Annotated in this window: 53 protein-coding genes, 3 pseudogenes and 1 riboswitch (1 of these 57 running past the window's edge); of the genes and pseudogenes, 37 read left to right on the forward strand and 19 right to left on the reverse strand. The window is 41.3% G+C overall.

What is annotated here, in order from left to right; all coding sequences use genetic code 11:
• Positions 1-465: 465 nt before the first annotated feature.
• The 3 genes from P343_RS32000 to P343_RS32010 all read left to right on the forward strand — a co-directional run bounded on the left by P343_RS32000 (position 466) and on the right by P343_RS32010 (position 3,162).
• The gene (locus tag P343_RS32000; protein WP_023510969.1) at positions 466-1,446 is read left to right on the forward strand and encodes a ketoacyl-ACP synthase III; all 981 of its coding nucleotides are present in this window, start codon (positions 466-468) and stop codon (positions 1,444-1,446) included.
• A gap of 240 nt (positions 1,447-1,686) precedes the next feature.
• On the forward strand, positions 1,687-2,682 hold the full coding sequence (locus P343_RS32005) for an NAD-dependent epimerase/dehydratase family protein (RefSeq protein ID WP_023510970.1): 996 nt from the start codon (positions 1,687-1,689) through the stop codon (positions 2,680-2,682).
• A gap of 36 nt (positions 2,683-2,718) precedes the next feature.
• Positions 2,719-3,162, forward strand: a complete 444-nt coding sequence (locus P343_RS32010; protein WP_023510971.1) for an aminoacyl-tRNA deacylase — start codon at positions 2,719-2,721, stop codon at positions 3,160-3,162.
• 70 nt (positions 3,163-3,232) lie between these two features.
• Here P343_RS32010 and P343_RS32015 read toward each other — a convergent pair whose 3' ends face one another.
• Positions 3,233-3,634 carry an Lrp/AsnC family transcriptional regulator gene (locus P343_RS32015; protein WP_023510972.1) on the reverse strand — a complete coding sequence of 134 codons (402 nt, stop codon included), beginning with the start codon at positions 3,632-3,634 and terminating at the stop codon, positions 3,233-3,235.
• A 114-nt stretch (positions 3,635-3,748) separates the two neighbouring features.
• On the opposite strand from P343_RS32015, the gene P343_RS32020 reads away from it, so the two are divergent.
• On the forward strand, positions 3,749-4,312 hold the full coding sequence (locus P343_RS32020; protein WP_031264125.1) for a cysteine hydrolase family protein: 564 nt from the start codon (positions 3,749-3,751) through the stop codon (positions 4,310-4,312).
• 175 nt (positions 4,313-4,487) lie between these two features.
• Entirely contained in the window at positions 4,488-4,982 is a 495-nt protein-coding gene (locus tag P343_RS32025) for a cysteine hydrolase family protein (RefSeq protein ID WP_023510974.1), read from the forward strand.
• Between the two features lie 234 nt (positions 4,983-5,216).
• Here P343_RS32025 and P343_RS32030 read toward each other — a convergent pair whose 3' ends face one another.
• A complete protein-coding gene (locus tag P343_RS32030; protein ID WP_031264126.1) occupies positions 5,217-6,716 on the reverse strand; it encodes an IMP dehydrogenase in 1,500 nt (499 codons plus the stop codon).
• A gap of 211 nt (positions 6,717-6,927) precedes the next feature.
• Between P343_RS32030 and P343_RS32035 the strand changes: the two genes are divergently transcribed.
• From P343_RS32035 to P343_RS32045, 3 genes are read left to right on the forward strand one after another with little or no spacing between them, the layout of a single operon-like run.
• On the forward strand, positions 6,928-8,565 hold the full coding sequence (locus tag P343_RS32035; protein WP_023510977.1) for a M20/M25/M40 family metallo-hydrolase: 1,638 nt from the start codon (positions 6,928-6,930) through the stop codon (positions 8,563-8,565).
• An 18-nt stretch (positions 8,566-8,583) separates the two neighbouring features.
• A complete protein-coding gene (locus tag P343_RS32040) occupies positions 8,584-9,240 on the forward strand; it encodes a Crp/Fnr family transcriptional regulator (RefSeq protein WP_023510978.1) in 657 nt (218 codons plus the stop codon).
• Between the two features lie 31 nt (positions 9,241-9,271).
• Complete coding sequence (locus tag P343_RS32045) at positions 9,272-9,733, forward strand: GNAT family N-acetyltransferase (RefSeq protein WP_023510979.1); 462 nt, start codon at positions 9,272-9,274, stop codon at positions 9,731-9,733.
• Positions 9,734-9,844: 111 nt separating this feature from the next.
• Here P343_RS32045 and larC read toward each other — a convergent pair whose 3' ends face one another.
• From larC to P343_RS32070, 5 genes are all read right to left on the reverse strand, one after another.
• A complete protein-coding gene (larC, locus tag P343_RS32050; RefSeq protein ID WP_031264127.1) occupies positions 9,845-11,101 on the reverse strand; it encodes a nickel pincer cofactor biosynthesis protein LarC in 1,257 nt (418 codons plus the stop codon).
• Between the two features lie 16 nt (positions 11,102-11,117).
• Positions 11,118-11,864, reverse strand: coding sequence for a nickel pincer cofactor biosynthesis protein LarB (gene larB, locus P343_RS32055; RefSeq protein WP_023510981.1), 747 nt, complete (start codon positions 11,862-11,864; stop codon positions 11,118-11,120).
• A complete protein-coding gene (gene larE / locus P343_RS32060) occupies positions 11,857-12,711 on the reverse strand; it encodes an ATP-dependent sacrificial sulfur transferase LarE (protein ID WP_023510982.1) in 855 nt (284 codons plus the stop codon). Before larE ends, larB begins: the two co-directional genes overlap by 8 nt.
• A 41-nt stretch (positions 12,712-12,752) precedes the next feature.
• Complete coding sequence (gene larA, locus P343_RS32065) at positions 12,753-14,027, reverse strand: nickel-dependent lactate racemase (RefSeq protein WP_023510983.1); 1,275 nt, start codon at positions 14,025-14,027, stop codon at positions 12,753-12,755.
• A gap of 307 nt (positions 14,028-14,334) precedes the next feature.
• Complete coding sequence (locus P343_RS32070) at positions 14,335-15,213, reverse strand: helix-turn-helix domain-containing protein (RefSeq protein WP_023510984.1); 879 nt, start codon at positions 15,211-15,213, stop codon at positions 14,335-14,337.
• 454 nt (positions 15,214-15,667) lie between these two features.
• Between P343_RS32070 and P343_RS32075 the strand changes: the two genes are divergently transcribed.
• The 5 genes and pseudogenes from P343_RS32075 to P343_RS36820 form a co-directional block, all read left to right on the forward strand.
• Positions 15,668-17,137 (forward strand): glycoside hydrolase family 68 protein, encoded by a 1,470-nt coding sequence (locus tag P343_RS32075; protein WP_023510985.1) that lies wholly within the window; start codon positions 15,668-15,670, stop codon positions 17,135-17,137.
• A 258-nt stretch (positions 17,138-17,395) separates the two neighbouring features.
• Positions 17,396-19,927, forward strand: a complete 2,532-nt coding sequence (locus P343_RS32080) for a glycoside hydrolase family 31 protein (RefSeq protein ID WP_023510986.1) — start codon at positions 17,396-17,398, stop codon at positions 19,925-19,927.
• Between the two features lie 198 nt (positions 19,928-20,125).
• On the forward strand, positions 20,126-20,650 hold the full coding sequence (locus P343_RS32085; protein WP_023510987.1) for a YcxB family protein: 525 nt from the start codon (positions 20,126-20,128) through the stop codon (positions 20,648-20,650).
• Positions 20,651-20,750: 100 nt separating this feature from the next.
• Complete coding sequence (locus tag P343_RS32090) at positions 20,751-21,155, forward strand: DUF4064 domain-containing protein (protein ID WP_023510988.1); 405 nt, start codon at positions 20,751-20,753, stop codon at positions 21,153-21,155.
• A gap of 98 nt (positions 21,156-21,253) precedes the next feature.
• Positions 21,254-21,358, forward strand: a pseudogene (locus P343_RS36820) (SDR family NAD(P)-dependent oxidoreductase); the annotation flags it as partial.
• 57 nt (positions 21,359-21,415) lie between these two features.
• Here the strand turns inward: P343_RS36820 and P343_RS32095 are convergent.
• Complete coding sequence (locus P343_RS32095; protein ID WP_023510989.1) at positions 21,416-21,775, reverse strand: winged helix-turn-helix transcriptional regulator; 360 nt, start codon at positions 21,773-21,775, stop codon at positions 21,416-21,418.
• Positions 21,776-21,888: 113 nt separating this feature from the next.
• Between P343_RS32095 and P343_RS32100 the strand changes: the two genes are divergently transcribed.
• The gene (locus P343_RS32100; RefSeq protein WP_031264130.1) at positions 21,889-23,118 is read left to right on the forward strand and encodes an MFS transporter; all 1,230 of its coding nucleotides are present in this window, start codon (positions 21,889-21,891) and stop codon (positions 23,116-23,118) included.
• A 118-nt stretch (positions 23,119-23,236) separates the two neighbouring features.
• Here P343_RS32100 and P343_RS32105 read toward each other — a convergent pair whose 3' ends face one another.
• A complete protein-coding gene (locus P343_RS32105; protein WP_023510991.1) occupies positions 23,237-23,989 on the reverse strand; it encodes an SDR family NAD(P)-dependent oxidoreductase in 753 nt (250 codons plus the stop codon).
• A gap of 120 nt (positions 23,990-24,109) precedes the next feature.
• Here P343_RS32105 and P343_RS36825 point away from each other — a divergent pair, with 120 nt between their 5' ends.
• The 6 genes and pseudogenes from P343_RS36825 (at position 24,110) to P343_RS32120 (ending at position 28,249) form a co-directional block, all read left to right on the forward strand.
• Complete coding sequence (locus P343_RS36825) at positions 24,110-24,238, forward strand: LysR family transcriptional regulator (RefSeq protein ID WP_084297827.1); 129 nt, start codon at positions 24,110-24,112, stop codon at positions 24,236-24,238.
• A gap of 146 nt (positions 24,239-24,384) precedes the next feature.
• Entirely contained in the window at positions 24,385-24,999 is a 615-nt protein-coding gene (locus tag P343_RS32110) for a LysR family substrate-binding domain-containing protein (protein ID WP_051384777.1), read from the forward strand.
• A 341-nt stretch (positions 25,000-25,340) separates the two neighbouring features.
• Positions 25,341-25,934, forward strand: a pseudogene (locus tag P343_RS37510) (DUF896 domain-containing protein); the annotation flags it as partial.
• A gap of 93 nt (positions 25,935-26,027) precedes the next feature.
• Complete coding sequence (locus tag P343_RS37515) at positions 26,028-26,975, forward strand: ring-cleaving dioxygenase (protein ID WP_031264131.1); 948 nt, start codon at positions 26,028-26,030, stop codon at positions 26,973-26,975.
• 335 nt (positions 26,976-27,310) lie between these two features.
• A complete protein-coding gene (locus P343_RS32115; RefSeq protein ID WP_031264132.1) occupies positions 27,311-27,757 on the forward strand; it encodes a MarR family winged helix-turn-helix transcriptional regulator in 447 nt (148 codons plus the stop codon).
• Between the two features lie 93 nt (positions 27,758-27,850).
• Entirely contained in the window at positions 27,851-28,249 is a 399-nt protein-coding gene (locus tag P343_RS32120; protein WP_031264133.1) for a DoxX family protein, read from the forward strand.
• A 140-nt stretch (positions 28,250-28,389) separates the two neighbouring features.
• Here P343_RS32120 and yidA read toward each other — a convergent pair whose 3' ends face one another.
• Entirely contained in the window at positions 28,390-29,196 is an 807-nt protein-coding gene (gene yidA, locus P343_RS32125) for a sugar-phosphatase (RefSeq protein ID WP_023510996.1), read from the reverse strand.
• A 190-nt stretch (positions 29,197-29,386) separates the two neighbouring features.
• On the opposite strand from yidA, the gene P343_RS32130 reads away from it, so the two are divergent.
• A complete protein-coding gene (locus P343_RS32130) occupies positions 29,387-29,809 on the forward strand; it encodes a GNAT family N-acetyltransferase (RefSeq protein ID WP_023510997.1) in 423 nt (140 codons plus the stop codon).
• Positions 29,810-29,890: 81 nt separating this feature from the next.
• On the opposite strand, the gene P343_RS32135 is transcribed toward P343_RS32130, so the two are convergent.
• Positions 29,891-30,421: a phosphatase PAP2 family protein gene (locus P343_RS32135; RefSeq protein ID WP_031264135.1), complete on the reverse strand. Its 531-nt coding sequence runs from the start codon at positions 30,419-30,421 to the stop codon at positions 29,891-29,893.
• 362 nt (positions 30,422-30,783) lie between these two features.
• On the opposite strand from P343_RS32135, the gene P343_RS32140 reads away from it, so the two are divergent.
• Complete coding sequence (locus P343_RS32140; RefSeq protein WP_023510999.1) at positions 30,784-32,256, forward strand: nicotinate phosphoribosyltransferase; 1,473 nt, start codon at positions 30,784-30,786, stop codon at positions 32,254-32,256.
• A 70-nt stretch (positions 32,257-32,326) separates the two neighbouring features.
• Here the strand turns inward: P343_RS32140 and P343_RS32145 are convergent.
• Both P343_RS32145 and P343_RS32150 read right to left on the reverse strand, forming a co-directional pair.
• Positions 32,327-32,883, reverse strand: a pseudogene (locus P343_RS32145) (DEAD/DEAH box helicase family protein).
• A complete protein-coding gene (locus tag P343_RS32150) occupies positions 32,880-34,136 on the reverse strand; it encodes an MDR family MFS transporter (RefSeq protein ID WP_023511000.1) in 1,257 nt (418 codons plus the stop codon). The pseudogene P343_RS32145 and the gene P343_RS32150 overlap by 4 nt, the downstream one beginning before the upstream one ends.
• Positions 34,137-34,299: 163 nt before the next feature.
• On the opposite strand from P343_RS32150, the gene P343_RS32155 reads away from it, so the two are divergent.
• The 3 genes from P343_RS32155 to P343_RS32165 all read left to right on the forward strand — a co-directional run bounded on the left by P343_RS32155 (position 34,300) and on the right by P343_RS32165 (position 38,082).
• Positions 34,300-36,081 carry an ABC transporter substrate-binding protein gene (locus P343_RS32155; protein ID WP_023511001.1) on the forward strand — a complete coding sequence of 594 codons (1,782 nt, stop codon included), beginning with the start codon at positions 34,300-34,302 and terminating at the stop codon, positions 36,079-36,081.
• Between the two features lie 10 nt (positions 36,082-36,091).
• Positions 36,092-36,850, forward strand: coding sequence for an exodeoxyribonuclease III (locus P343_RS32160; RefSeq protein WP_023511002.1), 759 nt, complete (start codon positions 36,092-36,094; stop codon positions 36,848-36,850).
• Between the two features lie 104 nt (positions 36,851-36,954).
• Positions 36,955-38,082, forward strand: coding sequence for an NADH-dependent flavin oxidoreductase (locus P343_RS32165; RefSeq protein WP_023511003.1), 1,128 nt, complete (start codon positions 36,955-36,957; stop codon positions 38,080-38,082).
• Between the two features lie 63 nt (positions 38,083-38,145).
• Here the strand turns inward: P343_RS32165 and P343_RS32170 are convergent, their stop codons facing one another.
• Positions 38,146-39,255: an iron-containing alcohol dehydrogenase family protein gene (locus P343_RS32170; RefSeq protein WP_023511004.1), complete on the reverse strand. Its 1,110-nt coding sequence runs from the start codon at positions 39,253-39,255 to the stop codon at positions 38,146-38,148.
• Between the two features lie 303 nt (positions 39,256-39,558).
• On the opposite strand from P343_RS32170, the gene P343_RS32175 reads away from it, so the two are divergent.
• The 6 genes from P343_RS32175 (at position 39,559) to comGB (ending at position 46,850) form a co-directional block, all read left to right on the forward strand.
• Complete coding sequence (locus P343_RS32175) at positions 39,559-40,521, forward strand: D-2-hydroxyacid dehydrogenase (protein WP_023511005.1); 963 nt, start codon at positions 39,559-39,561, stop codon at positions 40,519-40,521.
• 436 nt (positions 40,522-40,957) lie between these two features.
• A complete protein-coding gene (locus tag P343_RS32180) occupies positions 40,958-42,325 on the forward strand; it encodes a murein hydrolase activator EnvC family protein (protein WP_023511006.1) in 1,368 nt (455 codons plus the stop codon).
• Between the two features lie 458 nt (positions 42,326-42,783).
• Positions 42,784-43,923 carry a glucose-1-phosphate adenylyltransferase subunit GlgD gene (gene glgD, locus P343_RS32185; protein ID WP_023511007.1) on the forward strand — a complete coding sequence of 380 codons (1,140 nt, stop codon included), beginning with the start codon at positions 42,784-42,786 and terminating at the stop codon, positions 43,921-43,923.
• Positions 43,924-44,081: 158 nt separating this feature from the next.
• Positions 44,082-44,468: a Spx/MgsR family RNA polymerase-binding regulatory protein gene (locus tag P343_RS32190; protein ID WP_023511008.1), complete on the forward strand. Its 387-nt coding sequence runs from the start codon at positions 44,082-44,084 to the stop codon at positions 44,466-44,468.
• A gap of 275 nt (positions 44,469-44,743) precedes the next feature.
• Entirely contained in the window at positions 44,744-45,844 is a 1,101-nt protein-coding gene (gene comGA / locus P343_RS32195; RefSeq protein ID WP_023511009.1) for a competence type IV pilus ATPase ComGA, read from the forward strand.
• The gene (comGB, locus tag P343_RS32200; RefSeq protein WP_023511010.1) at positions 45,819-46,850 is read left to right on the forward strand and encodes a competence type IV pilus assembly protein ComGB; all 1,032 of its coding nucleotides are present in this window, start codon (positions 45,819-45,821) and stop codon (positions 46,848-46,850) included. The genes comGA and comGB overlap by 26 nt, the downstream gene beginning before the upstream one ends.
• Here comGB and P343_RS32205 read toward each other — a convergent pair.
• Both P343_RS32205 and P343_RS32210 read right to left on the reverse strand, forming a co-directional pair.
• Positions 46,837-47,640 (reverse strand): YqhG family protein, encoded by an 804-nt coding sequence (locus P343_RS32205; RefSeq protein ID WP_023511011.1) that lies wholly within the window; start codon positions 47,638-47,640, stop codon positions 46,837-46,839. The genes comGB and P343_RS32205 overlap by 14 nt on opposite strands.
• Positions 47,618-49,294, reverse strand: coding sequence for a DEAD/DEAH box helicase (locus P343_RS32210; RefSeq protein ID WP_023511012.1), 1,677 nt, complete (start codon positions 49,292-49,294; stop codon positions 47,618-47,620). The genes P343_RS32205 and P343_RS32210 overlap by 23 nt, the downstream gene beginning before the upstream one ends.
• Before the next feature lie 131 nt (positions 49,295-49,425).
• Positions 49,426-49,516, forward strand: a riboswitch (glycine riboswitch).
• Positions 49,517-49,706: 190 nt separating this feature from the next.
• Here P343_RS32210 and gcvT point away from each other — a divergent pair.
• Genes gcvT through gcvPB form a run of 3 tightly spaced genes read left to right on the forward strand, consistent with a single transcriptional unit; the run spans position 49,707 to position 53,628 of the window.
• Positions 49,707-50,804, forward strand: coding sequence for a glycine cleavage system aminomethyltransferase GcvT (gcvT, locus tag P343_RS32215; protein WP_023511014.1), 1,098 nt, complete (start codon positions 49,707-49,709; stop codon positions 50,802-50,804).
• A 12-nt stretch (positions 50,805-50,816) separates the two neighbouring features.
• Complete coding sequence (gene gcvPA / locus P343_RS32220; RefSeq protein WP_023511015.1) at positions 50,817-52,172, forward strand: aminomethyl-transferring glycine dehydrogenase subunit GcvPA; 1,356 nt, start codon at positions 50,817-50,819, stop codon at positions 52,170-52,172.
• Positions 52,165-53,628: an aminomethyl-transferring glycine dehydrogenase subunit GcvPB gene (gene gcvPB / locus P343_RS32225; RefSeq protein WP_023511016.1), complete on the forward strand. Its 1,464-nt coding sequence runs from the start codon at positions 52,165-52,167 to the stop codon at positions 53,626-53,628. The genes gcvPA and gcvPB overlap by 8 nt, the downstream gene beginning before the upstream one ends.
• 129 nt (positions 53,629-53,757) lie before the next feature.
• Here the strand turns inward: gcvPB and P343_RS32230 are convergent, their stop codons facing one another.
• Complete coding sequence (locus P343_RS32230) at positions 53,758-54,135, reverse strand: rhodanese-like domain-containing protein (RefSeq protein ID WP_023511017.1); 378 nt, start codon at positions 54,133-54,135, stop codon at positions 53,758-53,760.
• Between the two features lie 195 nt (positions 54,136-54,330).
• Between P343_RS32230 and mntR the strand changes: the two genes are divergently transcribed.
• On the forward strand, positions 54,331-54,759 hold the full coding sequence (gene mntR / locus P343_RS32235) for a transcriptional regulator MntR (RefSeq protein WP_023511018.1): 429 nt from the start codon (positions 54,331-54,333) through the stop codon (positions 54,757-54,759).
• Between the two features lie 133 nt (positions 54,760-54,892).
• Complete coding sequence (locus tag P343_RS32240; protein WP_023511019.1) at positions 54,893-55,780, forward strand: patatin-like phospholipase family protein; 888 nt, start codon at positions 54,893-54,895, stop codon at positions 55,778-55,780.
• Between the two features lie 90 nt (positions 55,781-55,870).
• On the opposite strand, the gene P343_RS32245 is transcribed toward P343_RS32240, so the two are convergent.
• Positions 55,871-56,278: an SA1362 family protein gene (locus P343_RS32245; RefSeq protein ID WP_023511020.1), complete on the reverse strand. Its 408-nt coding sequence runs from the start codon at positions 56,276-56,278 to the stop codon at positions 55,871-55,873.
• Positions 56,279-56,298: 20 nt separating this feature from the next.
• Positions 56,299-57,249: a DUF1385 domain-containing protein gene (locus tag P343_RS32250; RefSeq protein WP_023511021.1), complete on the reverse strand. Its 951-nt coding sequence runs from the start codon at positions 57,247-57,249 to the stop codon at positions 56,299-56,301.
• Between the two features lie 243 nt (positions 57,250-57,492).
• Between P343_RS32250 and P343_RS32255 the strand changes: the two genes are divergently transcribed.
• Positions 57,493-57,671: the beginning of a YqhR family membrane protein gene (locus P343_RS32255; protein WP_023511022.1), read on the forward strand. It continues 334 nt past the right edge of the window; only the first 179 of its 513 coding nucleotides appear in the window; it begins with the start codon at positions 57,493-57,495; the stop codon falls past the right edge of the window.

Genomic DNA, 57,671 nt, shown 5'->3' on the forward strand with positions numbered 1-57,671 from the left:
AGATGACCCCTATTCAATATAGGAATCATCTTCTAGTAGCTTAATCTCTTTTTTTATAGTGTCCTTGACATAGGTACCAGTTTAATTTCAGGGCTCTCTCTTTTTTTGCAGCTGAATGGAAATGGAACAGATTCCACCTTCTTTACTTGTAATCAGTTGATTATAAGAAATCACGTTTATCCATTGAAATAGAATATAATGTGGCGGTCTCTTTCATAATGGTTGAAGGAGACCACCATGTATGTTCATGTCACTGTGTTTATTATAAACCCTGAAGTTTCACATAATTATTCGGCAACCTGATGAAGCAGCTTAGCTTTTTTCGTCGTAGTTTCCTTGGCTGATCAATCGATATCCAATAGATGATAAATTTAATTCGGCGAATTTAATATTTTTAATAAATATAGTACCAGGTACTAATTACTGGTATAATGTTTTTGGGAATAACAAGGAGGTCTAGATAGATTGGAATCGAAAGCAAAAATTACGGCTATTGGTGGGTATGTTCCAGAGCACATCATGACCAATCAGGATTTGGAACAAATCGTTGATACTTCAGATGAGTGGATTGTGCGAAGGACGGGTATGAAAGAACGGCGGATTGCAGGTCCGGAAGAATTCGCAAGTGATCTGGCATGTGGCGCAATACGTGATCTTGTTAAACGCTATTCATTTGACCTGTCAGATGTAGATTTGGTAATCGTCTCAACAACAACTCCTGACTATGGATTTCCGAGTGTCTCTGCAATGATTCAGGCTGCCTTCCATCTTGAGCATGCAGGCGCGTTCGATTTAAGTGCGGCTTGTGCCGGATTTGAATATGCGTTGCATGTCGCGAATGGACTCGTTTCAAGTGGTTTGAACAGAAAAGTGCTCGTCGTTGCCGCAGAAACGATGTCAAAAGTGACCGATTATACGGACCGAACCACCTGTGTTCTGCTTGGGGACGGAGCAGGAGCAGCAGTGATAGAACAAACAGAATCAGACGGAAGTTTTCTTGGTGCTTACATGGGTGCAGATGGCAGCCTTGGAAAGGCGCTCTATCGTACAGGTTTGTCAACGGTCATGAATGGCGAAGTGCTCATTAATACGGGGAAAATGGTGCAAAATGGTCGAGAGGTTTATAAGTGGGCAGTTAAAACAGTGACAACTGGTATTCAAAAATTACTGGAAGAAAACGAGTTTCAGTTTTCCGATATTGACTGGTTCATCCCTCACAGTGCCAATTTACGATTGATTGAAGCGATCTTTGAGCGTTTGAATGTGCCTATGGATAAAGTTTTATATAGTCTTGAATACTATGGAAATACCTCATCGGCTTCTATTGCCCTATCATTATCAGAAGCGGTCAAGAATGGTAAAATAAAGAAAAACGACCGTTTACTTTTGTATGGTTTTGGCGGTGGGCTTTGTCATTGCGGCCAGATTATTCAATGGGGTATATAAATTGATCGACCAATAGTCTAGTCCACAGTAAGGATACTTCGATTGAACGAGTTGCTTAGGCATCTCGGTAACTGAAAGATGCATTCTCGATTCGCTCTCATCTTGGACTTTCTGTTTGCACCAGGCGATGTCTATTTAACTGTCTTCATATACCAACTAATCGAAAATTGACTCTTCGATGTAACATAAAGTGTTAAAAAATCGTTTAAGTAGGTAAAACGAGTTAGAGGGGAGATACATATGAAGATCCTTATTTTAGGCGGAACGGTTTTTCTTGGACGGCATCTTGCAGAGATTGCAATAAGAAGAGGGCATTCCGTAACTTTATTCAACCGTGGACGTCATACAGATGTTTTGTCTGATGTTGAACAGTTGCATGGAGACCGTGATGGCGACCTGGAGATTTTAAAAGGCAGAAATTGGGACTCGGTGATTGATACATCCGGCTATGTTCCAAGAGTGGTTCGCAAGTCGGCACGTCAACTCGCACAAGTAACCGATCACTCTACATTCATCTCGAGCATCTCCGTTTATGAAGACTTCAGCAAAAAAAATTTAACAGAGGAAGCCTCTACGGGCAAACTCGCTGATGAGACTATTGAGGATATTGGTGAAGGAAATTATGGCCCGCTTAAAGCACTTTGTGAAACGGTAGTTCAGGAGGAAATGCCTGGCCGTTCATTGATTGTTCGCCCAGGTTTAATCGTCGGTCCCTATGATCCAACCGATCGCTTCACTTATTGGCCATGGCGCATAAAGCAAGGCGGGAATGTGCTTGCACCTGGAAATCCTCAAGGACTTATTCAATGGATTGACGTACGGGACTTGGCATCATGGATTCTTGACCTTGTGGAGAAAAAGCAAACAGGCGTTTATCACGCGACCGGTCCGAGTGAACCGCTCACACTGAACCGTTTTCTTGAAGCGTGCAAGGACACTTTAAACCAAACAGCACGGCTTCAATGGATTCCTGAACAAATCTTGCTTGATCAAGGGGTCGAGTATTGGTCGGAGATGCCGCTTTGGATTCCTAAAACAGCAAATATGGATGGATTCTTAGCTGTAGATAATCAAAAAGCCATTAAGGCGGGACTCACTTTTCGACCAATTCAGGAATCGATCCGTGACACAGCGGAATGGGCTCAGTCACGTCCGGCTGGTTATCAATGGAAAGCAGGAATGGATGAACGGCGTGAGAATGAGTTATTGACGTCTTTCAGCAATAAAGAGGTTTGATAATCATAATCTTCCCTTGTCTTTGGAGGCATTAAGATGGAAATAACAGAATTATTAAGAGAAACAAAGTACGAGTATGAACTTATTCAGCATGATAAGCCCATATTGACTAGAGAAGATGGTTCAAGCTATTTTGGAATTGATGTGGGTCAAACAGCTCCAACCTTAATCTTGAAAACAGATAAAGGATTTTTTGGAATGATTATATCTGGAAGTCGTGAAAAAATAGATTTCGAAAAAATCGCCATCCTGTTAAATTGCAAGAAAGTAAAATTAGCTCGGCCAAGTGAGGTTCAGAAAGTAACGGGATACAGTGTGGGCAGCGTTGCTTTAATTGGTTTTCATTTACCATGTCTCATAGACAAACGCCTTCTCAATTTTGAATTTATTTATGGTGGAACTGGTAAATCAACATGCACTTTAAAAATTTCCCCGCAAGCCTTATTAGAATTAAATCGAGTCATTGGATTTATTGATTAATATTATTGAGAAATTTAAATGTCTTTAATCTGATAAAATCAGCGGGTACGTAAAATTAAGATGTTTCTGATTAATAGAACTCGATTTTCCTGATGGAACTATTCACTTTGTATCTACCGAATTTTAAAAGCTGAGTGCAGAAGTCATCCAGTTTTTCTGTGTCAGAAAAGCTGGTTTTCAACATATAGCATCCATCACCGGAAATTTTATGGGCTTCAATACAATCTGGATTTTGGATAATCATATGTTCGAATCCGGCGTAATCCGACGAGGACATGTATATGGTAATAAATTGAATCGCGTCATATCGCCTTTCAATTGAAAAACGTTGAATGGTTCCTTGATCAATGAGTCGCTGCACACGTTGACCAACCGCTTGTCCTGTCATATGTATTTTTTCACCGATCTGTTTCCAAGTAAGACGACTATTTTTCGTTAACCAGCTGATGATTTTTTGATCGAATTCGTCCATTTTGTTTTCCTTTCACAGCGAAAGAATAATGGTGTATTTCTTTTCACCGGCCTCTGTCACAGAAGGCTCTTTTTGTATACAATCACATTATCAGATACAACAGAAGGTGACAATATGAATGAAGCGTTGATCATTATTGATGTACAGAACGATTATTTTGAGGGCGGGCGAATGCCGCTTAACAAGCCGGTAGTCGCGCTCGAGCATATCAAAAAAGCACTAAATTATTTTCGTAAGACCAATAAAACAATAGTTTTTGTAAAGCACATCGCAAAAAATCCAGGAGCCACATTTTTCTTGGAAAACACAGATGGTGTTAAGATTCATACCGCACTTGCCGCCGGGAGTCAAGAAAAGGAATATATCGTTCAAAAGAACTTTCCAAACAGTTTTTTGAAAACTGGGTTACAAGAAGTTCTTACAAATAACAAAATTGATACATTAGTGATTTGCGGAATGATGACCCATATGTGCGTGGATTCAACAACGAGACAGGCGGCAGAACTCGGTTATCATTGCACACTGCTTGGAGATGCTTGCGCTACTAAAGATTTAACAATAGAGAATTACACAGTTGAAGCTGATCAGGTACAAGCCGCTTTCTTGGCTGCGTTAGGTGCATTTGGTCAAGTAAAGACTACAGATAGCTTTTTAACAAGCATGAACGATGAAAAATGAAATGTTATTTACCTGTTCATAAAGTTGATTACTAGACGAAAAAGTTTTAACTTAGCAAGAATATTTTTAAACACGAACAGCGAAGTATAAAAAGAGTTTTCATTACATGTAGAGTAGACTACATCGACCATGATATCGTTATAATTAGTGAACGTACGATTGGAGAATGGGATGTATGGAAAATACAGCATTAATAATTATTGACTTGCAAATAGGCGTTCAATCTGAAGCTACTCCACTTTATAACTTGGCTAATGTCATTGACGGGGTCAATCAAAGAATTCGTTTATTTAGAGAAAGAAATAATCCGGTGATTTTTGTTCAACATAATGATGCTGAGTTGGTTCTCAATTCGCCAAGTTGGCAGCTTTTTCCGGAATTGGATTGTAAGGATACAGATATCTATATCAATAAGACACACGCAAACTCTTTTTACAAGACCAATTTGAAGAATCAACTAATGAAATTAAATATTAATAAGCTTGAAATTTGTGGAGCACAAACTGAGTATTGTGTTGATACGACTATTAGAATGGCCCACGGGTTAGGATATCAATTATTTATGAAAAAAGGACTAACGACCACGCTTAACAATGACCTTCTAGGAGCTAAAATAATCATTGAGCACCATGAGAATATCTGGAATAATAGATTTTTAACATTTTTTTAAAAGTGACTTACTATTTTACGTAGTATCCGAAGAACGTTAATTTCTTTATAATAAATCCCAAATAGAGTTATCAGTCTGACAGAGAAATACGCCTTGTGCTGCCGCGAAAAAGCAACTTTATTGGTATTTATCACTTTAATTAATTTCAAGTGAATCATGATAAAAACCCTCATGCTTTGACTGAGCTGGTCGGTCAAAGCATGAGGGTTATTTTTGGAATTTAATTATCTTTTTTTATTCTCCTGACAAGCTGCTTTCCTTCATGATGACGTCGTGGGCACCGCCTTCAACAAGACTAGTGGCGGAAACAAGTGTAATTCGTGCGTTTTTTTGTAAATCTTCTATTGACCTCGCTCCACAATTCGTCATCGTTGATTTGATCTTGCCAATTGACTTGTCTAAGTTTTCTTTCAAGCTTCCTGCGTAAGGCACATAGGAGTCGACACCTTCTTCGAAAACGAGACCCTCCTTGCCTCCGGTATCATAGCGTTGCCAGTTTCGCGCTCGATTTGAGCCTTCTCCCCAAATTTCTTTGACAAAGTTGTTTCCGATTTTTAGCTTCTTTGTCGGGCTTTCATCAAACCGAGCAAAGTATCTGCCCATCATGACAAAATCGGCACCCATAGCTAATGCAAGTGTAATATGATAATCATGAACAATTCCGCCATCAGAGCATATCGGGATATAAATGCCTGTTTCTTGAAAGTATTTTTCCCTTGCTTCATTAACTTCAATAAGAGCAGATGCTTGCCCTCTGCCTATGCCTTTTTGTTCTCTCGTAATACAAATAGATCCGCCGCCTATTCCTACCTTTACAAAATCGGCACCCGATTCAACAAGATACAAAAACCCTTCGCGATCAACAATGTTTCCGGCACCAATTTTTACATCGAAGTTCGATTTTACGTATTTTAACGTCTCGGATTGCCATTCGGTATATCCATCTGAAGCATCAATGACCAGAACATCGACACCTGCGTTAATTAATGCCGGGACTCTTTCTTTGTAATCTCTTGTGTTAATCCCAGCACCGACAATATAACTTTTATTATCGTCAAGAAGAGCAGATGGATTTCCTTTATGGGCATCATAGTCTTTTCGAAAAACGAGGTATTGCAGATTCGTTGCTCCGTCCACAATGGGTAAACAGTTAAGCTTATGCTCCCAAATGATATCATTAGCTTCAGACAATGTGATGCCCGACTTACCGTACACTAGAGATGAAAATGGTGTCATAAATTCGCTGATTTTTTTATCGAGAGAATCCCTGCTTACCCGATAGTCTCTGCTCGTTACAATGCCAAACAGTTTTCCGTTTGGCGTCCCGTTGTCAGTAATCGCGACTGTCGAATGCCCGGTTTTCTTTCTTAAATCCAATACATCCTTCAGCGTGTGCTGCGGTGTCAGGTTGGACCGACTAACAACAAACCCCGCCTTATATTCCTTTACTTTCCGAACCATTGCAGCCTGATCAGCAACAGATTGCGAACCATATATAAACGAAATACCGCCACATCGAGCCAATGCAATCGCCATAGTACTATCTGAAACAGACTGCATGACCGCTGATGAGAACGGTATGTTTAATGAGAGATCCGGTTGTTCGCCTTTTTTGAATTTGCTGATCGGCGTTTTCAAATCAACATCCTTAGGTGTACAATTCTTTTCCGTCAAATTGGGGATCAGTAAAAATTCATTGAATGTCCGGGAGGGTTCTGAGTAATAAAAAGCCACCATCGTCAACTCCTTATTTTTTTGTAGATTTTTAAAATCTTAACACCTGATTATTTGAACGTCAATAAAATTATTGGTATATTTTTCTGGTTTTCATGCTATGAGAACTTACTACTGAGATTTTCATTAATAATCCTCCACCAGCATTAAATAAAAATGTATAATAAAAATCAGATTAAAGGATCTTCGATTTATAAGAGGCGGTGTCTCTGTGGAAAAGTGGCAGACGAAAGAACAATTGACAGAGCTTTTATATGAACTCGTTAAAATTCCGAGCGTTTCCGGATCGCAGGCGGAAAAAGAGTTTCCTGAATTCGTTATACATAAACTGTCTGAGCTGGACTATTTTAAGGAAAATCCGGCTCAGCTGAATAAAGTCCCGACCGAAGATGGTCGCTTTTTTATTTCCGCGTTCGTTCGAGCGCAGCGTCCGATTGAGCAGACAGTCATTCTTTTCAGTCACTTCGATGTTGTTGATGTGCAGGATTATGGAAAATGGAAGGAATTTGCTTTTGATCCTGAAACATTGACAAATCAATTTTATGATGAAAAGGAGAAACTTCCTAAGGAAGTTCTTGATGATCTTAATACTGGTAATTGGCTGTTTGGCAGAGGAATCATGGATATGAAGAGCGGGCTTGCGTTGCATCTGTCTTTGATCGAGGCAGCATGTGACGGGAGGTTTGAAGGCAACGTGCTGCTCATATCCATTCCGGATGAAGAGGTGAATTCTGTCGGTATGAGGGCGGCAGTTCCCTACCTGCTTCAATTAAAGAAAAAATATAAGCTTGAATACACTGCAGCTGTGAACTCAGAACCGATGTTTTCGCTGTATCCGGGAGACCGCAATAATTACATATATACTGGTTCGATCGGGAAAGTCATGCCAGGTTTTATGTGCTACGGTAAAGAAACACATGTCGGCGAGCCTTTTTCTGGATTAAATGGCAACCTGATGTCGTCTTTTGTTACTGCGGAAATAGAACTAAATACAGATTTATGTGATTATGATGAGGGAAAGGCAGCGCCACCGCCCTCGAACTTGATTCAAAAAGGGCTGAAGGAATCCTATTCGGTGCAGATTCCGCATCGTTCGGTTACACTTTTTAATTTATTCTTGTTAGAGCGATCAATTGAAGAAGTGACCGATCTTTTAAAAGAAAAAGCATCACTGGCAGCTGCTAAGATTGAGGTTCTTTACCGCGAACAGGCAGAACGTTATGCTTCAGCAACAGGATCAGCAGCTACCAAACATAAAGTGCGTGTGCTAACTTTTGAGGAACTAGTCAGTTATGCCCGACAGAATTTAGGCGAGGAACGCATACAAAAAATCGTTGACACATTAATTGCTCAACGTGGGGAAAAAGACGATCGGGAAATTTCGATTCAGATTGTGGATCAGTTGGCTATCCTATGCAAAGCGCTCGCGCCGATGATCGTCTTATTCTATACACCGCCATTTTATCCGGCAGTGCAATCACACCACCGGCCGCTGATTCAAGAAACAGTTACGAAAGTACAGAAACTCGCTCAAACGAATTATCAGACTGAACTCATTGAGCAGCACTATTTTAGTGGAATATCAGATCTGAGTTATATCGGCATGCCTGCAAAGCGTACGTCAATGAAAGAGCTGACTTCGAACACGCCGATCTGGGGTCATGGGTACTCGATCCCATTCGATGCGATGGAACAACTATCTGTTCCAGTATTGAACTTAGGTCCAATCGGTCGTGACGCACATCAATGGACCGAGCGTCTGGATGCTGACTTCGCTTTTGGCCCCTTAAAAGAGCTTTTGACCATTAGCGTACAGGAACTTTTGACTAAGAAACGCCGATCAGAATGAAAATAGGAGTTTGACATCATGAGATATCCAGTCATTGTGGACTATTTTGAAACAAAACATGCGACGGTCATTAAAAAGAATAAAAATGAGTATATTACCTACTCTGGGTTTTCTACTTCCCATGTCTGGATGCTTAAAGAAGGTGTTGTTAAATCAAGCCTGATTTTGAAAGATGGACGGGAGTTTAATGTCGCATATCTGCAAAAAGGGGATATTGTTTCACTCTTGCGTGAGGATAATATCGCTGAACCCTTAGCACCGTATAATGTTCGTGTTGAGACAGAAACAGCCTATCTCTATCAAGTAAACAGGATTGATTTCTGGCAGGATGTTTATAAAGACAGGGATCTTCAGCGTGAAGTTTACCGATTTTACCGAAAAGAGTTGGAAGACGCGATCCTGAAGATTCGCGACTTTTCAATGAGCGGAAAAAAAGAGGCACTCTATACAATTTTACTCCGATTCGCCCGTAAATTCGGTGTGCCGTATCAGGAAGGCATTCTCATTGATTTTGTCATCACCAATGAAGAGTTAGCAAAATTCACAGGGATCAGCACGAGAAACAGTGTAAACCGGATGCTGCATCAATTAAAGGAAAAAGACATTATTGATATGGTGCAATCCAAGATTTACATTAAGAATATTCAGTTCCTCGAAGAAAATGTTGTGAAGTAACCTTCGGAAAATTTTTATGGGGGAAAAACGAATGATTGGTGTAAACATAAGAAAAGCGAGCAGGCAGGATGTTCCTACGTTGGTAGAATTACGGATAAAACAGCTGAATGATGAGGATCATTATCAAACGGTAGACATACAGGCCAATCTTACTCACTATTTTTCTGAAAGTCTGGAAAATGGCTCGTTTATCTCGTGGGTCGCTGAAATTGATCAAAAAATAATCGCAACGAGCGGCGTATGCTTCAGCGCGGTTCCGCCACACTTTGGCAACAGAGATGGGCGAATTGCCACAATTGCCAATATGTACACGGCATCTCAATTCAGACGGCAAGGCATTGCGATCACATTATTGGGAAAGGTCGTTGATGAAGCAAGATATAGAGGCTTTGAGGTTATTCGGGTAAATGCATCGAAATATGGAAAACCAATGTATGAAAAGTTTGGTTTCAAAGAAAAGAAAAATGCACTGGAATATTTAAGTAATAAGTAATTTCATAGTTCATTGTGACGCGTAAAAAACAACCGGAGTGATTAACGCACAAGTTATTTACTCCGGTTGTTTTATAGCGAAAATCATAATAAATATTTGGATGAAATGCAATTATTTGCTGATGTTACTCCATTGTTGATTGAGGATACAGTAGTTTGCGGCATCATACACCTCGCGCAATGGCACTTGGTGCTTCGTTGCCAAAGAGGCACACTCCTCATATTCTGGAGTGTATTTTTCTATGTCATTGAGAAATGAATGCTTTATTTTTATGGCGCCAAACTTAGTCTCAACTGATTTGAAATCGCGCCTCATGACATAACGCGGACAACGAAAGGCGCGAACGCCAAGCGTTGTTGTTTCAGCCAGTATGATCTTAGTTATTTTTTGCTCGTCTTCGGGTTTTATGAGAACGGACAACATCGTTGCCGGCCGATTTTTTTTCATGTAAATCGGTGTGTAGAAAACATCAAGTGCCCCTTTGTCAAGCAGCCGTGTCATGGAGTAGCCCAGAAGCTCACCAGACTGATTATCAATATTTGCCTGAAGTAGGACAGTCTGATCCCGGGCACATTCTTCCTGCAGTTCACCGAGAATCCCGCGAAGAGCATTCATTCGACCAGTATCGCGTTTGCCGGTACCATAGCCAATACGCTGCACATTCATCCGTGGTAGTGTTCCGAAATCATGTGCGATCGTCTTTATTATGGCCATACCCGTCGGTGTAATCAGTTCGGTAGGCACATCTTCTTGAATATAGGGAATCGGCCGTTCACTGGATGCCAGCATTTGAGCAACCGCTGGAACAGGTACGGGCATTGTTCCGTGGGCGCATGTGATGAATCCATTGCCGTCATGCAAAGCGGATGAATATACCTTTTCCACGCCAAGCAATTCAAGTCCGATAAATGTGCCGACAATGTCCACAATGCTGTCTATTGCACCAATTTCATGGAAATGCACCTCACTGATTGATTTACCGTGCACGTGAGCCTCTGCACGCGCCACTTCTTCAAAAACGAGTACAGCATGCTTTTTTACCCACTCAGATAGATTACTGGAAGCGATAATCCTCGTGCAGTCCTCAAGATTCCTTGATTCGCCATGATGGCTGTGATGATGCTGGTGATCGAAAGATTTGTCCTTGTGCTCATGAGTATGAAGGTGGTCGCTAGTAAGTTCAACCGCGACATCGGATCCGCTGATTCCATTAACCAGTTTCTTAGAGAAGGTAATGCGGTAGTCTTTAACGTTCAGCTTCTCCAGCTCATGAATCAGTCGCTGCGGGTCAACACCTAGATCAATGAGTGTGCCAAGGATCATGTCTCCGCTTATTCCGGAAAAGCAGTCAAAATAAAGTGTTTTCAAGTGTTGCACATTCCTTTCATTCTCGATTCATCAGGCTGGCGCTATATGCCGCTCCAAATCCATTATCGATATTCACTACACTGACACCGCTGGCACAGCTATTCAGCATCGTAAGCAATGCAGCAAGTCCGTTGAAGCTAGCGCCATAACCTACACTGGTTGGAACAGCGAGTACAGGGCGATCAACGAGTCCACCGACGACGCTGGCGAGCGCACCTTCCATACCGGCGATAACAATAACAACCCATGCACCGCGAATCAAATCAAGTTTTGCGAAGAGGCGATGGATACCGGCCACGCCGACATCATAAATTCGTTCTACTCGATTACCAAATGTTTCAGCGGTTACGGCAGCTTCTTCAGCGACTGGAATATCGGAGGTTCCGGCTGTTACGACCGCTATGTAATGTTCCTGGCACGTCATCCTTTTTTCAGGGTTAATGACAATGCAACGTGCAGCTTCATAATACGTAACATGTGGCGTTACTTGTAAAATACCTTCATAGATTTCACGCGACGCCCGCGTACCGAGAATATTACATTCTGCGTCGATCATTGATCGGGCAATGCCTTGTACCTGTTCGATCGTTTTTCCTTCGCAGTAAATAACTTCAGGAAAACCATTACGCAATTTGCGGTGGTGATCAATCTTGGCGTAGCCCAGATCCTCAAAGGGCAGTGTTTTTAAATGATCAAGACCTGATTCAATACTCAACTCGCCGTTTTTTATCTGCTCAAGCAACTGTTTTAATGAATTAGACATGGTTTACCTGTGTCCCTTGGATTTTTGTACGTGGATCGAGTGTTTCATTCATGCTTCCGGAACGATAACCTCTTAAATCCAACGTCGTATAACTAAATCCGATCTTCTTAAATTGATCGGCAATGATATCTAGTACGTCCGTGTCGAAAAAAAGATGGCGTTCTTCCGGAGCAACTTCAATTCTGGCGATATTTCCTTGATGATAACGGACACGCAGTTTTCGAAAGTGGAGACTCTTCAAATACTGTTCTGCGGCACTGATTTTTTTAAGTTTTTCTTTAGTAATCTTTTCCCCATATTGAACGCGCGACGCCAGACAGCTGCTTGCCGGCTTGTCCCATGTTTTCAAATGATAGAATTTGGACAAATAGCGGATATCTTCCTTAGTCATACCGGCATCTTTGAGCGGGCTGACTATGCCAATTTCATCCAGGGCACGAAGTCCGGGACGATAATCATGAACATCATCAGCATTGATCCCTGCGGCGATCCAGTGAATGCCTCTTTTTCTTGCTTCATTAGCCATGCTTGTAAATTCAATCGTCTTGCAGATATAGCATCGGTCGGCAGAATTGTGACGAAAGGAAGCTGAATTCAACTGATTTAGTTTAACAATGACATAGTTCACGCCACTTTCTTTATAGAAACTATGAACATCTTTGAGATCATCCTCTGTAACAGTAGGGGATTGAATGGTTATTGCAAGCGCGCCATCTCCAAGTTCATCATGTGCGATTTTCAAGAGCAAAGTACTATCCACACCGCCGGAGAAAGCAATGGCGATCTTTTGATAGTGGTGGAATAATTTTTTAAGCGTTTCTAGTTTACCGGCCAGTTCAGGTGTCAAATCAAATTCCTCCTTTTGTTTCGTAGTGGGCCGAAATGGGTTTATTTAACGACAACAGCGAGGCCATCAGGAATAACTGTTACTTTGGCATCTTTACCCTCACGTTCATATGCGCGCTTTAGGGCCTCGTCAAATGTAGTCGCGATGTCCATATGCATTTTACGAACGATGTGTGGGTCGACAAGGTCAGATACGACGATAACATGGTGCTTGTCAAGAATTCGCGCAAGAATTTGTGATGTCCATTGGTCTGGAACGGTCTTCTGGCGCGCTGTATGTGTTGCTTTTTCTAAAAACTCAGCAGGTGATTCGGCATCGGCAAGATTTTTGTAAAAGCCTTCACCTCCGTGGCCGTCTGCACAACCGGCAACCATGATGATCACGCCGCCTTCTTTATTTGTCGCTTCAGCAGCCGTCATACCTTTAACCGCTTGGTAAATATTTTGGTCGAGCGGGTAACCGCCATTTGTTACAACAGCAATGTCGCAGGGCACTTTATTTACTTCCGCAAGTTTCTCAACAAAGCGGCAGCCGGTATTATGGGCTTTCTCAAGATCTCCTGCGAATGATCCAATAATGTGTTTTTCACCATCGAGCACGACATTAAGAATAAATTTCAGCCCTGCAGTTTTTGCTGCATACACCATGTCTTTATGAATCGGGTTATGATCCAGGTTTCCAGTGCGTGCTTTGTCAGAATTGATAAATTCACCGCAGTGATTTGCCATGATTGTTCTATAGGAAGCAACGCCTGGCAAAACAGATTTCCGCCCGCCTGAAAAACCCGCAAAGAAATGCGATTCGATAAAACCTTCTGAAATCAGAAGATCCGCTTCTGCAGCAACACGGTTAATGATGCACGGTCCTCCGGATGGCAGCGTACCGATTTTCACCATGGCAGAGTCATCAGTTGAGATATGCATGACAATCTGTTCATTGGCGACGATTTCTTCTCCGTATTTATCCACCAATTCTTCATGTGTGGAAGCACGGTGGAAACCAGTTGCCACCAGAATTTTAATGTCTGCATCAGGTGCTGCGGAACGAATCCGCCGAAGCAGGATCGGAGTCATGATTTTGGAAGGTACTGGTCTCGTGTGATCTGAGCTGATAATGACAATATTTTTCTTTCCTTTCGCCAATTCTTCTAACCTCGGCGTTCCAATCGGATGGTCCAGAGATTGCTCAACAAGTTCTTCTTGAGTCAAATCCGTTCGGAAATTCTCCGCTTTTGATGTCAGAACACCGATAAGATTCTTTTCATTGATCTCAGCAACAATCGTTTTCTTGTCGTATGGCAGTTTGATGCTTACCATAAATTTTCCCCCTCAGCTTGTGTGATTCACATGTTGTTCTCACCATGTGAGCCAGTATAGCAAAAGTGAAAAAATGATGGCGTAACGCAGGATGTTAACGATCGTTATTAACATTTGTTATTAACCAAAGATAATAACAAAGGATGTTAACCTAGGTTACTCAATTGTATAATGGATTGATATTTCAGAAAATAAATATTAGGGAAGAGCGAAATAAAGTAGAAGTGAAGGGGGCAGTTAATGAGATAGTTAACTTAACTGCGAATTGAGAAGGGGATTATTAATGAAATGATCATTTTAAAAATGATTAAGGCTTAAATTCTATATCCGTTAATTCATTAACCTCTTGAATGATAGCTTCAGTCATGAAATCTAACTCGAGAACTTTGCAGATTGATAATCCTTTTCTAATGAATTGAAGCCCTTCATCTGTCTTATTCATATTAATAAGAGCGATTCCTTTTCGTCCATAAACAAGTGCTACTCGATCGAATTGTCTGATGGCTTTACATTCTTCTAACGATTTTTCCACATAATCATAGGCTTCGTTATATTGCTTGTTTTTCATATATAGTATTGAAATGTTTAATAGATATGATGATCTAAGATCGACGTTTTTTATAATGTACGAAAATCGATCAATTTCTTGCAAAGCCCTTTTTGCAATAGAGATGGCTGTTTCAAGAGGAAAATAAAAGAAAATATTATTGATAAGTTTTAGCTCTAGGGAGTACCAATTGTCCAACTTAGATAGTCGATCCCATACTTTTTTTGCAAAAGGGAAAGCATAATCAAATGATTTTTTTGCATGAATGGATAGAAGTGCTTGGCAAACATAACTGATATCTTGAACAACATTATCGGCGTTGTTGATTAAATAATGCTCGCATTTATTATTCAGTGATTGAATTCTATGACTTTCAGTACTGTAAGATAGTTTGAAAAAGTCGTGTAAAATTTCGTCTTTACCATTAAGTGTATATAAATGTTGAATATAGGTTAATTCTTCATAGGAAATATCGAGCTTCTCTAATATATGCATGAATTTTCCCACTGTAGGCTGCATTTCACAAGCTTCAATTTTTGCATAGGTTGCTCGGGACATTTCGTTGCCGGCAACATATTTCTGTGTATAGCGTTTTGATTGGCGAACCTTCTTTAATACTTCCCCCAATTGATAGGCCATGAGAACATCCTCCTATTTATGTGAGTATATTATACATTTTACTATACGATTGTCGAATCATGCTACTATAAATACATCGAAGGAGGTGAAGGCCATGTTCAGTCCTGATATTGTTTGGTGTGTTGAGCCATGTAAGTGATTTCTGCTATTGTTGATGCTCCCCTTAACGATAGCATACAATTTCTTGGCTGCATGTGTGGCCTGCCAACTGTATTTTCTCCACGGAAAAGGTACATACGGGAGAGAAAATGGGTTGGTTAAGTTGAGAATCTACTATTAGGTGAATCTGGATCTGATAAGATTCTCAGCTCATTTTTTTCGAATGTATTTACATTATTTGTAAATTAAGATAAATAATGGCAATGTACGGCCGTTATTGTCTAGTTCAAATGATGGGCAATTGTAACAGATTAGATAACAGAAAATTGGGAAAAAGCCAAAAGGAGAGAAGTGCATGACTATTCAATCAACACTAAAGAAAGCGACAGTGTCAGTTGCTGCCGCAGCTATACTTCTAGGTGTAGGTGCAACACAAACGTATGCAAAACAGCAAACCAGCGATTATAACGATTATGGATTTACTCATATTACACGTTATGACATGCTGAAAGTTGCACAACAACAAGGAAGCAGCAGATATGAAGTTCCAGCATTTGATGCTTCAACAATTAAAAATATCGCATCAGCAAAAGGTTTTGATAAAGCAGGCAATCCGATTGATCTTGATGTTTGGGATAGCTGGCCTTTACAAAATGCTGATGGAACAACAGCTAATTACCATGGCTACCATATTGTGTTCGCACTTGCCGGAGATCCGAAAGATGGTAACGATACTACCATTTATCTTTTCTATCAAAAAATCGGTGATAACTCAATCGATAGCTGGAAAAATGCTGGACGAGTGTTTAAAGATAACGACCATAATATTCCTAATGACCCTTATCTAAAGCACCAAACGCAAGAATGGTCAGGATCAGCTACGCTGACAAAAGATGGTAAGGTTCGTTTGTTCTATACAGATTTTTCAGGAGCTCCTGAAGTTGGAGGAACGGGCGACAGCAATCAGGTACTCACGACAGCTCAAATTAATGTAAGCGAACCTGATCAGAGCACGTTAAAAATTGATGGCGTGGAAGACTATAAATCAATTTTTGATGGTGGAGACGGTACGATTTATCAAAACATTAAGCAATTCCATGACGAAGGTCTATTTGCTTCAGGTGACAATCACACATTAAGAGACCCTCACTATGTTGAAGATAATGGTCACAAATACCTTGTTTTCGAATCAAATACTGGGACAGAGACCGGTTATCAAGGTGACGATCAATTCTACAATCCGGCATATTACGGTGGAAGCTATGAGTTCTATAAAATTGAACAACAAAAACTTCTGAGCAGTCCTAAAAAAGACTTAGCATCTCTGGCGAATGGTTCACTTGGCATCATCGAATTAAACAATGACTTCACCTTAAAGAAAGTTTTACCGCCACTGATCGCATCAAACACGGTAACGGATGAAATTGAACGTGCGAACGTATTCAAACTCAACGGCAAATGGTACCTGTTCACAGATTCTAGAGGATCTAAAATGACTATTGACGGAATCAGTGATAAGGATATCTATATGCTTGGTTTCGTATCTGATTCATTAACTGGTCCATATAAGCCACTGAACAAGAGCGGACTCGTCCTACACTTAGATCTGAATCCTGCAGATTTGACCTTTACGTATTCTCATTTTGCAGTACCGCAGGAAAAAGGAAACAAGGTTGTCATCACGAGCTATATGACGAACCGCGGATTCTTCGCAGATCACAAGTCGACATTTGCGCCAAGCTTCTTGCTTAGCATCAATGGCTTAAACACAAAAGTTGTAAAAGACAGCAATCTTGAACAAGGACAATTAACAATCGATCGTTAAAGTTAACATGAAGTGCACCGTTCACAGTGAGATCCAACCTACTGAAGTTCGGTGCATTTTTACAAAAGTTTAAATTAAAAAGAAAGCCGCTGATTCTCATGCCCGAAAATCAGTGGCGGTCATCATGAAACTAAGCAAAAAGTCTTTAGTGATTAGTAATATAAGACTTTTTACTTAAAACTATAATATCAAAATTATACATGAAATTGAAACGGAAATGTAAAAAATGTAAAAAAAAACACAGGCGGGTGAATAGATTTGACAGTTATTAAACCTAGATTCAAAGTAATTACATCGATCATTGTTGCTTTGATTATTGCCTTAACCTCATCTATTTCAACAACATTTGCTGCGCAGCCGCATCCGGAGCGCCCATTGGACAAGAATAATCTGGAGAAGCTCACCGTTGATGACGCGAAAAGAATCAAGGACGGAGTAAAATTTGATCTCGGAAAGTACGATGGTTATATCCACTTTCTGTCTGAGGATATGATCAAAGTTTCAATTATTCCGGACGGATCCGCTGAAAAGGATTCATCAGCGATTGCCAAGAAAGATTGGGAGACACCGAGATTCAGCGCGAAAGAAAAACAGGATCACTACACATTAAAAACAAAAAAAATTACTGTTGAAGTTAATGAAAAAACTTTTGGCGTTAAAATTCTTGATAAACAAGGAAATGTAATCAATGAAGATGAAGCGTTGAACGGTTCATCTTCCGGATATGAAAATGGCAAGCCTTATGTGATTAAGAAAACGGATCCAAGTGAAAACTTTTATGGATTTGGCGAACAAACAGGCAGTCAATTAAACAAGCGTGGTAAGAGCTTAGCTAATTTTAACTCTGATTCTTACGGATACAATAACAGCACAAAGTATGTTTATACTGCGATCCCTTTCTTTATTGGCTTGAAAGCTGGTAACGCATATGGAATTCTCTTTGACAATTCATATCGTACCTACTATAACATGGCAAAAGATTCGGACGACTACTATTATTTCTATGCAGACGGTGGACCATTAACCTATTATTTCATGAATGGCCCGGATATTTCTCATGTCTTGGATCAATACACGGAACTCACAGGTAAAATCAAGCTGCCTCCGGAATGGGCACTCGGTCTTCAACAAAGTGCTTGGGCTTATACACCGGAACAAATTGAGAATATCGCTCAAACGTACCGTGATAAAAAGATTCCGCTCGATACAATGAACTTCGATATCGACTATATGAACGGGTACCGAGTATTCACCTGGAGCGACGCTTACAAAAAAGCTTTTGATACAATCAAGAGCATTCCGGGTATGCATGCGGTCACCATTAACGACCCAGGGGTTAAGAAGGACGATCAGTTCTCTGTTTTCAACGAAGGGATCGCTAAAGATTATTTCGTGAAAAAAGCGGATGGAACTCCTTATATCGGTCCGGTTTGGGCTGGCGATTCAGGGTTCCCAAATTTTGTGAACAGCCAAGTACGTAACTGGTGGTCTTCAAATATCGCGTCCACACTGTTAAATGCTGGTGTTGACGGAATTTGGAACGACATGAATGAACCTGCTGTATTTAATGATGATCAAGGCTTGTTCCATACGCTTCCATTAGACTCTTACGGAATCGATGATGAAGGTAATAAAGTACTTCATGAACAATTCCATAATGAATATGGTCACCTCGAAGATGAAGCGACTTATAATGCATGGGCAGCTGCTAATTCAAATAAACGGCCATTTGTTTTGACACGCGACATGTTCGCCGGTACTCAACGCTATGCAGCTGTATGGACCGGTGACAGCCTAAGTGATTGGGAACACCTACAAATGTCCATGCCTATGAATATGAACATTGGTTTGTCTGGACAGGCTTTTGTCGGTAATGATATCGGCGGATTCGGTAATCAAGCGACTCCAGAACTGTTTGCTCGCTGGATCGAACTAGGATCATTCCTGCCATTCTCTCGTATCCACTATGACCAATGGAGCGACCGTAATTATCATCAAGAACCTTGGTCCTTCGGATCTGATGTTGAGAAAATCAGCAAGAAATATATTGAATTGCGCTACCAGCTGCTTCCTTATCTGTATAACGCATTCAATGACGCATCGAAAACAGGCAAACCGGTTCAACAGCCACTCGTTTACCAGTTCCAGAAAGATCCGGGAACCTACAACATTGACGATGAATCTATGTTCGGCGACTCACTTCTTCTTGCACCAGTCGTAGAACAAGGTAAGACATCACGAAGTGTGTATCTGCCAAAGGGTGAAACATGGATCAATTATTGGGATCAGAAAGAATATCAAGGTGGACAAACCATCACGGTGGACGCACCACTTGATTCAATGCCAATTTTTGTGAAAAAAGACTCCATTATTCCAACTCGTGAAGTGCAGCAATACACACAACAAAACAAATTAACAAATCTTACTTTAGACACATACTTGGATCATCAAGCATCGTACAGCTTCTATGAAGATGACGGTAAAACGCTGGATCATGATAAAGGCCAATACAATATTACTGATTTCCAAGTCAAAAAAGACGGAAACGCGATTACTTTTGATGCAGATAAAAAAGTGAGCAACTATGATTCTGCTCTTCAATCCTACACATTGAAGATCCACGAAGCTAAGGATCCGAAACATGTAGTTGGCGGATTTCAGAAATATGATCGTGTGAGCAGCTTGAATGAGTTGGATAACCAGAAAAATGGTTACTATTTTGACTCAAATGCAAGCATTCTGTATGTGAAAGTGCCTGTAGATCATGCAAGTAAAGTAATCATTCACTAAGCAGCTTCGCATAGCAACAAGAAAAGAGTTCTGCATGGACGTGATCCATGACAGAACTCTTTTTTTCTTTATTTTGGATCATTTAATCTAGCTTTACAAAATCATTAGTGAACATTTTCCAAAAGTATTGTATAGTTTTGTTAGAGGTTCACCCGCACTTGCATTATAGTCACCACTTCGCAAACAAGGAGCCCCTACATGGAATTACATTATCAAGTCACAAAGGAAGACTTCATAGCCTTCAATCTGCAAGCATATCAGAACTCACAAACAGTGAGACGTTCGATTCTGATACAGCGCTTCCTAGCACTCATTTTCTTGCTCGTCCCTTTAGCTATTTCATTAATAACCGGTGAGTTTCTCCTGGATATGATTATTATCTTTTGTATCCTAGGTGTGCTTTGGTTTCTCTTTGCTCACAAGTTCTTTTATCGAAGTGTCAGACGCAACCTTTCCAAAATGATTGATGAACGAATGGGAAAGAAACTGCCGATCGATGAAACACTCATTTTGACTCAGAAAGGCATTATTAAACGAATGGGACCGGAAGAGGAGTATAAAACAACTTGGAATGGCATTGAAAAAATCGCAGAAACAGAGACTCACTTATTTCTTTATGTGAAAGCGATGGCTGCGATTATTGTGCCGAAAAGTGCAATTGGAAGTCAAGAAGCAACCATCAAATTAAAGCAAATCATTCCGGAATTTGTTCCGAAAGAATAAATAGGGTTAACGAAACATTCAGGCATTAATGCGTAAAATTTTTGCCTGTTTATCCACAAAGATTTTGGAATGATGGAATGAATCTCGAGGAGGAATTTTGTTGAAAAGAACTGGTGAAATTGCTTTAACAATCATTGGTGGATGTATTAATATCCTGGGTTTGCTTTTAGGTGTTCGTTTGAAAACTATTGACTATGCAGCTTTTAAATCACAATTACAAGCTGCTGGCGCAGAACAGAATTTAAGCAGTAAGGATATCAACCAGATCATCAACTATGCTCAGACGGCAGGAAGCGTCATCACCGTTTTCACGATCATCATTCTTGTGCTTACTGGAGTCGGTCTGTTTTTATTGTTGAGAACGAAAAGAGCTAAGACAGCTGGAACGCTTATTCTTATTGCTGGTGTACTGAGCCTTCCTGAGTTGCTTGTCCCAGGCATTTTACTGATTATCGCCGGAATCATGGCACTCGTAAGAAAACCGAAAGTTGAATTTACTGAGTAATTGCCCAAAGCCTCTCGCTCAAGGAGAGGTTTTTATTTTTATTCAAGTTACAAAATAAAATATATGTAACTTGAATATTGTATTGATTCATGAGAAGGTTTGGAAAAGTCGATATTCTCGTGAACAATGCCGGAATAATGATCACCAAACCGATTGCTGAAGTTACTGAAGAAGACTTTGAACGATTATTTGCGGTTAACGTCATATGAACAGAAAGGACCGGCATGATTCTGAAAGATGATCATGCCGGTCCTTTGTATTTAATGATTAAGCACACTGTCTTCAAGATAATCTTTCGTGTCCCCGTATTTCTTTATTATATGTTTTTCACCCCATAGACAAAGTGAAGAGAGGATTTCACTCAGTGTGTCTCCATATTCACTAAGCTCGTATTCAACTTTTGGAGGAACCTGATTATATACAATTCGATTGATGATTCCGTCATGTTCCAGTTCGCGCAATTGCTGGGTCAGCATCTTCTGTGTGATGTTCGGAATCAGTCTTTTTAATTCACCAGTTCTTTTTTTACCATGAATCAGGTGGCATAAGATCACAGGTTTCCATTTTCCTCCGATCACTTCAAGTGTTGCTTCGACTGAAATGTTATATTTTTTCATCATGCCGAATCTCCTTTAGGTACTTTTTGGTGCCTACAGCACTGAAAAGTGCGTACTTGTTGCGATGTCACGCACCATTCATAATAGCACGTGCAGGCAAATTTGAACATAACCTTATGAAAGGAGTCATACTATTGACATCAAAAAGAAGTTTGTTTTCATTAATATCATTGGCAATTAGTGCCTTTGCCATAGGAACGACTGAATTTATCAGCGTAGGCCTTCTACCGTTAATCATGAATGAGTTCCATGTCTCCTATTCACTGGCTGGATTGACGGTTACCTTATATGCGCTTGGTGTTACTATTGGGGCACCGGTTCTGACGTCTCTAACTGTAAAAATACCAAAAAAGGTATTGTTGATTTTAATCATGGTTGTTTTCATCATCGGTAATTCACTTGCGGTTGGTGCTGTAAGCATCACAATGCTTCTCATTGCAAGAATCATTTCCTCTTTCTCACATGGCGTGTTTATGTCGATTGGATCGATGATTGCCGCCGATGTTGTTGCACCGAATAAACGGGCAAGCGCGATTGCGATCATGTTTACAGGTGTCACATTGGCTACAGTAACGGGTGTCCCAATTGGAACATTCATCGGACAGACTTTTGGCTGGAGAGCAGCTTTTATCATTATTGTTGCGATCGGGCTTCTCGCGTTGATCGCAAATATTTTGCTTGTCCCGTCAAATCTGAAGAAATCCCCAAATATGAAATTCAGGGATCAGTTTAAATTGATCAAAACCGGACCTCTGTTACTCGTATTTGCGATCACAGCGCTTGGTTACGGAGGAACATTCGTTGTATTCACCTACCTATCACCTCTTTTGGAGAAGGTCACAGGATTCTCGCCAAGTTCAGTTGCTCTCATTCTATTTATTTATGGCGTTGCGATTGCGGTTGGAAATACTTTTGGCGGCAGAGTATCGAATAATAATCCGATGAAAGCTTTAATCTATATGTTTCTTTTTCAGTCGGCAGCGATCTTTCTTCTGTTGTTTACGGCTCCGTCGAAAATTTTAGGCGTTCTAACAGTTATGCTTATGGGCCTGTTCGCTTTTATGAATGTGCCCGGACTGCAACTTTACGCTGTTGTCCTGGCTGAACGGCTTGTTCCTGAAGGTGTGGACGTTGCTTCAGCGGTAAACATATCCGCTTTTAACGGTGGAATTGCACTTGGTTCCTTGATCGGCGGCCAGGTTGTCTCTCATCTTGGTTTGATCAACACAACGTGGATCGGTGCATTAATGGTTCTGGTCGCAGCCTTCATGAGTATGTGGAGTTACGCATTAGAAAGTAAATCCATGGCAAAGCAAGAAGCTTTACTGACTGATGGGAATGCGTAATGTATATCGATCTCTTTAAGAAACCCCGAACGAGGTATTTAGTCCTCTAATTCGGGGTTTTATTTGTTGAAATGGGCAAGGCTACGTAACTTTACGGCTGATTTTTTTATTTCTAAAATTATCTTCCAAACAACCATCCACCATTAACATTTAGAATTTCACCATTGATAAAGGATGCATCTGGCGAGGCTAAGTACCAAACGGCTGAAGCTATATCATCAGGCTTTCCAGCACGGCCAACAGGAATTTGTGTTACAGTACGATTTACTCGTTCGTCTGTTAATTGACCATTAAAAAAATTCGTTTCGGTAATGAGTCCAGGTGCAATAGCGTTTACTGTAATGCCGTCTATGCTTAACTCACGTGCGGATGCAAAGGTAAGTCCATGCAGACCTGACTTTGATGCTGCGTAAGCGAGTCCTCCTGCGCTGCTTCCTCCGGTGAATGCACCGATTGAACTGATATTAATAATTCGACCACTCGGACGTTTTAAAAATGGAGCAACAGCCATGGTCATTAAAAATGCTCCTTTTAAGTTGGCGTCGTTCACTTCGTTCCACACAGATTCTGCTTCGAGTAAAGGCGTTTGAGTTGTTATTGCTTTACCGGATCCCGCATTATTAACAAGAATATCAATTGATCCAGTACGTTCAACAACTGAATTAATAGCCAGTTCAACATCAGGCCGATTACCGACATCTGCCTGTATCCAATGAACATTATTTTCTAATCTGAACGCTGCTTCCTTCAGTGCAATTTGTTTTCTTCCTAATATTGTTACATCTACTTGATTTTCAACCATCTTTTTTGCTATTGCATAACCAATTCCGCTACTGCCTCCTGTGATGATAGCCACACGCTTCTTTTTCATAATTTAACCACCTCGTAATGTGATAATTATTGACTTTAATTGTATGATTAAGTGATAAATAAGTGAAATATATATGTTTTATTATATTAATAAGTTATTTGTATTAAAGGAGTGTGAAAAATGGAACTGAGACAAGTCAGGTATTTTGTTGCTGTAGCTGAAGAGTGTCATTTTGGGCGTGCTGCTCTGAGAATGGGCATTGCCCAGCCGGCACTCAGTCAACAAATTAAGCAACTCGAACAAGAATAGGTGGAGAACTTTTCACTCGAACGAAGCGCCACGTTTCAATCACTGATGCTGGAAAAGTTTTTTTTACTGAGGCGAAGCTACTTTTAGCACAAGCTGATCATGCGAAAAAAGCAGTAGAAAATGCGTTTTCAGGAACTGTTGGAGAATTGGTACTTGGGTTTGTTGAATCTGCAACATGGGCTATTCTTCCGCGAACACTAGCGATCTACCGTAAGCTATATCCTGATGTTAAAATTTCGTTACAGCCACTTCATACAGTAAACCAAATCAATGCTATTCGGGATGGAAAAATTGATATTGGGATATTAGGAAAACCTGTAGATGACTCAGCATTGTCTGTTTATACCTTAAGAAAAGAATGCTATCTGGTCGCTTTACCGGGAGACCATCCTTTGGTTTCGAAAGTCAAAATTCATATAAAGGATCTTGCTCAGGAATCATTTGTGACAACGCTTAGAGCAGTTGGCGCTCCTTATTATGATTCGATGATTAAGGTTTGTATGGATGAAAATTTCAGCCCATCAATCATTCAAACAGCTACAGATATGCAAACTGTTTTAGCACTTGTTTCCTCAGGTATGGGCATCGCGTTGATCAATGAATCAGCAAGACACATACGAGATGATGTGGTGTACAAACCCTTATTTGGGGCGAATCAAATAGCCTACCAGATGTCTTTTGCATGGCGAACAGGGAATGAGTCTCATGTTATCAAAAACTTTTTGAACGTTATTCAACGACTTTATTTAAGATCGATTTGATCCCATGTACTGATCAGTTTCTATTCGTTTATCAAAAACTTTTTCATGCTTGACAAAGGATGGGATCCATTATAAAATTATCTCGAATTCGAGATATTATTTTCAAAAATGAGGTGGTGGTAAAAATGACTTATCGTTACATTTTTAAGGAAGGTAAATCCTTGAACGAGCCCGTATTTGTATTGCTGCATGGTACTGGGGGGGATGAATACTCTTTGCTGCCGCTTATGGAGATGATCGCTCCTGATTCTGCTGTCCTTAGCCTACGCGGTAATCGAATTGAAAACGGCATGAATCGTTTTTTTAATCGCTATCCAGATGGCCGAATTGATGTGGCGGATATGATTGAAGAAACGGAAACCTTGCATCAATTCTTAAATGATTTTGGCAAAGACCATGGATTCAATGAGCGAACAATTATTGCATTGGGCTACTCGAATGGTGCCAATATGATCATTAGCCATTTTTATCATTCGAACCCCGTATTCAATGGTGCTCTTTTATTCCATGGAATGGATTATCGCTCAACTGATCAATTACCGGACTTAAAAGGCGTGTCTATTTTTGCAGCCGCCGGTTTAAACGACCCGTTGGTTTCACAGCAAGCAACTAGAGAGATGATCGCAAAATTTCAAGCGAGTGGTGCAGACGTTCAGGATTACTGGTCAACTTCCGGTCATCAATTGACAGAAGATGAAATCTTAGCAGCACAAAAATGGGTCAAATCTATTGATGACGGACAAAATCAAATGAAAAATCTGTTAAAAGAAATCAATCGTTTAGCTCGTTTGTCAAGAGAAAGGGTGCTGACACAAAAAGAACTTGATATGCAGCGTGAATTACGAGAACAATATCTGAGCATCTTTCGTGGCAGTCTCAAACACCATTTATTGAATATGAAATTAATTGACGAAAAAGGTAATGACGTGACGCCACATAAAGTTAAAGTGATCCAGAGCAATTTGGATAAAGAAAAGGATGAGCAATTGGTTAGTAAGTTATTAAATAAGATGAAGGAGGTTGAACCGATGAACGAGTTGTTAGGAATTCATCACGTTTCAATGGTCACCAGTGACGCCAAGAAGAATGTTGCATTTTATACAAAAGTATTGGGTATGAGGATGGTTAAAAAAACAGTTAATCAGGATGATGTGTCTGTTTATCATTTGTTCTACGCTGATCAAAAAGGAAGTCCAGGAACAGATCTGACTTTCTTTGAGTTTCCAGGTACAATGGCAACGAAAAAAGGAACAAACTCCATTTCACGTGTCTCTCTGCGTGTACCAAGTGATCGGTCACTAGATTTCTGGATCAATCGTTTTGATGAGCTGGGTGTGACCCATGATGAAATAGGTACATTGTTCGGGCATAAAGTGCTTGAATTTGAAGATTTCGATGGAACACCGATGCGTTTGGTTTCGGATGAAAAAAACAAGGGTGTATCAGGCGGAACCCCTTGGGAAAAAGGACCGATTCCGATCGAACACGCCATCTATGGATTAGGTCCGGTTACGCTCACCGTATCACGACTTGCGTTAATTCGTACCTTTTTGAATAATGTCCTTCATTTCAGAGAAGTCGCTCAAGAGGGAGATCTTATTCTGTTTGAAGTAGGGGAAGGAGGACACGGTGCACAAGTGATTGTTCAGGAAGATGCGTCTCATTCACCAGAAAGACCAGGCTACGGTAGTGTGCATCATGTTGCTTTTCGGGTGGCGGATCGTGAAGCCCTTAATGAATGGATTAATATTATGAATCAAACGGGGCTGCCGAACTCTGGTTTTGTTGATCGTTTCTATTTCCAATCTCTTTACGTTCGTGAGTATAACCACATCCTGTTTGAACTTGCAACGGATGGCCCAGGCTTTGCAACCGATGAAGATGAGGATGTACTCGGACAAAGATTGTCTCTGCCGCCATTTCTGGAAGGAAAACGTGCGTTTATAGAGGAACAGCTAGAACCGTTAGATCTTTAAATGGAAGGCTATGTTCAAATATAACGTTGTTTTTTTATCATAATGCCGCCTGAATGTGAGACGCCTGTGGATCGTTCCTGTGGATCGCGATCCAGGCAAACCCCGCAGATAAATGTCATATCCGAGGAGGCTCCCGGATCGCCGGCGGTAAGCGAGCACGTGCAGTGACGGCTAATAAGCGGTAAAAAAATCAACATCAAACGTTAACAAAACCAAACTGGAAAAATAAGTTCTTTGATCACTTGACAACATTAAATAGTCGTTTTATAATTATCTCGAATTCGAAGTAAATGGATGAAGGGTGAACCATCATGACGCTGAAACCGCAGGAAAGCATGACTGATGAAAAGGATATTTCTTTGAAACTGCTCGTTGTGCTGACACGTGCTGCCCAGTCAATTCGTAAAGGAATTGAAGAGGATATCAGACATTACGGATTGAATCAAACGGAATTCGGCGTTCTTGAACTGCTCTACCATAAAGGAGATCAGCCGATTCAGAAAATTGGCGGGAAGATTTTAATCGCGAGCAGCAGCACAACTTATGTGATTGATCAGCTAGAAAAGAAAAAACTGCTTAAACGAAAACCTTGTCCCAGTGATCGCCGTGTAACCTATGCATCGCTGACCAAAGAAGGTCAGGAGTTGATGGATAAAATCTTTCCCGACCATAAGGAAGCTGTAAACACGCTTCTTGGCGGACTGACTGCTGCAGAGAAGCTAGAGTTGATTGGGCAACTAAAAAAGTTAGGTTTGTTCGCTGCTTCATTAAGCGATCGATAAATGTTTAGTGATTTTGTTAAATTGGTTATTTAATGTCATATATCTCGAATTAATAATATATGAATTAAAAATAATATTTATGAGGTGATTGAAATGATGGGTTTAGGTTTATTAATTATTCGTATTGTATTGGGAGTAACTTTTTCCGGGCATGGTACGCAAAAGTTATTCGGCTGGTTTGGCGGACATGGCATTAAAGGAACCGGTGGCTTCTTTGATTCCATAGGTATTAAACCGGGAATTGCCATGGCGACTATGGCCGGGCTATCAGAACTGGTTGGCGGGGCTCTGTTCGCAATTGGGCTGTTAACACCGCTTGCCGCTCTTTTGATCACGGGCACAATGGTTATTGCCATTGCGACGGTTCATGGGAAGAATGGGTATTGGGTAACTGAGAACGGGTTTGAATACAACTTGCTGATCATTGCTGTTGTTGTTGGTGTGGCTTTCATAGGTGCCGGCCAATACTCACTAGATGCCTTAATATTTTAAGAAATCGTATGAATAGAAAAAAGCCTTTCTTGCTCAAATGTACAATGAGCGAGAAAGGCTTTTTTGTGTTTTGAGAGGTATTGAACAAAATGGAATTCAGATACAAATGAAAATCGTGAGCATTATTAGACTGGATTTTATTAAAGCACAAATTTTTCGACAGCAAAAGCGACACCATCTTCTGTATTGGTTCGCGTCACAAATTGCGCAACTTTCTTTAATGGCTCAATCGCATTGCCCATGGCCACACCGAGTCCGGCATATTCAATCATTGCCAGATCATTTTCCTCATCACCAAGTGTCATCATTTCTTCTGGTGCGATACCGAGATAGCTGCCAAGAGCTTGGAGACCTTTGCCCTTATCTACTTCTTTGTTAAGGATTTCAAGCAAGGATGGTCTTGATTTCATAATTGTATAATTTTCAAAATAAGTATTGGGTATTCTTTCGATTGCCGGATCAAGAGTCGTTTGGTCCGTGCAGAATATTGCCTTATTTGCTTTAAAAGGATCCGGTATTTGATCTATATCAATGTCGACGAAAGGAAGCGCCTTCATGATGTTGCTGTATAAAGAAGGCTTATCCGCCGGATAAGGAGGACAATAAACCTGTTTCAAATCGATAAAATTCATTGGAACACCAAGATTTTGACTAAGTTCATAAATAGAAAGAACCTGATCTCTATTAAGTACCTTTTCTGAAATCACTTCTCCTGTATCTGTTTTTTGCACGAGTCCGCCGTTATAAGTAATCGCAAAATCCCCATTTTCCGTTAACCCCAGTAGATCTAAATAACTTTTAATGCCAAGAAGCGGCCTTCCGGAGCAAAGCACGACTTTAACACCTTGTTTTTTTGCTTTTTTCAGTACGTCTTGCGTTTGATCTGAGATTTGTTTCTCATCATTCAGCAGCGTTCCATCAAGATCAATGGCAATCAGTTTTATCATTTTCTTCCCTCCCCAATCACTTCTTTTCTCAGTATACAGCGATCTCACTAAGAAAAAAATAAATAACCTAAGCTATACGAATGACAATGCTTGTCATAAGGGTTTTCATGATAAACTAAGCAGGCATGCAATAATAAGATTGTAGTGGTTTGCGGAAGTTTATAACAGGTGAGGAAAGGAGCAATCATCGATGGCGGAATTTATCGAAAAATGGAATGACAAAGATTCGGTCAACTTTATTCGCAAAGGTTTGATCAAGTATAATGCGAGCTGCTTGCCGGATGAGATTAAATCGCCGCTAGATCAGTTCAGTCTGCTAATCAGGGACACGGAAGGCTACCCGTTCGGCGGTGTTACGGGCACCATTTTTTGGCAGCATCTCCATATTGATTTTTTATGGGTCGATATCGAGTATAGAGGCAAAGGTTATGGCAGCCAGCTCCTTAAAAAAGCGGAACGTGTAGCCAAAGACAAACATTGCAGAATCATTTTGCTGGATACATTCAGCTTCCAGGCACCTGACTTCTACAAGAAACACGGTTATGTTGAATACGGAATAATTCAAGACCATCCTAAAGGATTCAGTCAACACTTTTTTCAAAAGCGCCTTTGAACTATAAGGGTAAATGAAAGCGGCTGATTCCGTGTCAAGGAACCAGCCGCTTTCTTTGAAGATAAGAATAGGACAGTAAGCTTAGAATGGGATTACAATTTTCAAGAAACAAATATATCCGGTGAGACTTCCAAGCAGCATACCTGCAAGTACATCTGATGGGTAGTGCAGTCCAAGAAAAATCCTTGAGATGGCAACGCTAAAACCTACCGGAAGCAAGATGATGCTGAGTGACGGATGAAACAGAATAAGCGGTATTATAACAGAAAAAATGGCTGTAGTATGTCCTGATGGAAAAGAATGGTCCCGCAGCGCGTTAATTGGAAAATTTGTTCCGTCAAGAATTAGATATGGTCTTTTTCGCGGAAAGCACTTTTTAAATATCTGAACGACCAGATGGCTTGCGGTTAATGATACGGCGCAAGCAACGGCGGTCAACCGCAATTGTCCTCGTGCGAAGACCAGCAAGAATAACACGAGAAGGATCTCTAAAATGGCACCTCCGATATTCGTGATGGTGCGGAAATAGGCGTTCCATATTTTTCTCTCAAAATGCTGATTAATCTTTTTGAAGATCCGGCATTCCATCTCGTATAATGCATGAATGGACAGCAATGCTTTTCACCTCCCCAATGGTTCACAAGCGCTGTAAGAAATGAAGTTCTTACTCATTCATGAGTTCTGAATGGCAAATCATTCGTTGCGAACGTTCATTTTTTGATCCAATGCGCGTGTTCAATTCAATTATATAGTAAACAATGGCTATTGAGAAAACATAAACATAAGCTAAAGATATTGTTAATCGATAATTAATTGTCAGCTCTTCATGTTTTGACGACACATACATTATTATATACAAACATTCTCTATATATTTGAAATGAGTTACAGTTTACAAGATTGTTTGGCAATAGTATACTCGATTCAATGTATGCGGGTGATTTACATAACGGACATATTGGAGGAACTAGGACAATGGAATCCAGGTTTGACGTGAGAAACGATCGAGATCTCACGATGCTGGTTGATTTTTATGAACTCACTATGGGCAATAGTTATCTTGCAGAAGGAGTGGGCGACCAGATTGTTTATTTTGATATGTATTTTCGCAGGGTTCCCGATGGTGGCGGGTACTGCATCATGTCAGGTGTGGAGCAGCTGATTGAATACCTCGAAAATCTAAGGTTTACAGTGGATGATATCAACTATCTGCGTTCTACAAAAGCTTTCTCTGAGAAGTTTTTGGACTATCTCTCCACATTTGAATTTTCTTGCGATGTTTGGGCAATTCCGGAAGGGTATCCGGTGTTTCCAAATGAACCACTAGTGACCGTGAGAGGTCCGGCGATTCAGGCTCAGCTTCTTGAGACGATGATTCTCGTTACAATCAATCATCAGACGCTGATCGCAACGAAAGCAAACCGTATCTGCCGTGTCGCCGGTCATCGTCCTGTTATGGAATTTGGGTCGAGACGTGCACAGGGTTATGACGGTGCCATTTATGGAGCCCGTGCCGCAGTAATTGGCGGCTGTGCGGCGACGGCGAATACACTCGCGGGCATGATGTTCGACATTCCGGTCTCAGGAACAATGGCACATAGCTGGGTTCAGCTGTTTGACAGTGAACTCGAAGCGTTTCGTGCGTGGGCAAACGCTTATCCGGATCAATGCCTTGTTTTGATTGACACTTTTAATGTATTGAAATCAGGTCTTCCCAATGCCATTCAAGTATTTAAGGAATTACGCGCAAAGGGCCATGAACCGCTAGGCATCCGTATTGACTCCGGGGACATTACTTATCTGACGAGAAAAGTTAGAAAAGCATTGGATGATGCGGGTTTTCCGAAAGCTGTGATTGTCATCTCCAACTCACTTGATGAGCACATCATTAAAGATGTGCTTGCTGAAGGTGCGCAAATAGATTCATTTGGTGTAGGCGAGCGTCTGATTACAGCACGTTCTGAACCTGTGTTCGGCGGTGTCTATAAATTGGTTGCCGTTGAAAAGGACGGCGAGATTGTTCCGCGAATCAAGATCAGTGAAAATGAAGAAAAGATCACAAATCCTGGATTTAAGAAGATCTACAGGATCTATGATCAAGATGCGGATAAAGCGATTGCCGATCTAATCTGTGACAATGATGAAGTAATCGATGAAAGCAAGCCGCTGACCTTGTTTGATCCGGTTTCTACCTGGAAAAAGAAACGATTAATTCGTTACAAAGCGGAATTGCTGAGAAAACAAATTTTTGATCATGGGAAATTATGTTATCAGAGTCCTTCGGTTACTGAAATCCGTCAATTTGCGCAGGAGCAAGTGCAGCGTCAGTGGGCTGAAGTGCTGCGCTTCGAAAATCCGCATAATTATTTTGTGGATCTTTCGAGAAAGGTTTGGAACGCCAAACATAATCTCTTGAACAGTTACTCAGAAGAGTTCAGTGGAAAATAAGCAATAATTAAGAAGAAGCTGGAGAAGTGACGGTTAAGTCGATTCTCCAGCTTCTTTTATTTTGCATGAATTATAATTGGAATGTCTCTTTTATTTTTTGTGCAACTTGTTTCGCACTAACATGGGTATTGTCGATCCTTAGATAATGAGGTTCGGTAATTTCACCATCGATTGAATTTAATCGATCATTCTCCATTGTCTCCAGCAAGTTTAGTTCGGAGTATTCAATATTACGTTTAGTAGGTTTTTCCTTTAAACGGTTTGGCGTTCTATTACGTTTCAGTCGTTCATCTACATTCGCTTCCAATTCAACGAAAAAAATCTCTCCTCCCGCTGAACGGAAAATCTGGCAAACTTTTTCGACAAACGCACGATCCTCAGGACGATTAAATGCCCAAACGGTCGTGAAAATAATCCCGTCCAGATCACTTTTCGCGACGACTTAAAAACTTCTTCCCGAAACAAATGACATAAACGCCACATTTCCGGACTAAATCCAAATAAAGGAACAAGTAATTCAATGGTCATATGATTATGGAATAGCTTTAGATCTGTTATTTTTGCTAGTTCCTGACCAACCGTCATTTTACCAACAGCTTGCGGTCCAAATAACAGTACAAATTTCATGACTCTGCCTCCAGACGATCAATAGGTTTCTGGATTCCCCTAATTGAGCGATAAAAACAATAGATACCTGATATACCCAAGATGAGATACAGTGCTGCCATACCGAAAGACGGAAGAAATGCGCCGATGATGACGCCGAGAGAACCCATGATCTTAGCACCTTGAAACACCAATCCATAAACAGCCATATATGAGCCGCGGACACTCTCTTGAGCCATAGAGGCCATCATTGTTTGGCAGATTGGCACATACATCAATTCACCTAGTGATGACACAATGATCATGAAAAACAACAAATACCATAAATTACTGAACCCTAATGTCACATAACCGGAAATATAGAGAATGAGACCGATAAACAAAACATGGTTTGGCTGATAGCGTTTCATCCATTGATTTACCAACAATGTAAAAAAGACAATAAGCACTGTGTTTTCTACACGTAACCAGCTGAGCAGCTTAAGTCCATCTACAGAATAGCCTAAAATCAGCGAATGAAAGTCGCGGGCAAGCCGGATAGCGATATAATTGTTCATTTGAAATTCCAATGAGACAATCAGCAAATGTGCCAGGCAAAAGATAAGGAAACGATGGTCAGTGATGACGATTTGATAACTTTTGCCCATGTCCCGAATGAGCTGCAATGCAGTTGTTGTTTTCGTCCGACTTGTTTGCTCGTGCCGGCTTTCTTTCATGAAAAAGGCAAGCAACATAAAGATAAATACGGAGGTCAAAGCAAGAATGACAAACAGTGCGAAACGATGACTGTTAAAGTAAAGACCCCCAATGATGCTTCCTGCCGCGATCGATAAATTAACCGACCAGTAATTAACGCTGTACATAAATTGCCGGTTTTCTTTTGTGCTCACATCAATCAGCATGGCTTCAGCAGCAGGGTTCATTAATCCGCTGCTGATACTTTGCATAACCATCATGGCAAAAGTCGTAACAGAAGAGATGAACCACGGCGAATTAGCTGTTGCCATTATCGAAAAGGCAATAATTTGGATGTCCTGAGCGAGAATCATGACTCTTTTTCGGCCAAAGCGGTCAGAGACATAGCCTCCAAAAAAACTCGTTATCAATGAGACGATAACATTGATTAAAAGTAGAAAACCTGCTGTTGCCGTCCCGAACTCCTTCGCAAAATAGATCGCCATGAATGGAAAAACCATGTTTCCCACAAATCGTGAAATGAAGGATGTCAGAAGGCGGATTTTTATGTTAGGGTGCAGTGCCATAAACGTATTCATAGGTTTGCTCTCCAATCTAAACTAAAAAGCTGTAAACCTATTTTTCTATAAAATAAATGATGAAAAAAGTGTAGAATGAAATTAATAATTTCCCCTTTTATCAAACAGAGCAAAGTACAATAAAAAGAAAACAGTAATAAACAACCGGTGAGAAGGTGACAAGATGAATGCACTCGATTATTACACCGAATTGTATCTTGCGGTGGTTCGCGGGCAACAGCAGCGCATTGAAACCAGTATAAAGGAGTGCGCAACAATTTTTTATTGCTCGGAACGCAATGCCAAATTGATCATTCATAAAATGGAAGACTTGCATTGGATTCGTTGGATTAGCGGCCTTGGACGCGGAAATAAATCACATATTGTTTTTCTTAAGACGCTTGACGCGTTAGTTGATAGACAAGTAAGCACATTCATAAGTGCAGGCCAATTAGATAAGGCGCTCAATTATATTCAGTCACATGCGTTGCCTGAAGGACTGAGTAAACAGTGTTATGAGCGTATTAAACAAGAGTTTGGCTACAAAGTTGAAACGGAAAATCAGCTTGAATTGGATATTTTGCGCATTCCAATGAGGCGGACATTGGCAACCCTTGATCCTGCCTATGCAGCCATCACAAGTGAATCTCATATCTCGCGGCAACTTTTTGATTGCCTAGTCAACTATAATGTTTCTACGAATAAGTTTGTGCCTCACATCGCGCATTCTTGGGAGGTTACTCTAGATAAAAAAGTGTGGACGTTCTACTTGAGGCGCGGCATCCTGTTCCATCACGGAAAAGAACTGACTGCACAAGATGTACTATTTTCTTTTGAACGGATTTGTGATGATGAAAATCAAATTCCTTGCCGTTGGTATTTTCGTGCACTGCAGAAAATTAATGTTGTTCATCCCTATGTCATTACGTTTACTTTTTCAGAGCCGACACCATTGCTTCTCTACTTGAGTTCTTTGAATCTGGCAATACTCGCTTCCGATATTGGGTTCAATCCTAAGCGGATTATTGGAACAGGCGCTTTTAGAATTGTAAAATACAATAGACAGCAATTGGTGCTTGAGCGATTCGCCGATTATTTTCGTGAGCGGGCGCTTCTTAACCGTATTGAACTTTATTACGCCCCAAACCTTATCAGTGGGCAGAAAGTATACGATGTGTCCAACACTCAGCCTTGCGCAGCGAAGAATGAACAGATGTATGAAGAAAACGGCAGCGGTTATATCATGTTTAATTTTAGAAAGCAAGGGCCGCAGCATGATCCTTGGTTGAGAAAAGCGATCAGTATGCTGATTGATCGAAATGCCATGATTCAAAAGCTAGGGGGAAACCGTTATCAGCCTTCTAACAGTTTCCTCCCATCAGAATCAAGAAAAAATCCGCCTGTCATGGAGCAAGAACAGCAAATCTTTCAGACACTAAAGAAGAGCAGCTATCATGGTGAAACGTTAAAATTTTATCATTTTAACCATGATACGGTCCTTCATGATGCATTGTGGATCAAGAATCGTGCGGAACGAATCGGAATTACTTTTGAACTTCTCCCTTTATCTTTGGAGAGATTTTACGACGCAAACCTTGTTCATGATGCGGATCTGGTTCTCGGCGGAGAAGTGCTTGAAGAGAATATTGAACTTGGAATCAATCATTTGTTTCGTGATCAGAGTAGTCTTGTGCGGCGGATGTTAGATACTGAGCAAACGAAAAAAATTGATCAATTCATGGATAATTTTATTCAGAAAGATTGTCTGGAAGAAAGAATGTCCGTTTTCAGAGAAGTAGAGAACTATTTACGAGAAGAAAAGATATTAATTTATTTGTACCATAGTAAACGAGAGATTACGTTTCATGCCGCTTTGGCGGGAATAAAATTGAACGCGTTTGGCTGGGCAGACTTCAGCAAGCTTTGGATCAAGCCAAACTTGTCTAAAGAGAAGAAACAAAGTTGAGGAGAATAAAATGAAACTGATTTCGTGGAATGTGAATGGATTTCGCGCGTTACAGCGAAAAATGGATGTCTATCAATGGCTTAAAGAAACAGAGGCTGATGTCTTATGTATACAGGAGACAAAAATGCATCGGGATCAAGTGGAGTTTGATACCCCGGGTTATTTTCAGTATTGGAATGACGCAGTCCGAAAAGGCTATTCAGGAACAGCTATATTCACAAAAAAAGAACCGCTGAATGTCATATATGGTATGGGGATTGACGTACATGATCAGGAAGGCCGCCTTATTACGCTTGAATACGAAAACTACTATTTGCTGACAGTCTATACACCCAATGCGAAGCGAGATTTAACACGTCTGAATTATCGGCTCGAATGGGGTGCAGCTTTTACCGAGTACATAAAAAGACTTGATCAACATAAGCCGGTCATCTTTTGTGGTGACTTGAACGTCGCACATCAGGAAATTGATCTCACGTATCCCAAGAGCAACGCTAAAAATTCCGGATTTACCGAAGAAGAACGGACTGATTTTTCACGCCTGCTCAATGAAGGTTTCATTGATAGTTACCGCACGCTTTATCCGAATCAAAAAGGTGCGTACTCCTGGTGGTCTTTTCAATTTAGCGCAAGGCAAAGGAATGTTGGCTGGCGGATTGACTATTTTGTTACATCTCAACGTTTAAAAGATCAAATTACCGATGCAAAAATCCTCAGAGAGGTTGCCGGATCGGACCATTGCCCGGTCGAACTTGATCTGGCTGAATAAAATGACTTATCAATAGGACGACATGCATAAGGTTAGAATAGAGTCTGCATATCGTTCGACCATTAATTTCAATGAAAGATGCAAAAAATGGAAGGATGTTGTACATGGATGGCTATGATGCCCTATTTCAGCCAATTGAATTGCCTAATGGTGTCCGACTTTCCAATAGGCTTGCAATTGCGCCAATGACCACATGGTCGGGAAATGTGAATGGAACGGTTTCTGATCAGGAAATTGCCTACTATGCAAGGCGCGCTGCATTGGCCTCATTATTTATTTCTGCTTGTATTGCTGTTTCTCCGACTGGTGTTGCATTTGACCGGCAATTTATCGCATTTGATGATGCAGTTCTGCCGCGTCTCAAAAAAATGGCTGAAGCAATGAAATCGGCCGGTGCAAAAGCCATTCTCCAAATTCACCATGGCGGAAGTGAGGCAAAAAAAGAGTATGTGCTGTTTCAACAAACGTTAAGTGCGAGCCCTGTACCTTCGTATTCTAACCCGGATGAAATTCCGGAAGCGATGACGGAGGAACAGATTGAAACCGTCATTAAAGAATATGGATTAGCCGTGAAGCAGGCAATTCGCGCTGGTTTTGATGGTGTTGAAATACATGGAGCTAATCATTATCTGATTCAGCAATTTGTTTCGGCACATTTTAACCAAAGAACAGATGCATGGGGCGGCAATTTAGAGAAACGGCTGCGTTTCCCATTTGCCGTTTTGAATGAAGTAGTCGAAACCGCAAAAAAATATGCGAATGATTCCTTTATTATTGGCTATCGTTTCTCACCAGAGGAGATAAACCGTGATTATGGCTATAATTTACAAGATACGTTCCAGCTCGTTGATGGACTGATTAAACGTGGTGTTCATTATCTGCATGTATCGCAAAATGATATCACCGCAGTACCGAATGAACGTGATCAGAGTAATTCTACTATTGTTCATAAGGTATCGGAGCATGTCGGCGGCAGAGTCCCGCTGATTGCGGTAGGAGGCATTCATTTGCCCAATCAGGCAGTTGCCGGTTTGCATGACGGGGCGGATCTAATCGCGCTAGGACGTGAAGCAATTATTGATCCGGATTGGACGGAAAAAGTGAAAAAGGGGCAAATTGACCAAATCAGTGTTGCGCTGGATTTGAATCAGAAGCAAACGCTTGTTATTCCGGATCGACTATGGTCAGTGATTACGAATAGAATCGGATGGTTTCCACTTAAAAAGGCATAAATAGATATCAACAAGCAAAAAAGCTGGAGCGTGTTTATTCTTCGCCCCAGCTTTTTAAGTTTATTATTTTACTGAATTCTGCCTAGCCCATTCTTCGAGTCCAATTATAGCGTCATAAACGGTATCTACCGTGCATTTCATCGGATGCATGTGGATGAGTGATGTTGGCTTCAACGCGGACACAGCAATTTCCCTGATCTCAGTATTTGATAGTCCGGACAATGAGAGATCTGATAGAGAAAGAGGAAGATTCAAAGCGCGATAGAATGGAAGCAGCCGGTTCATTTCCTCATATTTTTTCTCTATCATAAGTTCGACCAAGATGCCGTAGGATACTTTGATGCCATGCAGTAAATGATGCGTTTCCGGTCTGATTGTCAAAGCATCGTGGACGGCATGTGCGGCAGTAGCACGTGCATATTCATCGCCAAAGCCCCCGACGAGACCGCTAGCCATGATATTCGTTTCCATCACTTGAACCCAATCCTCGGAAAGCTTTCCCTGTTTCATATCTTGGATCGCCTTTTCTGCATGAGCTAACGGGATTTCAAGACATTGCCGAGCAGCTTCGCGAGAAAAGAAAAGTGCTATGCTCTTTCGGTCGGCTTGCTGCAGGAGCAAGTCGGATTCATACCATTTCGCTATCGTGTCTGCAACTCCGGCAACAAAATAGTCGACAGGCGAGTCAAGAATGACACGCGGTTCAACAAGCACCAGACTTGTTTGTTGAGGGTAGATTTCATGCCCGATACATTCGCCGTTATCCTTATAAAGAACAGATAGGCAGGACCAAGCCGCACAATTGCTCGCCATTGTCGGGAGCAGGATCACAGGAACTGCGCCGGCTTTATACCCTGCAGCTTTTGCGGTATCCAAGACTTTCCCGCCACCGAGACCGATGATTGCATCAAGCTGCTTGTTCTTTAAGATATCAATCATACGCTCGATTTCGTTATTTGAACATTCTCCATTAAAGAGAACATCGACGACCTCAATTCCTTCCTCAGATAGATCCGGTAAAAATGGAACAGCTTTCGTCATCGATTTTGTACCGTGCAGGAAAAGTACACGTTTGATAAAACGATCTTTAAGCGCAGAAGCCAAACGATTATAAGCGCAGACCTCTGAAACATATTCCTGCGGGGCGATACGTGAAACTAATTGCAATGTCATTTGCATTCTCTCCTTAGACGCGCCTATTCGATTGATTCATCCGAACGATGAATCACAAGAGTGTGAACTATATAGTAGTCGTAATTGGTTCAACCTGTCAATCAGAAAAGGACTAATTTTTTTGCGTTTCTCATGCAAATATAGCATGGTTTTGATTCAAGTCATAATAAAGCCTTTCATTAGATTCAAGCTTCATTTTTAATTATACTGAAGATTAGATTTGTTAACTTGGCACGTCTTTTTTACCAGTGAGGTTTTAAATCTATCAGTGCATCTTGCTGAATGAAGGATCGGTGAACATTAATGGAGAAAGTTGTTTTTGGATTTGAAGAAGAATTTCGCCTTCCAAAAGCGGAATTAAAGCAACTGGCGGAAAAATATCAAGAAAAATTTACGTTCATTGAGGTAAATAATGATCATGTGCCTGAAGGGGTATCTTTGGAAGATGCGGTTGCGTATATAGGCGCACCGTCGAGCGAACTACTTAAAAAAATGCCGTATTTGCGCTGGCTGCAGCTGCCAAGCGCGGGTGCCAATCATTTTGTAAAACATCCTGATCTTTCTAAGAAGGTGATTCTTACAAATTCCAGTGGCGTCTTTGGTGTTTTAGGCGCGGAGCATACTCTGGCAATAATCCTTGCACTCACTCGAGAAATACCTTTGCATGTGAAGCAGACCAACTCTCATGTATGGAAGTTAAGCAGTCATTGTCTGCAGCTGGATGGGGCAACAGCGGGCATTGTTGGTTATGGAGATATTGGATCGGAAATTGCGCATCGATTAAAAGCGTTTGGCACTCGGATTCTTGCGGTAAAACGTACGGCGGATAAAGTGCCAGAGGATGCCGATGCAGTCTTTGACATGAGGGGATTGGATGAAGTGCTCAGCTGCTCTGACTTTGTGATTAATGTACTTCCATTTACAAATGAAACCGATCATTTGTTTAATGAGGATCGTTTCAGAGTAATGAAACCAGGGACGATTTTTATTAACGTTGGTCGTGGCGGAACTGTTGATGAGAAATCCTTAATTGAAGCATTGAAGTCAGGGAGACTAGGTGGTGCAGGCCTTGATGTCACTGCTGAAGAACCGCTGCCTAAGACAAGTGATTTGTGGGATATTCCCAATGTGCTAATCACCTCGCATTCACTTGGTGTTGGTCCAGGTAAAGATGGAAAGAGAAACGCTTTGATCAAAAGAAATCTGGAAAATTTCAGTTTAGGCAAGACACTTGAAAACATTGTTGATCGCAAACTAGGTTATTGATTAGGTGGATCCCAAAAATTACGACACATAACTGAAGCGCTTATTCTCGCGTCTCCGTTCATTCGGGGATTTTTTTTCGGCCTTTATTCAGAAAGCCTGTAAAAAACTCAACATTTAATTTGCTTCTCTATTGATTGGATCGCCCGCGGCCGCACCCTTTTATGCGAATGCATGGAGCTAATATCAACAGGCAAGTTTAACAAAGTTATTCAGAAAGAAAAAAGGAACTATTGAACTATAAAACTATTGGACATTTCAACCGAAACATATTTGTAATCAAAATTTGTCAAAAAAACGCGTAAGTTGTTGCTATAATAAGAATAGAGCAGAAATGAAAGAGTTTATGAGTTACATAGAAAAATTGGAACAACATCTGTCTATGATGTGCAAACAGTATGCAAGAGTTCGACAAAGCAAGGTAGGGAGTCTGGTATAAATGAAAGCAGTAAAAATGAAAGTGGTAGTCGCAGCATGCCTTTCCTGCTCCTTAATTTTGGGTATTGGCGGTGGAAAGGTTTCGGCGCAGTCGCAGGCCCAACTAAATGAAAAATTAGACACAATTAAGCAACAAAAACAGGATAATAACAACGATCTTGCATCTTCTAAAAAGAAGCTCTCGGAGAATCATAATAAACAGGATGACGTGGTTAACAACATAAAAGATACGGAGAAAAGGATTGCATCAATGAATGGCCGTATTGACCAGACACAAGCCAGAGTCCGTCAAAATCAAACAGATATGGTTATTCTAAAAAAAGAGATAAGCAAGATTGACAGTCGGATCAAGATTCGCGGCCAACTTCTGAAGGGGCGTCTGCGATCTATATATATGAGTGGCGGCGCAGTCAGTTACTTGGACGTCATTATGGGCTCGAAAAGCTTCGGTAATTTTCTTGATCGATTGCTTGCACTGAAAATGATTACCGATCAGGATAACAAAATAATTACGGATCAAAAAAAAGATAAAGTCGCACAGGTGACAAAACAGAAAAAACTTCAGACTGTTCTGGCTCAAACGACAAACGATTTACATAATTTGCAAACGATGAAGACGAGTCTCGATCAAGAAAATGCGCATAAACAAGATTTGCTAGACAAGTTAAAGAGCCAAGCATCTGACATTGAAAAGACAGTCATGTCTTCTAACGAGCAATCTGAGATTTTGAATGCTCAAGAATCGGTAATCAAACAGCAGCTTGCTGATCTGGCAGCTTCACAAGCAAAGGAAAAAGCTCGTGCGGAGGCTGAGGCAAAAGCGAAAGCAGATGCAGAAAAAGCGGCAGCGGCAAAAACAGCAGCAACAACAAATTCTTCTTCCGGTCAGACTGTCTCTGTGCAGAATAATACTCAAACTTCGGCAGAAACCATTTCATCTGCGGATAGTCAACCAACGAATACCCAGGCTTCTTTCATCATGCCAGCCGCCGGATATATTTCATCAGGATTTGGTTATCGTTCATTTGATAACGGGTTTCATCCTGGTATTGATATTGCCAATAGCACCGGGACGCCGATTCGAGCTGCAGCTGATGGCATTGTTTTCAAAGCTTACCAATCAGCAAGCTACGGCAATTGTGTGATGATTTCTCATAGTATTGGTGGAAAAATATATACGACAGTTTATGCACATATGTCCTCGTATTCTGTATCGACCGGTCAGAGTGTTTCCCAAGGACAGGTGATAGGTTCAATGGGCAGCACTGGTGAATCTACTGGTTCCCATCTTCATTTTGAATTGTATATTGGACCATGGACACCGCCTCCGCATAATGGTGCCGTCAATCCTTTAGCCTATATAAATTAAGTGATTCATAGTCAAGCAAACAGATTTGATTAGAGCCGAATTGTTCGGCTCTTTTTTACAAGTGAAGAATGTATAGGGTTTTGCCTCGTATTCAAACACTAAATCAATGTCTTGGCCGAGAATCAAAGCGGAGGTGCGAGACGCCTGCGGGATCAGCGTGCCAGCAAGACCCCGCAGAGTTTTACCTGTCTGAGGAGGCTTGCGGTGCGCCCGTGGCAAGCGAGCAACCGATGCGACGATTCAGAATCATAAAGACACAAACGAATGACGCATAGCTGGAAATTAAGGACCGGGCGTTTTTGCCCGGTTTTTCTTATTTGGTGGAATATTTATCCAAATAAAATAGTTTTCAAATGAATTCAAGATCCTCTCTGTTCTGATTCATTCGGATGCGCATAGAGTTAGAGTATATGCGAAAATCCAGGTGTTTTGGATTTGATGAATAGGGGCGGATTATGATGAAACACCAAAATATTTGTGGCATCATCAACTTAAACGAATCAATTAACCCGACACAACCACTGACTGCACATCGGCCAGTAGCAGGTCTGCCTTTTTGCGGCAGATATCGGCTTATCGATTTCCCGCTATCAAACTTGGCTTCAGCACATGTGGAATCAATTGGTATATTTATGAACAACCAATATCGATCAATCTATGATCATGTGCGCAGTGGTAGCGATTGGGATATGGATCGTACAAATGGTGGCTTATTCTTTTTTTCTCCAGAGGTTTATCGAACGAAACCCGGAATGACAAATGAAGATCTTACTAATTATTATAATAATCTAGAGTTTATTGAGAAATCGGGGGCAGATTATGTTCTTGTGATGGGTTCACGCACATTATGTAATTTAGATGTGCGCGCAATTTTGCGCCATCATTTAGAACAAAATGCTGAAATAACCGTAGTTTACAAGACGGTTCATCGATTGGCAATTGATGGGCGACCGATGACTTGTGTTGTGCTTGGCGAAGACGGCAAGGTAAGGAGCATCATGCCATGCTCTACGTGCCATGATGACCAAATCGCTGTAAACATGGAAATTTACTTCATGAAGTGTTCGTTATTTGCGAAGTTAATTAGGCGTTTCATAGCTTGGAATGAACTCTACAATCTGAGAGATGCGCTTCATCAGGCAGTTACAATAGTCTCGACAAATGGATATGAATATACAGGTTATCTTAAAACCATTCAATCCATCAAATCCTATTATGACGGGAACATGGATATGCTCGAAGAATCTAATTTGACTGCATTACTAGGGGGCAATCATCGGATTCAAACAAAAGTCAAAAATGAAGTGCCCGCCTTCTATGGCAAGAATGCTGATGTTACGGATGCACTAATAGCCAACGGTTGTGTGATAAAAGGAAAGATTGTGCGCTCGCTCCTTTCTCGGAATGTGACTGTTGCTAAGGGGGCAGAGGTAAAGGGTACAATCCTGATGGAAGGATGCATGATCGGTGAAGGCGCATATTTAGAAAATGTCATAATGGATAAAGAAACCAGAGTTGCACCAGGTTCACAACTTATCGGATCAAAAGAACATCCAATAGTGGTTGAAAAAAAATCAAAGATTCATTTGGGCCAATGACGATTTATGCAACATTTGGAGACGTATGTGCTTTTTCTTCTAAAAGTGGACAAGCTTTTCGACAAACTCCAAACTTTTTTCAACAAAAAAGTTTAATTGACGTAAAGCAAGGGAATGTAACAGAGTAAGGAATTAAGAAAATACGAGGAGGGAAGCTGATGAGAAAATTGATTTTCTACACTTATCCGAGTTGCACTTCATGCAGGAAGACAAAAGGATGGCTGAAGGATCATGACGTAAATTATGAGGAAAGGCACCTGTTCCGAAATCGTCCGGATGCTAAGGAATTACTGGAACTGATTAAATTATCTAAATCAGGAGTTGAGGAATTACTTGCAACACGTAGTGCGACTTATAAAAAGTTGACTGTCAATCTAAATGACATGCCGCTTAGTCAGGCTCTTCAGCTTCTTTCCGATGAACCAAAATTGTTGAAAAGGCCGATTATTACCGATGGGACACAACTTATTGTCGGTTACCATCAGGATGATTTGCAAAGGCTAGCAATAAGAGATAAACGCGAACAACAGCAATCAATCGGATAGATTATTAGGCAGGTATCGTTTAAGATGCCTGCCACATTTTATGGGTAGACTTAAGTTGAATATAGTTTATGACATCTACGAAACACACACTTACGTTCTTAAACTAAATTGTATGGATTCAGCTCCCGTGAATTCATAGTCGAAGAATTTAGAAACATGAATGATCAAAGTACATGTGAAAAGAAGGGATTGGATTGTCCGGTGTAGAACCTTATAAATAGCCCTTTTTACCGGAAATCAGCCAGTTTTCATGAATAGTGAAAGCAGGTGATCTTGTGGACAATTTAGAAAATGTTGTAGAAAATGATGTTATTGAGCAAAGCCGTGACTTACTGGAGCATGCGTATAGATCAGGAGCCTCAGACATTCATTTTACCCCTCGAAGCTGCGACACATTAGTTGAGTTAAGGATTAATGGGTATCTGTACGAACTTGTAAAACTTGCTCCAGCTATTGCTGTACGAATGATTAATCATTTCAAATTTCTTTCCGGCATGGATATTGGTGAGCACAGGCTGCCTCAAAGCGGTGCGATGCAGGCAGTGATTAACCATGATTCCGTATCGCTGCGTATGTCCATTCTACCTACCCCTAATAATGAAAGTCTCGTCATTCGTTTGCTTCCCCAAAGAAATGAATTGCCAATTGATGATTTAACCGTATTCGATGAAGCGAAGAGAGGCTTATCGTCACTTCTTTCCTATGAAAGCGGCTTGATACTCATCTCAGGACCTACCGGATCCGGCAAGACTACGACATTATATAGCATGCTTTCAACCCTTCAGAGACGTTACCATGCCCGTGTCATTACCCTTGAAGATCCTATTGAAAAGAAAAACGATGCCTTTATTCAAATGGAAGTAAACGAAAAAGCTGATTTTACCTATGCAAAAGGATTTCGAGCAATATTGCGCCATGATCCTGATATAGTGATGATTGGTGAAATACGTGATGAAGTAACCGCAAAAATGGCAGTACGTGCATCTCTAAGCGGACATTTGGTGCTCTCAACCGTACATGCGTCGAACGCCGCATCCACTGTGCAAAGAATGCTTGAATTGGGAATCCCGCGCTTTGATCTGAAAGAGACATTGGTGGCGGTCATCGCCGAAAGGTTGGTTACCATCCAATGCCCTGAATGCGGGCAAGTCTGCGCTCAAAACTGCAAGCACCGTCACCACCCAAAACGGACCGGTGTTTTTGAAATACTCGCTGGAATGCCGCTTCACGATTTATTATCAGCAAAAATCTCAGGGCGGCGTCATACCGGTTATAAGACAATAGAGGATTATTTGGAGGAAGGTATTGAAACCGGATGGATTGCTGCCGAGGCCGTGAGGAGGCGTGGTGATGTTCTTTCAAAGAAGCTGGACTAAGAAAGATCAGGCACAACTCTTAATTGATATCGGGCGTTGTCTGAGTGATGGCTATCCCCTTATAACGGCGCTATCTTTACCGGAAAACCGGAAAAGGCCGAAGGTTCAGGAGGATATGGAGCGTATGAGACAAAGCATGATCGCAGGGTCTCCGCTTCATGAGGTCTTGCATGCATTACACTTTCCGGGAGAGATCGCTAGTAGCATTTACTTTGCGGAGACAGGTGGAAACTTATCTGCAGCACTGATTGAGAGCGGCACAATGATTTTGCGGAGGGAACAGTATAAAGAAACGATGAGGAGGTTCATGCGATATCCTTTGTTTCTGATTTGGGTACTTTGCACCATTATGTTTGTGATTGGCCGTTTTCTATTACCAAGTTTTATCCAACTCTACCGGTCGTTATCACTTGAACTCCCACTGATCACTAAGGCGTTGCTTTATCTTTCGGAGCATGTTGCAGAAGCAGCAGTGATTGCTGTAGTGATTGGATTTGCGCTTGCATTATGTGTAATTTATTATCGCAAACTACCGCTTTTACCTCGTCTCCGTTTTACATCTCGCTTACCCATCATTGGGCGATATATCCGACTCTATCACACACACCTTTTTGCATTTCATTTGGGGTCCCTTTTGAGTTCAGGTCTTAATATCAAACAATCGATTCACATATTAACAGAAAAAGGCACATCACCATTTTTGAAATCTGAAGCTGAACGTATGGAACAGAATTTGTTAAACGGTCTACCGCTGGATTCTTTTGTGCTTGGTCCTGTCTATTACTTACCGGAACTTGCAGAAGCCATTCATCAGGGCCAGCGTCATAGCTTGCTCGGTAAAGTTTTGTGCCAATTCAGCATGCAATTGATGAAACGAATGGAACAGCAATCCAAATGGTTAATATCTATGTGCCAGCCACTAATGCTTATTTTGGTCGGCGGCTTTGTGCTGATGCTGTTTCTTTCAATCCTGCTGCCGATTTTTCATATGATTAATGCCCTTTGATTAATCCCGGTAAAAAGGTCGAGGATTGAAGATAAAATATACCGGCGTTTATTAGCTTTACATTTATTGTTGGTTGATACTGCTCTTCTAGTGCCTTTTTTTCCTGAATATAACGTTCTGGTTTCTGCTCTTGATTTTCGTAGAAGGCATCCAGTAGCTGCTGGTCTTTTGCCCATCTTTCATTTGCCTGATCCGCCCATTCTGTCGGCTCTGCTTCCAATTCAGACTCGATAAAGCGCTCTATCCTCTGGATACCGCTTTGAATCTTTATTAATGGACTTAATGTGTAGCAGTAATCCGGCATTTTTTGATTAAGTTGAAGCTTCTTTAACATAGTCTGAAACCCTTCAATTAATGTTCCGTTAATTAATTGAAGGCCAACGGAACGGATCTCGTCCTTCTTTAGATCACACTGATAACTAATTTTCAGATTGAGCCCAAGCCATGGTTCGAGTGCCGGAGCGGATTGGGGAGGAAGAATTTGATATAGGCGAATAAATTGCCCCATTTTTTCTGCAGCATTAAAAATTTGATGAAGGCGTGGAGACCCGAAATGAATAAATTCGCCATCATCAATCTTGTCACTTAGCCGAAATGTCAGTGTCGCGGTTTCAGGTTCTGCACCGATCTGTTCAATATAGTGCCAGTAAAATGGTCGGTTCATCAGCATCTTATCCATTGATTTGTTCAATTTTACTTTTACCTGAAAAGTGCTTTGGACGGGCATAAGCGTACAATCTGAGCTGGTAAAGAAACGAACGAGAAAATCATGGATTTCCGCTTGCTGCATGATCTGCATCCTCTCTTAAACTGTTTTGCTCAAAATTAATAACACTGCTTAGGTTATCAAGCTTGATCTTTAGTTCTCCTTCTGATTCCGATTCCTCAAATATTCTTTGAACTTGTTTATCAACATCTTTCAGGTCAATATGCGCCAGAATTTTATCTAGTTCACCAATAACTTGTTCAAAAAGATGAATTTTGTTATAGAGCAAGTTCAGAATGTGACTCTCTACAGTTCCCTGCGTTGCAAGATTATAAATGTGCACGTCATTTTCCTGTCCAAGGCGGTGGATGCGTCCGATTCTCTGTTCAATGCGCATCGGATTCCAAGGGAGATCATAGTTAATCAGATGGCTGGCAAACTGAAGGTTAATTCCTTCTCCACCTGCTTCGGTAGCAACAAGTACCTGAACTTTATTTTGAAAGAGCATGCGCATCCAGTCTTTTTTGTTGCGCCTGAATCCACCACTGAAAGGAACAGAGCTGATTCCGTTTTTCTTCAAAAACCATTGCAAATAGAGTTGTGTAGCTCGATATTCTGTGAAAATGATCACCTTGTCGTTGATTTGCTGGATCAACTCAAGCGTTTTTTCCGCTTTTGCATTTTGGCTGATCGCGTTCAATTTTTCAAATATCTGATGCCAAATACGTTCAGTGGCCGGACTAGCAGAGGATCTATAAATTTTGTTTAATGTAACAAAGGCTGCCTCTCTGCTGCTGCAAGCCTCCCTCTGCAAGGTAAGCAGAGAGAATGGCTGGACAATGCCGCTCTCTCTCAATTCAGTTAGTGAATCGTAAAAAATGTTCTCGGCATGGGAAAAAGGGATATCAAAAGATTTGATGATCCTTTTTGGCCAACGTAACCCTGTATCTTCACGTCGATTGCGTACCATGACCTGATTAACGAGTGCTTTCAGTTTTTCTTCGTTTTTGACTGAGCGTAATCCTGATTTGAAATTTTTGGCGAAGCTTTCGGCACTTCCAAGATAACCAGGTTTCAACAAAGAACACAGATAAAAAATTTCATTAAGCCGATTTTGAATAGGTGTTGCAGTCAAAAGGAGGCAGAACTTTTTTTTCAGCGCTTGGACAAACTGATAGTTTTTGGTGTTTTGATTTTTAAGTTTGTGCGCTTCATCAATGATAATTAAGTCGTAATCTTGCTCCTTCACGATACTGCAGTGAGGCTCTCGCTTCGCTGTGTCAATGGATGAGACAACGACGTCATATTGGCTCCACACGTAAGACTTTCGCTGCGCAACAGCGGGAATGTAGAATTTTGTATTAAGCTCTGAGACCCATTGCAACACTAAGGAGGCAGGGACAAGAATAAGCACCTTTTTTGCAAGCCCTCGTATCATGTATTCCTTAATAATTAATCCGGCTTCAATCGTTTTTCCAAGACCTACCTCGTCGGCCAGAATGGCTTTTCCATGCATCTCTTCAATGACAATTCTAGCAGTCTCCACTTGATGAGGATGCAGTTTTAATTGAGGTAGACGCCCGGGAGCGATCAAACCATGAAATGTAGGAATGACGCGTTCTTTTTCTGCGAGATAAGCGAGTGAGAATAGTTCGGAATTTGCCCACGGTCCGTCATCTTGTATGTGTTTTAGAAATGTGTCATGCCAGGTTCTGTCAAACTGTACAATAGGCTTCATGTGCTGCACCTTATTATGTTAAATTTTTGTGAACAAAGTATTGCTAAATTTACTGAGAAAATGGTAGGATAACATTGTTAGTATGTACTATATAGTCTTGAGTTAAACGATCTTAATTGAATGGATTGCGGATGACGCTATGGGGAGAGACCAGATGAATGAGGTCGCCGAAGGAGCAAACGAACAGTGAATCTCTCAGGCAAACAGGACTCATAGTGGACGCACCTCTGGAGAGTGCCACGGGGCTACCAAAGGGGATACCGCTCGAAGCTTAGGCTTTTAACAGCGATAAACTTTCAGGTATAAGGACAGAGGAAGACATGAAGGTGTCTTCCTCTGTCCTTTTTTGGTGCCATTTCAATTGCAATGTCTTTGGATTCACTAATTTGCATTAGCGGGAGGAAAAAACTGGATGCCGGATTTGAAAACAACGCCGCTTTATGAGTATTACAAAAGACAGGATGCAAAGCTGATTGATTTCGGTGGATACTTATTGCCTGTTCAGATCTCAGGAATTAAAAATGAACACAACGCTGTTCGAAACAGCGCAGGCATTTTTGATGTGTCGCACATGGGTGAATTTTTGGTGGAAGGCATTGAAACGGAAAAATTTCTACAACAAATGGTGACCAATGATGTTTCGAAAATCAAACCAGGTGATGCATTATATACAGCCATGTGTTATGAAGACGGCGGCACTGTTGACGACTTGATGATCTATTGCCTGACTAAAAATAAATTCCAGCTTGTTGTGAATGCCGCGAATATTGAGAAGGATTTTGAGTGGCTGTCTAGTCATTTGACTCAAGATGTTAAAATAATTGACTTATCGGCAAAAACGGCATTATTGGCGATTCAAGGCCCCAAGGCAATTTCAATTGCTCAAAAAATAACTGATTTTGAATTAAATACAATTCCACATTTTAAATTTAGTGAAAAAGTTCTTCTGAAAAATGTTCCGTGCCTTATTTCCCGTACAGGATACACAGGGGAAGATGGGTTGGAGATCTACTGCCCTTGGGATCAGGCTCCGGGTTTATGGGATGCACTGCTTGAAGCAGGCGAAGAGGATGGACTTATTCCTTGTGGTCTGGGCGCGCGGGATACTCTGAGATTTGAAGCGCGACTCCCCCTATATGGCCAAGAATTAAGTGCTACGATTACACCGCTTGAGGCAGGGATCGGTTTTGCAGTCAAAACAAATAAAACTGCTGACTTCTTTGGAAAAGAAGTGCTGTCCAAGCAAAAAGAAGAGGGCTTAAAGAGAAAAGTGGTTGGTCTTGAAATGATCGATCGTGCAATTCCGCGAACGCATTATCACGTTTATGTAGGTAAAAATAAAGTCGGAGAAGTGACGACGGGTACACAATCGCCTACACTAGGCAAAAATTTGGGATTGGCGCTTATTGACATTGACTGGACAAAAATCGGCACGCTCGTTGATATAGACATTCGTGGTAAACGAAAACAAGCGAAAGTTATTAAAACACCGTTTTATAAAAAAGCCTGAGGAGGAAATGAAATGTCACAATTCCGTTATTTGCCGGTCACTGAGGAAGACCGCGAGGAAATGCTTAAGGTGATCGGCGTCAAGTCAGATGAAGACTTGTTTTCAGATGTACCGGAGAAAATCCGGTTTAAAGGTGAATTGAAACTCGAACCGAAACTTTCAGAACCGGAATTAATTCGTTTTCTCTCCGGACTCGCGAAGAAAAACGTAAGTACGAGCGACTACCCATCTTTTCTCGGTGCAGGAATATACGATCATTACATTCCTTCGGTTGTGGACAGCGTCATTTCTAGAGGCGAATTTTATACGGCGTACACACCCTACCAGGCTGAGGTATCTCAAGGAGAATTGCAGGCAATTTTTGAATTCCAGACGCTCATTTGTGAACTGACCGGGATGGAAGCAGCAAATTCGTCAATGTATGATGGATCAACCGCACTTGCTGAGGCGGCACTTCTCACAAGCGGAGTTACACGAAACAAGAAAATTATTGTTTCTGAGACCGTTCATCCTGAATATCGGCAAGTTCTTGCCACTTATGCGCATGGCCGCGGTCTTGATGTGTTAACAGTTCCTTCAATTAATGGAAGCGTTGATCTCCAAGCACTTGAAGCTGCAGTTGATGAGCAGACCGCGGGTGTGATTGTGCAGTATCCTAATTTCTTTGGGGAAATTGAACCATTGAAAGAAGTAGAACAAATCACTCATGGTGCCAAACGTGCGCATCTGATTGTAGCCAGTAATCCACTTTCATTAGGCTTGCTAACTCCCCCAGGAGCATTTAATGCGGATATCGTCGTCGGAGACTGTCAACCGCTCGGTATTTCCGAATCTTTTGGCGGTCCGCACTGCGGTTACTTCGCTGTATCAAAGAAATTGATCCGCAAAGTTCCGGGAAGACTCGTTGGCGAGACAGTCGATGAACAAGGACAGCGCGGCTATGTTCTGACTCTTCAAGCCCGTGAACAGCATATTCGCCGTGAGAAAGCGACATCCAATATTTGTTCAAATCAGGCGTTAAACGCACTCGCTTCATCAGTGGCAATGAACGCGTTTGGAAAGAAAGGTATCCGTGAACTAGCGGAACAAAATATTCAAAAGGCACATTATGCTGCACGGAAACTTAAAGAAGAAGGAATACGTGTACACGCGGAACAGTCTTTTTTCAATGAATTTATCGTTGAATGCGGTCGTCCTGTTTCAGAAGTCAATCAAGCCTTGTTTGAAGAAGGGATCATTGGCGGCTATGATTTAGGCAAATCCTATGCTCAATTGGATACTAAAATGCTCGTTGCTGTTACAGAGATGCGGACTAAGGATGAAATTGATCAATTCGCTGAAGTGCTTGGAGGGATTATTCATGGATAATCAGAATCAGCCGCTCATTTTTGAACTGAGCAAAAAAGGAAGAACAGCCTACAGTTTGCCTGCTCTAGATGTACCTGAGACACCGCTTAATGACATGGTTGGGGAAGATTATTTGCGACAAGACGAACCGAATTGGCCAGAGGTTTCCGAACTGGAACTTGTTCGGCACTATATGGCCTTATCAAAAAGAAATTTCGGTGTCGATAATGGATTCTATCCACTAGGCTCTTGTACCATGAAATATAATCCAAAGGTGAATGAGCTTGTCGCACGTCTCGATGGACTTGCACATATTCATCCGTATCAGGATGAGCATTCGGTGCAAGGCGCACTTGAATTACTCTATAGACTACAGGAAAATCTGCAAGAAATAACCGGAATGGATACGGTCACTTTACAACCTGCGGCAGGAGCTCATGGTGAATGGACCGGCTTGATGATTATCCGTGCCTTCCATGAAGCGAATGGTGATGTCAAACGTACAAAAGTTATTGTTCCGGATACTGCACATGGCACAAACCCCGCTTCCGCAGCAGTAGCAGGGTTTGACACGGTTACGGTCAAGTCTGATGAAAATGGTTTGGTAGATCTAAATGACCTCAAACGAGTTGCAGATGAAACAACAGCAGCTCTTATGCTGACTAATCCGAATACACTTGGTTTATTCGAAACAAACATCCAAGAGATTGCAGATATTGTGCATGCTGCCGGCGGTAAAGTGTACTATGACGGAGCGAATATGAACGCAATTATGGGTGTGACAAGGCCAGGCGATATGGGGTATGATGTGGTTCACTTGAATCTCCACAAAACATTTACCGGTCCACACGGCGGCGGCGGACCAGGTTCAGGTCCAGTTGGTGTAAAGGCTGAGCTAGAGCCATTCCTGCCCAAGCCTCTTATAGTGAAAAAAGCAGATGGGAGCTATGGTTTAGACGATGACCGACCTCAGTCCATTGGCCGCGTCAAAGCATTTTATGGAAACTTTGGAATCAATGTTCGTGCCTATGCCTATATTCGAACAATGGGTGGCAACGGGCTTTTCCAGGTTTCTAAGGATGCTGTACTCAATGCAAATTATTTACTGAAGCGGCTCACCGATTATTTTGAAACACCATTCAAACAGCTGTGTAAGCATGAATTTGTTCTGTCCGGCAGCCGTCAGAAAAAGCTGGGTGTTCGTACGCTGGACATGGCGAAACGGCTGCTCGACTTTGGCTATTACCCGCCAACCATCTATTTCCCTCTGCTCGTTGATGAAGCGTTAATGATTGAACCGACGGAAACGGAATCAAAGGAAACTTTGGATGCTTTTGCCGATCATTTGATCGCCATCACTCAAGAGGCAGAAGAGAATCCGGAAATTGTTCAAGAGGCGCCTCATAAAACAGTTATTGGCCGGTTGGACGAGACACAGGCAGCCCGACATCCAATCCTCCGATACGCCAAGCACTAATTTATATTAGGTACCGCTAATTTCTTATATTTTGCACATTCTTATTTGCACAAAAAACGCACTTCTTGTTGAAGTGCGTTTTTTGTGTGTACAGGTTTTGAAGTCTGAAAAATCGCAGCTGCTATTTAATCAACCTTTTTTGATTCTTCCGTTCCATTTTTTAAATCCGCCATCAAGATGGTAAAGGTGAGAAAATTTCAATCTCTTGAGAATAGCCGCCGCGCGTGCGCTCCGTGTGCCATTAGAATCATAGAGATAAATCGGCATGTCGTGACGCACCTCAGTTTGGCGCATTTTCAGTTGTGTAAGCGGAATGTTTCTTGCACCAAGAATATGGCCGTTTTTAAATTCGTCGGGTTCACGAACATCAATTAATTGAGCCTTTCTGTATCCGGCACGAAAATCCACTTCCGACAATGTGGTGAGATAGCGGCGCTGTAAGTATCTGGCTACAAAAAAGTAACCAAAGTAAGCGGCAATCATTGCGAGTAAAAAAATCCAGCCCATGACTAGTTGTCCCCCTAATTCATTTCAAATACCATTATAACGATTTCAACTCATGAATGAAAGAGTATGCAAACGCTTTGATGACTTGATCCTCAGGTTTTTGGGCTTGGTTAGCAAAAGGTATCTCCTTGTTTTTTAAGCGCTGTTATAGTAACATGAGGAGAGTAAAATGGGATGTTGTTAGGGGGAGACACGATGTCGCCTACTCCGAGTATGGAAGACTACATTGAGCGTATTTATTGGCTAATACAAGATAAAGGTTATGCAAGAGTCTCCGATATCGCTGAAGCACTGGATGTGCACTCTTCATCGGTGACTAAGATGGTTCAAAAATTGGATAAGGATCAATACCTTATTTATGAAAAATATCGTGGATTTATTTTAACGCCTAAGGGCAAGAAAATGGGAAAAAGACTCGTTTACAGGCATGAACTGCTCGAAGATTTTTTGAAGCTAATTGGTGTTCATGAGGAAAACGTGTATAAGGACGTTGAAGGGATTGAGCATCACCTCAGCTGGGATTCCATCGACCGGATCGGCGATGTTGTTCAGTATTTTGAAGAGGATCCGAAACGTGTCAGTCAATTGTTTGAAATAAAAGAGAGGAGCGAAGAGGAGGAGTAAAAACAAGATTGTTTTTCCATTCCTCACTTTGTCGCTTATTGAGTACATTGTTCATAAAGGGATCGGAAGATGAAATTCTTCCGGTCTCTTTTTTCTTCTTGCTTCATTTAATGATAGTGAGGAGGGGGCGCCATTGTGGATCGATATCGTATTCTCGGGGGGCGGCGTCAAAGGTTTTGCCTTTGCAGGAGCGCTCAAAGTGCTTGAAGAAACGGGTTATCAATTTAAACGTACGGCAGGAACAAGTGCTGGATCGATTGTGGCGGCATTAGTGGCGGCAGGATACACAGCGCAGGAATTAAAGAAAATTATGAGCCAAATGGACACGAATAAACTGCTTGAACCTTCTGCACGCATGCGTTTTCCATTTTACAAATGGCTTAGGTTGTATTTCAAAATGGGCTTGTTTAGTGGTGAATACCTTGAATGGTGGCTTGCTGAGCTGCTTAAAGCCAAAGGGATCGAAGAATTTGCGGATCTGCCAAAAGATGCGCTTAAAATTATTGCTTCTGATGTTACTAAGGGGAAGTTGGCTGTATTCCCAGATGATTTAGAAGACTATGGATTGGATCCGAATCATTATTCAGTGGCGCGCGCGGTAAGAATGAGTTGCTGTTTGCCTTTCTTTTTTGAACCGGTTCCTCTATATGATGGAAATGGAGTGAAGTCGCTGATCGTTGATGGAGGAATTCTGAGTAACTTTCCTCTATGGGTCTTTAGCAGTGATGGAGAATTGCCGACACGGCCTTTCCTTGGACTCCAAATCGTAGATAAAGATTCAGAGTTCAAAGAAGAGATGAAGATTAATAATGCCGCGGAATTGTTTCGGGGGTTGTTCAAAGCAATGCGTGAGGCACATGATGAGCGTGAAATTGAAAAATTAAAAGGATCAAGTATCGTTTTCCTGCCCGTGGACAAAGTCAAAACAAAGGACTTCACGATCTCGCATGAGGAAAGAGAACGATTATTCCAAATCGGAGAAACAGGAGCAAAAAAATTCTTGAAAAAATGGTCGTATTAATGTTGAATGGCCATCTCCTGATAAAGTGTTCAAAATAAATAAAAGGATTGGCTGAGCGCCAATCCTTTTATGCAATGAATATAGATATATTTAGAATAATAAGCGTTTCTTTTTCTTGTTTTTTCGTCCTTCAATCACTGTTAAATGATCGTGGCTTTTCGATGAATGATGTGTCAGATCCTTCAATCTGTAAGCACCATTTTTAATAACTTTTAGTTTTTGGGTCGGATGAAGGTTTCGTGTTCTGCGGCTAAACGAAGCTAACTTTCTTCTTTTGCGTGATTGGCGTGCTGCTTTACGATAACGCGCTTGGTCACCATTTCCTGTCCATTCAGCCAGACGCCGGAAAAAGAACAGGCCAACAATAACGATGAGTGCTACGATGATTAGTTGAGTAAAGATAACGGTATTTTGGCTAGGAAGAAACATGGAGAGCAAGCCGAAAAGTCCGAGTCCACCAATCAGCAGGAAGGCAAAGGAGTACAGAAACGTTCTCACGGACATTCACCTCCGGTTAGTTAAAGCACCTGGTCCACAAGTGCTTGATTTTGTTCAATGACAGATTCCCTGTGACGCATTTTTTCAAAAGCATGGATTCCGATTTCAATTTGGTCATCATCAGGTTCTTTTGTTGTCAACAGTTGTACCCAAAGCCCTGGATATCCAAGCCAGCGGAGCACGGGAATGTGACGAACCTTGTTTGTTAGCCTGAGAATTTCATAGGCGAGCCCTAAATCGAGAGGGATCAGTGCGATACGGTAAATTAATCTAAGCCATAGTGGCTCAGTAGGCACGAAAAAATAGAGAAAGATGCTTATAATCGCAGTAAACAGGATAAAGCTCGAACCACAACGGTAATGAAGTCTAGAGTGTTCTCTAACGTTAGCGACAGTCAACGCGGCGCCGCTTTCATAGGTATTAATTACTTTATGCTCGGCACCGTGATATTGAAACAGCCTTTTCATCATTGGTGTTAACGAGATAAAATAAACATAACCGATAAGAAGCAGAATTTTAAAAAAACCTTCAAGCAAAACCTGAGCAATATCTCCGGAAATGATTGGCTCAAATAAATTCGCAATGAACGCAGGGACAAGAGTGAAAATAAACTTAGCGAACAAGAACGAAAGAATGCCGATCGCTGTAAGACCTATGACCGTTTCAAGATGAAAGCCTTTTTTTGATTCTTCTTGTTTTGCTTCCGTTTGGCCTGGCTCTTCGTCGTACACTTCTGATGCGTAATTTAAATGTTTGGTCCCAATCGCGCTTGCTTCAATAATGGCAACAATTCCTCGAATAACCGGTATTTTTTTAAATAAAGACAGTGACCGGAATTCTTTTTTCTTTGCTTCGAAGTAAGAGACCGATTGATCTTTTCGACGCACAGCGGTTACCGTAGTGTATTTGCCGCCCATCATCACGCCCTCAATGACCGCCTGGCCACCATATATAGGAAGAATTTTTGCCATAACTCAATCAGCCCGATTCTTGAAAAATTTAGGATATCCATTTTCTTTATACTTATACTTATTCTTATTCTACCCGAATTCGCTTAAAACCTCTAGAAATTGTGATAATGAATCTGTTCATAGTTTTCTATTTAAACATGTTTTTCAGTCGGTAGATGCGATCGTTTTCTTATTTCACACATTGCTTTAGCATTGAATGGGCACACTAAGGTATATGAAAAAAGCTTGAGAGGTGCATAGATCATGGCAAGGCGTAAAAAAAAGACAAGCGCAAAACCAAGTCAAAAACATGAATTTATAAAATCGTTAGGCCGCGCTGCAGTCACTGGAATTTTTGGCGGGGTGTTCTGGTCGGCAGCAGGTCTTGTGTGCCATTTATTGAATTTCAGCACTGTTGGTCCTTCTTTGCTGTTTGCGCCGCT

The sequence above is a fragment of the Sporolactobacillus laevolacticus DSM 442 genome, assembly GCF_000497245.1.
Classification (GTDB): Bacteria; Bacillota; Bacilli; order Bacillales; family Sporolactobacillaceae; genus Sporolactobacillus; species Sporolactobacillus laevolacticus.

Bases quoted from the DNA above. Each gene is read 5' to 3' on its own strand.
- P343_RS32005 (WP_023510970.1), top strand. From the start codon at position 1,687: ATGAAGATCCTTATTTTAGGCGGAACGGTTTTTCTTGGACGGCATCTT.
- P343_RS32010 (WP_023510971.1), top strand. From the start codon at position 2,719: ATGGAAATAACAGAATTATTAAGAGAAACAAAGTACGAGTATGAACTT.
- P343_RS32015 (WP_023510972.1), bottom strand. From the start codon at position 3,634: ATGGACGAATTCGATCAAAAAATCATCAGCTGGTTAACGAAAAATAGT.
- P343_RS32020 (WP_031264125.1), top strand. From the start codon at position 3,749: ATGAATGAAGCGTTGATCATTATTGATGTACAGAACGATTATTTTGAG.
- P343_RS32025 (WP_023510974.1), top strand. From the start codon at position 4,488: ATGGAAAATACAGCATTAATAATTATTGACTTGCAAATAGGCGTTCAA.
- P343_RS32040 (WP_023510978.1), top strand. From the start codon at position 8,584: ATGAGATATCCAGTCATTGTGGACTATTTTGAAACAAAACATGCGACG.
- P343_RS32045 (WP_023510979.1), top strand. From the start codon at position 9,272: ATGATTGGTGTAAACATAAGAAAAGCGAGCAGGCAGGATGTTCCTACG.
- larB (WP_023510981.1), bottom strand. From the start codon at position 11,864: ATGTCTAATTCATTAAAACAGTTGCTTGAGCAGATAAAAAACGGCGAG.
- larA (WP_023510983.1), bottom strand. From the start codon at position 14,027: ATGGTAAGCATCAAACTGCCATACGACAAGAAAACGATTGTTGCTGAG.
- P343_RS32070 (WP_023510984.1), bottom strand. From the start codon at position 15,213: ATGGCCTATCAATTGGGGGAAGTATTAAAGAAGGTTCGCCAATCAAAA.
- P343_RS32075 (WP_023510985.1), top strand. From the start codon at position 15,668: ATGACTATTCAATCAACACTAAAGAAAGCGACAGTGTCAGTTGCTGCC.
- P343_RS32085 (WP_023510987.1), top strand. From the start codon at position 20,126: ATGGAATTACATTATCAAGTCACAAAGGAAGACTTCATAGCCTTCAAT.
- P343_RS32095 (WP_023510989.1), bottom strand. From the start codon at position 21,775: ATGATGAAAAAATATAACATTTCAGTCGAAGCAACACTTGAAGTGATC.
- P343_RS32100 (WP_031264130.1), top strand. From the start codon at position 21,889: ATGAAAGGAGTCATACTATTGACATCAAAAAGAAGTTTGTTTTCATTA.
- P343_RS32105 (WP_023510991.1), bottom strand. From the start codon at position 23,989: ATGAAAAAGAAGCGTGTGGCTATCATCACAGGAGGCAGTAGCGGAATT.
- P343_RS36825 (WP_084297827.1), top strand. From the start codon at position 24,110: ATGGAACTGAGACAAGTCAGGTATTTTGTTGCTGTAGCTGAAGAGTGT.
- P343_RS37515 (WP_031264131.1), top strand. From the start codon at position 26,028: ATGAACGAGTTGTTAGGAATTCATCACGTTTCAATGGTCACCAGTGAC.
- P343_RS32115 (WP_031264132.1), top strand. From the start codon at position 27,311: ATGACTGATGAAAAGGATATTTCTTTGAAACTGCTCGTTGTGCTGACA.
- P343_RS32120 (WP_031264133.1), top strand. From the start codon at position 27,851: ATGATGGGTTTAGGTTTATTAATTATTCGTATTGTATTGGGAGTAACT.
- yidA (WP_023510996.1), bottom strand. From the start codon at position 29,196: ATGATAAAACTGATTGCCATTGATCTTGATGGAACGCTGCTGAATGAT.
- P343_RS32130 (WP_023510997.1), top strand. From the start codon at position 29,387: ATGGCGGAATTTATCGAAAAATGGAATGACAAAGATTCGGTCAACTTT.
- P343_RS32140 (WP_023510999.1), top strand. From the start codon at position 30,784: ATGGAATCCAGGTTTGACGTGAGAAACGATCGAGATCTCACGATGCTG.
- P343_RS32150 (WP_023511000.1), bottom strand. From the start codon at position 34,136: ATGAATACGTTTATGGCACTGCACCCTAACATAAAAATCCGCCTTCTG.
- P343_RS32155 (WP_023511001.1), top strand. From the start codon at position 34,300: ATGAATGCACTCGATTATTACACCGAATTGTATCTTGCGGTGGTTCGC.
- P343_RS32160 (WP_023511002.1), top strand. From the start codon at position 36,092: ATGAAACTGATTTCGTGGAATGTGAATGGATTTCGCGCGTTACAGCGA.
- P343_RS32165 (WP_023511003.1), top strand. From the start codon at position 36,955: ATGGATGGCTATGATGCCCTATTTCAGCCAATTGAATTGCCTAATGGT.
- P343_RS32170 (WP_023511004.1), bottom strand. From the start codon at position 39,255: ATGACATTGCAATTAGTTTCACGTATCGCCCCGCAGGAATATGTTTCA.
- P343_RS32175 (WP_023511005.1), top strand. From the start codon at position 39,559: ATGGAGAAAGTTGTTTTTGGATTTGAAGAAGAATTTCGCCTTCCAAAA.
- P343_RS32180 (WP_023511006.1), top strand. From the start codon at position 40,958: ATGAAAGCAGTAAAAATGAAAGTGGTAGTCGCAGCATGCCTTTCCTGC.
- glgD (WP_023511007.1), top strand. From the start codon at position 42,784: ATGAAACACCAAAATATTTGTGGCATCATCAACTTAAACGAATCAATT.
- P343_RS32190 (WP_023511008.1), top strand. From the start codon at position 44,082: ATGAGAAAATTGATTTTCTACACTTATCCGAGTTGCACTTCATGCAGG.
- comGB (WP_023511010.1), top strand. From the start codon at position 45,819: ATGTTCTTTCAAAGAAGCTGGACTAAGAAAGATCAGGCACAACTCTTA.
- P343_RS32205 (WP_023511011.1), bottom strand. From the start codon at position 47,640: ATGCAGCAAGCGGAAATCCATGATTTTCTCGTTCGTTTCTTTACCAGC.
- P343_RS32210 (WP_023511012.1), bottom strand. From the start codon at position 49,294: ATGAAGCCTATTGTACAGTTTGACAGAACCTGGCATGACACATTTCTA.
- gcvT (WP_023511014.1), top strand. From the start codon at position 49,707: ATGCCGGATTTGAAAACAACGCCGCTTTATGAGTATTACAAAAGACAG.
- gcvPA (WP_023511015.1), top strand. From the start codon at position 50,817: ATGTCACAATTCCGTTATTTGCCGGTCACTGAGGAAGACCGCGAGGAA.
- gcvPB (WP_023511016.1), top strand. From the start codon at position 52,165: ATGGATAATCAGAATCAGCCGCTCATTTTTGAACTGAGCAAAAAAGGA.
- P343_RS32230 (WP_023511017.1), bottom strand. From the start codon at position 54,135: ATGGGCTGGATTTTTTTACTCGCAATGATTGCCGCTTACTTTGGTTAC.
- mntR (WP_023511018.1), top strand. From the start codon at position 54,331: ATGTCGCCTACTCCGAGTATGGAAGACTACATTGAGCGTATTTATTGG.
- P343_RS32250 (WP_023511021.1), bottom strand. From the start codon at position 57,249: ATGGCAAAAATTCTTCCTATATATGGTGGCCAGGCGGTCATTGAGGGC.